Below are 57,671 nucleotides of genomic sequence, written 5' to 3' on the forward strand. Positions count from 1 at the left end.
AATCAGAAAACATCGGGTTAGAAAAAAGAATGGCGTAGCGGCTGCGGGCTTCTACTGCAATAACATCCGTGTACTCCTTTCTATTCCGGTAGCCCTTAACCGCATGCACTTGCCAGGCAATGACATTATCGCCAGAAGCGATGGGCTGAGTGCCTATGCGCTTGCCGTCCGGACTGGGTAAGCGATCCAGATCAGCCTTCATGTACTTGCAAAAGGCATTGGTAGCAGAAATTAATACTTCAAGCATTTACGTTATCTCTTGGCTGTTCTCTTTCGGGATGGCTTATTGGCCGAATAGGACAGATTTGAACTATCTGTGTATGGTGCGACTAATTTGGAGGGCCATGCCAGACCTATCGACACTACGGCCAGTGATTGTTATGTGGCTATTAGCACACTACTTAGCCATCTTGAACAGCTTTTGCAAATTTTCCAGTTCATCGACCTGGGTCGTTCGCAGAAATACTCAAAACCGCTTTTTGTCCACAGCTTATCCATAGTATGCCAGGCGCTGAAATCCTGTGTATAACCCAGCTGGAAACTCCGGTTCGGCAAAAGGTGGCAACATCCTTTGCTATCCTGTCTCTGTGTTTGAGGCAGGTGCCGGTAGGCTGCTGTGCGATGGCAGCCACAAGTGCCTGCTCATTGGTTTGCTTGACCACTATCATCTACCAATTGACACTGGAACCTTAGGGGTTACGCTCCAGCCATGATAATCAGTTTTCTGCACAAGGGGTTGGAGCGGTTCTGTCTTACCGGTAAAACCTCGGGAATACAGGTGCAACATGCCAGAAAATTACAGCGCATTCTCACCAATCTGGACGAAGCAGAGCATATTTCTGAAATGGATTTTCCCGGCTACCTTCTGCACCTGCTGAAAGGAGAACTTCAGGGTATCTGGTCGGTCACCTTCAGTGGCAACTGGCGAGTTACCTTCCGACTGACTCAGGCCGGTGTCGAAATAGTCAACTATGAGGATTACCACTGATGGCAATATATAACCCCGCCCACCCCGGAGAAATTCTGGGTGAAGATCTGCTGAAACCGCTTGGACTCTCCGTTACTCAGGCGGCAGAACACCTGCGCGTCAGCCGTAAAACCCTGTCCAAAATTATCAACGGCAGGGGGCGATTACCGCAGAAATGGCGTTGCGTTTGGAAAAGGTGTTTGGCAAACCTTCTGCCGACCACTGGCTGCGGATACAAAACGCCCATGACCTTTGGCTCTTCTATGTTCATAGCTGTTTGGCAAAATAACTTGCTGCCGGCCGAAAGCTGAACAAACTCAAGTCACAGCTAGCTGCTGAAGTCGTAGGTCATGGATTCAAGAGGCGGTTGCAGATAATGACCCTGCATATAATCTACACCCAGCTGCCAGATGCTGGTCAGTGTCTGGGCATTTTCTACCCCGGGCATGATGATGATTTTATTGAGGCTCTTGAGACTCTTCGTGGCTTTCCTGAGATGAGCGTCGTCATTACGATCAAGTTTTTCCGTGAACAGATAATCCAGCTTCACAAACACCAGATCCAGATGTTCCATGATTCTCATGGAGCGTGACTCGCCCGAGAACTGGGTCATGGCAAACTGACAGCCAACAGGCTGCAAACGTTCTGCGAAAGTCTTAACCTGATTGAGATGCTGGTGAACCAGTCTTTCGGCCATTTGCAGGATAATCATATGGCCTGGAACATCTGCAGCTTCCAGTAGGCGAGACAGGCGCTCGGTAAACTCTTCATCATCCAGACTGGCCTGACTGATGTGAATCATCAGACGAGTATCTTCACCGTTTCTGAGCTTTCTGGACAGCAGCTTCACGGACTGACGGATAACCCAGCGGTCAATAAATGGCATCAGGTCACTGTCTTCGGCGGCATTGATAAACTCGCCGGCAGGGACTTCTCTGCCCTTCTGGTCAAGAAGACGCAGGAGAACTTCATAATAGCCCGGGCCATCTCCGGCTACGCTGATCACAGGCTGGAACAACAAACGAAAACTGTCGTTTTCAAGAGCCTGGCGAATTATGGCAACGGTATCACCATTGCAGGCTTTCTGATTATCGATAGCGCTTTGGGAAAAGAATTCGAGCTTATTACCGCCGCTGCTGGCTGCCAGATGACAGGCCAGACGGGCGCGTTCCAGCAGGTTTTGTCCATCACATTCCTGACCACTCTCGGCCAGGCCAATACTGGCTGTGGTGAAGAGAGTTTGCTGCTCTGTAGAAATCAGTTCCTTTTCCAGAGCTTTTCTTAAAGGTTTCAGATCGGTAATATTTTTTTCATGGACATTGATCAGGTATACCTCGTCACCATAGTGTGTGGCCGTACTCTCGGGTAAATGTTCATAGAGAAGCCGACTCATTGTTTCCTGAACCGCTATGCTGCCGTCAATGCCTGTATTTTCCCGAATCGAGTCGTAGTTATCGAGCCTCAGATAAGCCAGAGTTTCCGGCTCCTGTTCAGAGTTGAGCACCAAGGTAAAGTGTCTTCGCGGAATCAGAATAGAATCGTCTTCCTGATGAACGACCGTCGTTGTCGCTGATGTGGGAGCACTGGCTTTGACTATGACCTGAATGCATGGCTCGTCATCAAACACGGCATCAGATAACAGAACTGTTGCCGGAAAAGTCTGATCTTCTGAGTTTATTAGCTGGCACTCAACAGCGGGTTGTTCATCGCCCGGTTTGAAATGCTTGATCAGATTTTTAAACAGAGGCTGGTCTTGGGAAGCGATCATATCAATCAAAGGCATACCCGCCAGATCATCCGGGTCTTCATAACCAAACAGTTTGATGTATGAAGGGTTGGTATCGATGTGCATGCCTTCGTGAACATAGGCAATGGCCTGTGAAGTATTGTCCATCAGTAGTTGACAACGCTGCTTAAGGTCGTTCAGCTCTTTTTGCAGCTTTTGCAATTGTTGTCGGCGTTCCTGACTCGATTTTTCTCTGAGAATAGCGTGTAGTATGTGTTCTTCGTGAGAGTGATGGATAGCATCACCCGCTCCTTTCTCAAGCCAGTGTTTTATCATGTCGGGATTATTATCATGAACAGACACAATGACTGGAATATCGAGTTTTAATCTCCGAATGCTGGACAAAACCTGCCCGGCATTGAGCATGGGCGTTTCTTCAACCGTGAGCAATAAATCCCAAAGGCCAGTGTTCAGAGCCTCTTCAAGCTCATCCAGAGTTTCCAGATGTTGTACCCGGGCCGGAAGGCCGGAGTTGCGGAAAAGTTTAACCCAACGCTCTGCCTCGTTTCTGGAAGTCTCATGCGTCAACAGGCGTACCGGCTGTTTATTATTATTCATGGTGGCCTCGTTGCAACCCTTGCAAAACCCTTATTCTAGTGACACTCCCCGCCTTGTCGAGGCTGTCGCAAAAGCCTCGATTGAGCTAGGGTTTACGGCGATTCTACTAAAGAAGTGTTATTAGCTTCTGTTAAAATGCATTCTAATCATTCTCCGTAATGTTCAAAAGACTTAGTGTACATCGGAAGTGTTTCATTTAAATCCCCGGCAGTCTTACTGCTGTCGTTTGGAGATATCATGGCAAAGAAAGGTAAACTCTATATCATTGCAGCCCCCTCGGGAGCCGGTAAGACCAGTCTGGTCAAGGCTATGGTTCAGTCGACTCCCCATGTGAAGGTATCGGTTTCCCACACAACTCGTCCGATTCGACCCGGCGAAACAGACGGAATGAACTATCACTTCACCAGCAAGGACGCTTTTCTGGAGCTGATGAACCAGGGCCGGTTCCTGGAACACGCAGAAGTCTTCGGGAATTACTATGGCACCTCTGAAGCCTGGGTGCGAGAACAGCTGGATACCGGCGAAGACGTTATTCTTGAAATTGACTGGCAGGGTGCCGAGCAGGTGCGCAAGCTGATGCCAGAAGCCGTCAGCATCTTTATCCTGCCTCCTTCCAAGGAAGCGCTTCGTGAGCGTTTGATCGGTCGTGGCACCGATGACCTAGACGTGATTGAACGTCGTATGAATCAGGCTGTGAATGAGATGTCTCACTATGCAGAGTTTGATTACCTGGTTATCAACGATGAGTTTGATCTGGCATTGCGTGATCTGCAAACGATCATCAGGAGTCGTCGCCTGTCTATTGGCTGGATGCAGCACTACAAGTCCGGCCTTATTGAGGGTTTGCTGAACTGAACATCGGATTCGAAAGTGGTTCTGTCGGCAAGGATCTCTTTGTTCTTGCCGTTGACTCGGTCTGGCCAAAAACAGTCTGGTCAGCGCCGACAGCAGGGAGCAAAAACGCTGAGTTGTTACAACGAGTGGTTTCTCAGGCAGTCGTTCTGGGGAAGGGACAAAACGACAGCCATCGGGCTGCCGTTTTATTCTGCAGTTGCCTCTGATCAGATTGCTTCCGTGGCGTTGGTCAGCCACTCCAGATCTCCTCCTTCCAAAAGTGGAGACAGTTCACGTCTCACCCTGGCGTGATAGTTGTTCAGCCACTCAATCTCCGCACTATTGAGCTTATCGAGTAACAGTGGACGGGTATCAATCGGTGCCAGAGTCAGATCTGTCAGTTTGTAGAAATCGCCGAATTCGGTTTTGATATCTTCTTCAACCAGCATGATATTTTCGATCCGGATACCGTGCTTGCCATTACGATACATACCTGGCTCATTAGTAATCAGCATACCGGGTTTCAGAGCTACATCCAGGAAGTATTGGCTGACACTGTGTGGGCCTTCATGAACATTCAGGAAATAACCTACACCATGACCGGTACCATGATTGTAATTCTGACCTTCAGCCCATGCCGGTTGCCTGGCCAGCATGTCCAGCTGGATGCCACGGGTACCACGCAGGAAACGAGCCCGTGCCAGGTTAATATGACACTTGAGCACCAGAGTGTAGTCTTTCTTCTCCTCTTCGGTCATTTCACCGCAGGCAAAAGTGCGGGTAATGTCTGTGGTGCCATCCGGGTATTGGCCTCCCGAATCAACCAGCAGAAGCCCCTTTGGCTGAACTGTAAGGCAGGTGTCTTCTTCAGCCCGATAATGAATGACCGCACCATTAGGCCCATATCCGGCAATGGTCGAAAAGCTTGGTCCTTTAAATTCAGGGGCCATTGCCCGGAACGCCTGAAGGTTTTCATCCAGGGTAACTTCGGTCAGGGTTCCCGTAGAAATCTGGTCTTCGAGCCAGCGCATAAATCGCACCATGGCGACACCATCTCGGCGATGGCAGTCATTCATGCGTTTGATTTCAACCGGATTCTTAATTGCTTTGAGGTTTCTGGCCGGGCTGGTGGTCTCAATAACATCGACGCTGTCTGCAATAGCCTCAAACAGCGACTGAGAGGTAGTCGCGGGATCAATCAACAGTGCAGTATTGTCGAGTGACGACAGACTGTCTGCAATCGCTGAATAAGCTCTCAACTCAACAGATGAAGCTTTCAGTGCTCTCAGAGCGCTTTTATCTATACGACTCTCGTTAATAAAGAGCTGTGCCGAGTTTTTGGTAATATGCGCATAAGCAAGAAAAACCGGGTTGCATTCAACGTCAGAACCACGCAGGTTGAACAGCCAGGCTATGTCGTCAAGGGCTGTGAGCAGAACATGATCGGCTCCGGCTGCTGTCATTTCTTTCCGTACTTCAGCCAGCTTTTCTTCACGACTTTTTCCTGCTATCTCATCGCTGTGGAGGAAAACGGACTCAGCAGGCATGGCCGGGCGGTCTCTCCAGATATCATTCAGCAGGTCAAGATCGGTTTTAAGGGAGAGGCTTTTGCTATCAAATGACACTTTGAGATTTCTGACGAATCTGAGGCTGACAACCTTGCCATCAAAGCCAACGACCTGACCTTCTTCAAGGTTATCTGCTATCCATCTGTTGATTGGCGGTACATCAGGCTGCCCCTGCTTCATTAGTTCAATGCCGCTGCCCGCCAGTTGTTCTTCAGCCTGAAGAAAATAGCGCCCGTCGGTCCATAAGGCAGCCTGCTCCTGAAGTACCACGACGGTACCTGCTGAGCCGTCAAACCCGGACAGCCAGCCACGACCATTCCAGCGATCGGCCACGTATTCGCTCTGGTGTGGATCGGAGCTTGGAATAATCCACGCGTGAATGTTCTGGCTTTTCATTGCTGATTGCAATGCTGCCAGCTTTTCTGGAGTCGTCAGCTGATTAATCGTGATTGTCATAAGTTTCGTTCTGATTTGTCTTTGGCAAAATAATAATGTCAGGTGACGGCGATACTATAACTGCCTTTTAGGGAAGTCCGAAAGGTAGAAAACCTCTACTCCTAGCCTTTGTCACAGTCTCGTGGCTGTCCAGTAAAAAGAGCGGATGTACCATTATACGGATGTGCCTCAGAAAGGCCTATTGATCTGACGCAATCAAATCAGTTGCCGATAAAATAATCAATGACCGATGAACAGACCTTCCGGAGTATGGTTACTGAACCGTCACGGGCTTGTTTGGACTCTGGTCGTAAAGTAAACTGTAAGGTCGGAAAACAGGCTGTTTCGGCCATGGAACAAAAGTGCTCTTTCCTGGGAGTCTGACTGAAAACAGGCAGAACACTATCCCCGGTCGGGCGAATAGGAAAGGGCATTTCCACAGTGATCAAATTTGAGAGGTGAGCAGTGGCTCGAGTAACCGTAGAAGACTGTCTGGACAATGTTGATAATCGCTTTGAGCTGGTTATGGTCGCTTCCAAGCGTGCCCGTCAGCTGGCGATAGGTGGTAAGGACCCCAAATTGGAATGGGAAAACGACAAGCCCACCGTTATGGCGCTGCGCGAAATTGCAGAAGGTCTGGTAACCCCTTTGTCTGTTGAAGAAAAAGTGGTAGACGAAGACGAAGCGGCCATGTTCCTGGCTGGCGTCGAGGGTTAATACCTCCAGATTTCTCCCGGAGATGTTCTGGATGGCTGGATGGCTGCACAGGAGGAGCGGGCTTTGCTGACTATTGAAGAGTTTGCCGGCCGCTTGAAGTCCTACCTGAATCCCGAACAGGTGAATCTTGTTCGTAGGGCTTACTATTACGCTGAACAGGCGCACGACGGTCAGACCCGGCGTAGTGGTGAGCCTTATATTACCCACCCCCTCGAGGTGGCTGCCATTCTTGCAGACATGCACATGGATCATCATAGTCTGATGGCTGCCATGCTGCATGATGTTATCGAGGATACCGGAATTGAAAAATCTGCCATTCACGAACAGTTCGGTGAAGTGGTAGCTGATCTGGTTGACGGAGTCAGCAAACTAACGCACATGCAGTTTGAAAACAAGACTCTGGCCCAGGCCGAAAACTTCCAGAAAATGGCTCTGGCCATGGCACGGGACATCCGGGTCATTCTGGTCAAGCTGTCAGACCGACTTCACAATATGCGTACTCTGGGTGTTCTCAGACCTGACAAGCGTCGTCGGATTGCCAGAGAAACACTCGACATTTACGTGCCGATTGCCAATCGGCTGGGTATGCACAATCTGCGGATTGAACTTGAAGATCTCGGCTTTCAGGCCATGTATCCCATGAGATCCCGAATGATACGTCAGGCAGTAAAAGAAGCCCGGGGTAATCGCAAGGATCTGGTGGGTCAGGTTCAGAGAGCCATTGCTGCCCGTCTTGAAGAAGTAGGCCTGATGGGTCGGGTGGTAGGACGGGAAAAGCACCTTTACAGTATCTATCGAAAGATGCGTAACCAGAGCAAGTCCTTTGCCGAAATCATGGACATGTTCGCATTTCGTATCATAGTTGAAAGTGCCGATTCCTGTTACCGTGCGTTAGGCATGGTTCATAATCTTTACAAGCCTATTCCCGGGCGTTTCAAAGACTACATTGCTATACCCAAGGCCAACGGCTATCAGTCGCTTCATACCAGCCTTTTCGGTATGCACGGCGTTCCTATCGAGATTCAGATCCGTACCCAGGAAATGGAAGATATGGCCAATAATGGCATTGCTGCTCATTGGCTCTATAAATCCGGAGATGAAGCGCTGTCTGGCAGTCATGCCCGTACACGTCAGTGGCTTAAAGGTGTTCTGGAACTGCAAAAGAATGCCGGTGATTCACTGGAGTTTATTGAGAACGTCAAGATCGACCTGTTCCCGGACGAAGTATACGTCTTCACACCCAAGGGGCATATTCTCGAATTACCCAAGGGTGCCACTCCCGTTGATTTTGCCTACACCGTCCATACTGATGTGGGTAACACCTGTGTCGCCTGTCGCATTGATCGCCGTCTGGCTTCCCTGAGTCAACCATTGCAGAGTGGGCAGACGGTAGAAGTGGTCACAGCCCCCGGTGCAAGACCTAATGTTGCCTGGTTGAATTTTGTTGTGACCGGCAAAGCCCGATCCAATATACGTCACTTCCTCAAGAATCAGCGGCGCAATGAATCCATTGCCCTTGGTCGTCGACTGTTGAACAAGGCTCTGGTCAGCTTCGAGAGTCATCTCGATGATATGGACGACCAGGTTCTGAAAGGTCAGATTGAAGCGCTGAAATTCGATACTGTAGATGACCTTCTGGAAGATATAGGCTTAGGCAACCGCATGGCCTACGTCGTTGCACGTATGCTGATTGAGCCTGGCAGTGTGGAAGCAGAAAAAAACCAGATCGATACTTCTGACTCAGAGAAGCCACTGTCGATCCGGGGCACGGAAGGCATGGTGATCAGCTTTGCCAAGTGCTGCTACCCGATTCCGGGCGACCCGGTTGTCGGACACGTCAGCTCAGGCCGTGGCATCGTGATTCATACCGAAAGCTGTAAAAACATTGCTGATATTCGTCATAGCCCTGAAAAAGTACTGGAAGTGGATTGGGACAAAGATGTTTCCGGCGAATTCACAGTCGAGTTGTTGGTAGAGCTGGAGCACCATCGAGGCATGATTGCTTCTTTGGCAACCAGTGTCACCGCAGTGGAGGGCAACATCGAAAAAATCAGCATGGAAGAGCGTGATGCCAGCTTCTGCATGGTTCAGCTGGTGATCAAGGTAAGGGATCGTCTCCATCTTGCCCGAATCATTAAACGCCTTCGTGTGATCAAGGGCGTTCACTCCATTAACCGTCGCAGAGAAGCCTAGCAGCCTGTCGGACTTAAGACTGTCCTACACGGCAACTGCTCCTGCGTTGCTCTAGCTCCTGCATCCATGCAGTCGTGCGGTTGCAATAAATTGGTCTAAAAATCCCTGTTTCTTCGTCAAATAGCTCGCTATTCTCCTCAGAAACAGAGATTTTTATCCTCAATTTCTTGCAATCCTCGCTACGGACGCTTAAGTCCGACAGGCTGCTAGGAGCCTGACCGAGAATAGACTGCCCTACTGCGGCGGCAGCAAATTGGTCTGAAAATCCGCTTTTGTTCGTCAAATAGCTCGCTATTCTCCTTACAAAACCGAATTTTCATCCTCAATTTTCTGCCGTCCTCGCGACGGGCGCTATTCTCGGTCAGGCTCCTAGGAGCCTCGGTTATTGGCGAAAACTTCAGAGGGACTTGAAAAATACGTGTTGTCCCTTACTATTTGGCTCTTTTCTGTTTAGAAGCGAGCGCATAATGAGTAACAGACAGACCATAAACACTGAGAATGCGCCTCAGGCCATTGGGACCTATTCTCAGGCGGTTAAGGCGGGAACGACCGTTTATGTTTCCGGCCAGATTCCTCTGATTCCGGAGACCATGGAGCTGGAGCAGGGCGACTTCAAGGCGCAGACCCGACGCTGCTTTGAAAATCTGAAAGCCATTGCCGAAGCTGCTGGCGGAGAGCTTCAGGATGCGGCAAAAGTGGGCATTTTCCTGACCGACCTCAGTAATTTTAATGCGGTCAATGAAGTTATGGCCGAGTATTTCACTCAGCCCTACCCTGCCCGCGCTGCTATTGGCGTCAAAGAGTTACCCAAAGGTGTGCCGGTCGAGATTGATGCCATTCTGGAGTTGAGGTGATTTTTTAATAATTGTCCGGGGGATTATACCCGGGGAATCTCTTCATGAGTATTGAGGTATTTTTTCTGTGCAGGCTGCTTTTGCGCGCAGTTAAAAATATCTCAGCCACAGGCGCAAAGATGCTTGTCAGATAAACCCGCTTTCCTGGCTGCGTGGTTGCTATATTTTTTTCTTGTTCCAAGTCTGTCCTTTGAGCGTAGCGCTCTATCCGATAAGCAATTTTTTCATATTCCTTAAACAAGGATTACTCAGAAGACATTGAGTCTAAAAGCTCTGAATAGCCAGCTTTATAGTTTGGGAATCTGAAAGTGTAACCTGCATCAATAATTCTTTGATTGCTGCAACGTTTGCTGCCTCTTTGGGGCTGGGGAGCAGGGTGGGTGTCATCCAACATTATATCGAGCTGATCTGCCAGCCAGTGCAGTACTTCATATAATGGAGCGGGCTCATGGTCAACACCGAGGTACAGGGAGTCAACGGGGAGCTTCTGTTCATCACGTTGAATCAGATGAGCCAGAATGCCGGCGCAGTCATCACGGTGTATACGGTTGCCGTATATGACAGGCTCTGCTTTGCAACCTTCACCGGCTCTTACCCGGTTGATCATGCGATTTCTTCCGGGGCCATAAATACCGCCAAAGCGAACCGCTGTTGCGGGAAAAGGACTGTTGATCAAAATAGCTTCTGCTTCCAGCATGATCTTACCGGCATAACGACCAGGATTCGTGGGTGAGGTTTCATCCACCCACTGACCATCATTCTGATGGTAACTGCTGGTACTGGAGGTAAAGAGCACCCGCTCTGGCCGATGGCCGTCTGCCTGAAGGCGGGAAAGAACGTTGGAAAGACCTCTTAAATAGGCTTTATGATAATTGTCTTGACCGGGCCCGTCGGCAGCGGCCGCATAGACGACATAGTCAATGTTACTGGGCCATTCGCCCAGCTGCTCCGGATTCGACAGGTCGCCCTCTACAGGATGAACGCCGCTGGGTAAACGGTCGATGTTTCGGCGTAATCCCCAGACGGAGTAATTGCCTGTGTCCAGAAGTTGTTGTGCCAACTCGCAACCGACATCACCACAACCGGCGATCAATACATTTTTATTCATAGCAGCCCCGTCATTTTTTAAAATAAAGGACACCCGTGAGTGTCCTTTATCTTCAGGGAAATGCAAGTAACCTTACTCAAATTGGAGGTTTCTCTCTGCAGTTCTGGTGATACACCCTCTGCTTTTGACAAAAGCCAAAGGAATAGTTTGAAAAAAAAACTGTTTAAATTTACAGTATTCTGGTCTTTTCCTGGCAGGCGCCTATCATTATGACTCTCACAGAATTGCGCTATATTGTGACTCTTGCTCAGGAGCAGCACTTTGGGCGTGCTGCCGCCAAGTGTCATGTCAGCCAGCCTACGCTCAGTGTAGGAGTGAAAAAGCTGGAAGATGAGCTCGGGCTGGCACTGTTCGAACGATCGCGAAATTCGGTACGGGTGACCCCGATGGGGGAAAAGGTTATCAGTCAGGCCCAGAAAGTTCTGGAAGAAGTGTCGGGCATCAAACAGATTGCCAAAGCCGGGCGCGATCAGTTGAGCACTCCCCTGAGAGTGGGGGCTATATACACCATCGGGCCTTATCTGTTTCCGCACCTTGTGCCCCAGTTAGCACAGGTGGCGCCTAAAATGCCTCTGTATATAGAAGAAAACTTTACTGCGGTGTTGCGAAAAAAACTGAGAATGGGCGAGTTGGACGCCATTATCATCGCATTGCCTTTTACCGAGCCTGATGTATTGACCCTGCCTTTGTATGACGATCCTTTCAGGGTTTTATTGCCAGCGGGGCATCCCTGGCTGTCGAAGCAGGATATAGATCCCGCAGAGCTGGTGAATGAAGAGTTGCTGCTTCTGGGTGAAGGCCACTGTTTCAGGGATCAGGTTATGGAGGCCTGTCCGCTTCTGGCTCAGAAAAACGATGCCGGTGGTGATGATGGAGGCGGCATTGAGGCTTCTTCTCTGGAAACCATCCGCCATATGGTGGCTTCCGGCATGGGCATCAGTGTGCTGCCTGAATCGGCCCTGGTCGGCAGTCACTACGCACCCGATGTATTGTCGTCAAAGCCTTTTCGCTCGCCGTCACCCAGTCGGACCGTTGCTTTGGCCTGGCGTGCCAGTTTCCCGAGACCCAAGGCAATAGATGCATTGTCCAGTGCTCTCAGGCTATGCTCTGTAACGGAAGCGAAATGAATAAAAAGTAACAGCAGTTTATTGAGGTGATATGGTGAAGCCCCTGCATGAGATTCCTGTGACAGCGCTGAAAGGTGTTGGGGCTGCGCTTGCCGACAAGTTGGCAAAAATCCATATTCATAACCTGCAGGACCTGCTTTTTCACCTGCCCCTGAGATACGAGGATCGTACCCGCATTACACCTATTGCCGCCATTCATCCGGAAGGGGATTATGTCATTCAGGGCTCTGTTGTTGCGTCTGATGTTTTGATGGGGAAGCGCCAGAGTCTGCTTTGCCGCATCAGTGATGGCACCGGCTCTGTCGGATTACGGTTCTATCATTTCTCCAGCGCACAGAAGAACAGCCTCAAACCAGGTACTGAGATTCGTTGTTTTGGTCAGCCCCGAAGAGGAGCCAGCGGTCTTGAGATTTATCATCCTGAATACCGGGTCATCAAAGCGGATAATGATCTGGATGTTGAAGAAACCCTGACGCCAGTCTATCCGGCGACTGAAGGACTTAACCAGCAGAGAATTCGAAGCCTTTGTGTTCAGGCGCTGGGAAAACTCGATCATCCTGATGCACTTCAGGAGTGGCTGCCTGAGAATGTCAGGTGGCAATATCAGTTAGGTTCCCTGGTGGATGCGGTGGAGTTCCTGCACTCGCCCCCCCCCGATGTTTCCGTTGAACTGCTTTCTGAAGGTCGCCATCCGGCGCAAATACGACTGGCCTTTGAAGAACTTCTGGCTCACAACCTGAGTATGCAGAAGCTGCGTAGCCTGATCCGAACAGTAAAAAGCTATGCGATGTCACCGAGGCAAACGCTAACCCGCGACTTTCGTGAGCAGCTGCCGTTTTCCCTGACGGGGGCTCAGGAAAAAGTACTGGCGGAAATCAGTGAGGATATGATACAGCCTGATCCGATGTTGAGACTGGTTCAGGGCGACGTCGGTTCGGGTAAAACGGTGGTGGCGGCCCTGGCGGCACTTCAGGCGGTCGAGAATGATTATCAGGCTGCTGTTATGGCTCCTACGGAAATTCTGGCTGAGCAGCACGAAAAAAACTTTAAGGGGTGGCTGAAACCCTTGGGGATTTCTGTCGCCTATTTGTCAGGAAAAACCAAAGGGAAAAAGCGTCAGCAGGTTCTGGAAGAAATTGCCCGGGGTGATGCGGCTGTGGTTGTGGGCACCCATGCTCTTTTTCAGGAAGACGTACAGTTCAAGAAGTTGGGGCTGGCTATTATCGATGAGCAACATCGTTTTGGTGTGCATCAAAGAATGGCACTGCGAAAAAAAGGTGAGTTGAACGGTGGGCAACCTCATCAGCTGATTATGACCGCAACGCCTATTCCCCGGACGCTGGCTATGAGTGCCTACGCTGATCTGGATTGTTCCGTTATTGATGAATTACCACCGGGTAGAACGCCGGTTAACACTGTCGTGATTGGCGATGACCGTCGTGATCAGGTGGTAGAGCGTCTGCGCTCAGCCTGTTTGGAGGGCCGCCAGGCGTATTGGGTCTGTACCTTGATTGAAGAGTCAGAAGCCTTGCAGTGCCAGGCAGCTGAGGTGACGGCTGAACAGTTACGTGAGGCGTTACCTGAGCTTTCTATAGGTTTGGTCCATGGTCGAATGAAAGCGGCAGAAAAGCTTGCAGTGATGGATGCGTTCAAGTCCGGACACATGCATCTGCTGGTGGCCACTACGGTCATCGAAGTAGGAGTGGACGTACCTAATGCCAGCCTGATGATTATTGAAAATCCGGAGCGTCTGGGTCTGGCTCAATTGCATCAGCTAAGGGGTCGTGTCGGTCGGGGCAGCATAGCGAGCCACTGTCTTCTGATGTATCACGCCCCGCTTTCGCAGCAAAGCAGAGAGCGCTTGCAAGTCATGCGCGACTCCAGCGATGGTTTTGTCATTGCTGAAAAAGACCTTGAATTACGTGGACCGGGTGAAGTACTCGGTACCCGGCAGACCGGGCTTGCCCAGTTCAAGGTAGCCGATCTTGAACGGGATGCCATTTTACTGGATCAGGTCAGGGACGCAGCCCAGAGTGTCTTGAAAGAGGCACCACAAAACGCAGAGCCATTGATCCTGCGCTGGCTGGGTCATGCTGAAAAGTACGCTAATGTCTGAAGCCTGACCCGCGCTGATGACGTTTTCAGCTAATATTCCGGAATTTGCCGTAAAAGGTCCGGTTCATATGTTAACAGTTAACTTGCCCAATATTTTCCTGAATCAGCCTGCTGAAGATAAAATAGAGGTAATTGAGCGAATCGGCCAGAAAATGGCCGGGATTGTCTATGTCGCAGTATGATGAGCAGGGGCTGGTGGTGCCGGATTTTCCTGGCAACCATTTTGGCAAGCGGAAGCCAAATGAAATCGGTGTTTTTTTGTGGAAAACATCATGGCGCCACATTTCCTGTCTTTGAATTTCTTGCGTGGCTAATTTGGCATTCAGGCAGAGATTGACTAGTCTCATTTAGCGGCGATGTACCTCAAAAGCATGTGCTTAACTGTGAGGGTTGTGGTCATGAATCTGTTAAGAGTCATCTGTCTCAGCTTGGCTTTCGCCTTGTCTCCTCCTGTCATCATGATGGCCCCACTGGTCTTGGTTGCACCGGTCAGGGCTTCTCCGGTTGCGCTTCCTCTGGCTTCGACGGCTATGCCAGAATCCAGATTCAAGTTTTCTTGTGGGCGCACTTTTGGTACTTGTGGCGTCCATTACTGTGAAGATAGTTATGAGGATCCTTATGCTCAACCATTTTATGGCATGTCCAGCACTGACAGTCTCTATCAGAACTACAATTTGGCCAGCTTATTGCGAAGTAAAGAAGCTTCTGAACTCAAAGGGTTTTGCATAGATAAGTCGCTGCTGGCGAACCCCGACGCAAGCTATGACATTAATCAGCTGCATGGGGAAGGCTTTTGGGGGGTGGTCAAAATGGTGCTGGTGCCAACGGGAGAAGTTTTGTATCTGCCGCTCGAAGCAGACGGGTTACTCATGGACAAAGAGAATAACAGTAAGGATGAGCAGGAGGTGAAGTATCTGGTAGAGATGTCTTTGATTGATCGATCTCGCAGAGGCGAGTTTTTCGACACACGTTATGGGTCACCAGTCACAAGCTGGATGTGGTTCAATTTGGTTATGACAAGCTACATTCGTGACTCCTCCAGACTTCAAGAAGCCAGTGCAGATCAAGCGTATCAAGCCTATCCATATGTCTATGGAGAAAGAGCAAACCTTATGGGCAGATCAGATCTCGAACTCATCTTGACCCCTGACGAGTATTATGGGAAAGACATTGTTGTTTACGATGCCTTACTATCGGGTTCATTTACTTTGCCAGATGGGGATGTAGTGCAGGGTCTTAAATTAGAATCAAGAGGAATACGCTTTCCCAAGTACGGGTTTGATAATTTCAGGAAGAACAAGCGCGACACAAAAGGTGTCAGTTTTGTTCCATCTTCTGATTCTCAGTTAGAAGGCAGTTTCGGTCGCTTTCGGTTTGTGGAGCTTGTGATAATGTTCAAGCGGAAACCCTAGCAGCTTGACCGAAAATAGCGCCCGTCCGGGCGACCCCGTCTAGGCGACCCCGTCTAGGCGACCCCGTCTAGGCGATCCCGTAGCGAGGACAGCAGAAAATTGAGGATGAAAATAGAGCAACGCAGGAGCAGTTGCCGCGTAGATTGGTGCCCAATTTCTGATGATCGTCATTTCGCCCCTGCCTGCCACGCCATTCAGGATAGTTCAAATGGATGGTGACTCTGAGCGGGTTAAGAGGGTGAAGGGTATGATTCTGATTCCATTATTAGCAAGGTATAACACTGACGATTACACGGCTGGTTTATTAAAAGCGCGTGCAGCTATTCAGTCCAGACTCTGCATACTGGCAGTCAGAGATTGTTAATACTACCAGCCGTTATCGCTCTGCTCCGCAGTATAAAAGTATTTGAAGAACTGCATAAATCAGCCGGGAATGACTGAAACAATTTTTCGTTAACCCCGGGGATAAAAAATTTTCACGTTGAACAGTATGAAGGCCAGGGGCCGGTGGTGCTGGGTTTTTCCTGCAACCATGCTGGCAAGCAGGAGCCAAGTGATATTCGGTGCTTTTTGTAAAAAAAATTATGGTTTCACGTTCCTGTCTTTGACTTTCTCGTGTGGCTAATTTGCATTCAGGCTGAGATCGACTACTCTCACCCAGTGGCGATTGACCTCAAGAGTATGTAATTAACTGTGAGGATTCTGGTCATGAATCTGTTAAGAGTCTCCTGCCTGAGCTTGGCTCTGGCCTTTTCTGCTCCTGCCGCCCTGGCCTCTCCTATAGAGGCTCCTCTTGATCACAATATTCCTGCTGATGCCAATATTCCTCCTGAGGCCAAGGCTCCTCCTGAGGCCAAGGCTCCTCCTGAGGCCGAGGCTACTGCGGCTTCGAAGGATAGGACAGAGTCGAGCTACCAGTTTCCTTGTGGGGATGCGAAAGGTATTTGCGGCGAGCAGTATTGTTTTAGTGATACGCCGTTTTCTTCTGCATTCAAAGATGTCAAACCGTTTAAAAAGATGTCTAGCACTGACAGCCACGAGCATGACTACAATTTGGCCAGCATGCTGCTAGATGATACAGCTGGTGAACTTGCACACTTTTGCGTCGATGAGTCGCTGTTGAACAACCCCTATGCGGGCTTCGACATTGATCAGCTGCAAGGAGAAAGCTTTTGGGGTATTCTCAAACTGGAGCAACTGGCAACAGGACAGCTTTTCTACGTGCCGCTCGAAACATACGAGTTGCTCGTAACCGATAAGGGTGATGAGAAGGCAGCTGAGAAGGCAGCTGACGAGGTAATCTGGTACAAGTACAAGCTGGAGATATCAAATGCTGGCCCCTATCTCCAAGATCGTCATGTCCAAGAGCAGTATGGGCTTGCTGTCATGAACTGGATGTTGTTCAGTCGGCTGGTTAACCGATACATTGAAGATTCCTTATTCTTTCGAACAGAATTGGGTCATGCCCTCCCCACACTGGACCCCTATTTTCTGACGAATGGTCCCGACCTCGAACTTAATTTGACCTCCGACAATCGTTATGGGGTGGGTGTTGTCTACAATGCCGAGATTGTTGGCTTACTTGCTTTGCCTAACGGGGATGTGGTGGAGGATCTGAGATTAGAATCAAAAGCGATCCGCTTTCCCAGGTACGGGTTTGATAACTTCAGGATGAACAAACGTAATCCTAAAGGCGTCAGTTTCGTTCCCTCTCGTGGTTCTCAGTTAAAGGGGCGCTTAGGTTCCTTTAAGGTGGTAGATCTTACGTTGATGCCGAAAAGGTGAAACAGTTTGTATGAATCGGGCTTGTGACGATTTCTGATGATCGTTACCTTGCCCTGCTACCTAACGGCTGATGGCAATTGGTTGATGATTGAAAATTCAGGACAGCCTCAGTGCCGGGAGATATCATGATCAAATGGTTTTTTCCGACGCTGGTTGTCTTTTTGGCATTACAGGACTTCTGCACCGGACAAAAAGATTGTCATTGTGAAAATTGTTGCTGAAAATACCGGCATTGCTTTGGGTCTATTATGATTCGCTGTCTGATCTACTTCATCTCAATCTTTCCTCTGTTTTTGATTTTTTCTGGGTTGCAATAGTGATGCCATTTTACTGGATCGGGTCAGGGAAGCGCCGGAGTGTATTGAAAGGAGCACCACAAATGCAGAGTCATTGATCCTGCGCTGCTGGATAATGCTGAAAGATACGCTAATGTCTGAAGCCTGGTCGTCAATGGTGACGGAGTTCAGCTAATATTCCAGACTCTGCCGTAACGATCTGGCTCATATGTTAACACTGAACTTATCCAATATTTTCCTGAATCAGTCTGCTGAAAATAAGCTGGAAGTAATAGAGCTAATCGGCCAGAAAATGGTTGAGGCTGGATATACCGCTGAAGCTTACACGCTTGGTTTGAAAATGCGTGAAGCCATTTCCTCCACGTTCCTTGGAAATGGTATTGCTATCCCCCACGGTACGCCGAACACTCGTGATGCTGTCATCAAAACCGGCGTGGTCATTCTCCAGTTTCCTCGCGGCGTTGACTGGGGTGATGGTGAAAAAGTCTATATGGCTGTCGGCATAGCAGCCTGCTCCAATGAACATCTGCAGATTTTGAGAGGGCTGACACGGATGCTCGGTAACGACGAGCTATGCAGCACTCTGGCAAAAACAGAAAACCCACAGGACGTTATTGACGCTATTAATTCTCCGTCCAGAGAGCCTGAGCTGATTTCTGAACAACGTGTTCCTGAACGTGTTGATTCTAACTCTCCATTTGCATTGAAAGCTATGGCGTCAGGGAGTGTCTGCCCTGCACCGGAAAAGGGAATGCTTAGCCGGGTGTTCACTATTTTTAATTCGAATGGAATGCATGCCCGTCCTGGTAAGGTCTTTGTATCCACTATCAAGCCTTTTGAGTCCCGGATAGAAGTCAGAAACCCTGATAAAAGTGGCGCATTTATTAACGGCAAAAGCCTGATGAAACTATTGAGTCTCGGGATCACCAGAGGCACCACCATAGAAGTCAAAGCCTCTGGTCCGGATGCTCAGGAAGCCATGGATGCACTGGAGCAGGCGATCAGTGAAGGACTGGCAGAATAATCGTTACCCTGAGCGCCTCGTGTTTTTCAAAAAAACAAAAATTAACTTGTAAAAGGTCAGGGTGGGTGTAAAATGAGAATCGTTCTCATTAGCAATAAGAAAGGAGTTGCCTATCGAAACTAGACTTATTGACCTGATTAACTGGTAAACAGCTACCAGTGACTCGCATATCCTCATCGTTTTGGCGGCTCGTCCCAAGCCGCCTTTTTTTATTCCTGTTCCGTGACGCTATCTGATACTCAGGCTCTGCTGGTTTTATTTTTTTCATCCAATTTGGAAAAAATGAGGTATAACCTTCTTTAACCGGATAAGGGTAGACTTAATGGATGTTCTGAAATACGAAATGCCACTGTTAAACGGAGATATTCAGTCCCTGGCTGACTATAAAGGCAAGGTAGTGTTGATTGTTAATACTGCGAGTCAGTGTGGCTTTACTCCTCAGTTCAAAGGATTGGAAGAACTGTACAAGAAGTATCAAGAGCAGGGGTTGGTGGTGTTGGGTTTTCCCTGTAACCAGTTTGGCAAACAGGAGCCCGGTGACAATAGTGAAATCGGTGCTTTTTGTGAAAAAAATTATGGCGTCACATTTCCTGTTTTTGAAAAAGTAGAAGTGAATGGCGACGGTGCTGCAAATCTCTACAAGGATCTGAAGCAAGCAGCGCCCGGTTTGATGGGGACTAAAAATATTAAGTGGAACTTCACCAAGTTTCTTCTGAATCGTCAGGGTGAAGTGGTTGGGCGATATGCCCCTACAACCAAACCTCAGGAACTGGAATCATCCATTAAAGATCTGCTGTCACAGGGTTAAGACAGTATTTGGAAGGTTCTGCAGTCCTTCCGGCAAACTAAGAATTTGACTGGGTTTGCCGACTTTACCGCTAATGACCGATGACTGTAAACCAGGAGACTTATAATGTCTGAGCTCGATTTAAATCCTCAAAGATCAGACAACTTCGAATATGCTGGATTTCTCGACCGATTCTGGGCAACGTTGATCGATACACTGGTTCTGATCATCATTACTTTACCGCTTGCCATGTTGATTGACGGTAACCAGATGACAATTAAAGATTCAAAGCAGCTTCTGGATCCGGTCGATATCATGATCAACTGGTTATTTCCGGCGATGGCGGTTGTCTTGTTCTGGCATTTCAAGAGCGCTACACCGGGCAAAATGCTTATTGCCATGAAAGTCGTTGATGAAAAGACCGGCCTTGCTCCAAGCCTGTTTCAGTCTATCATTCGCTACTTGGCTTACTTCATCTCAATTTTACCGCTGTTTTTGGGTTTTTTCTGGATCGTAGTGGATAAAAAAAAGCAAGGTTGGCATGACAAAATTGCCGGCACTGTTGTCGTAAAACTCAGGAAATAAACCATTGCATTCAGGAATTCAGTGGCTGATGCTTCTGAGCGAGTTAAGAGGATGAACGACAGGATTCTGATTCTTTCATTGACAATAGATCGAACGGGTCAGGAACCATTATTTTCCAGATCGTTTGGTCGTTGTCTTCTACCGGTCTCTTCTTTAAAATTCACACCGTGTTTCTCCCTGAAAATTAACTCTTTGTCTCTGTTTATCAAACAGGGCAGTGTTCCTTTCATTGGGCGTAGAGCTATTTAAAACGGTTTTCTACCCGACAAACCCAGATCGGCTCGTATAACTAAAACTAATCTTTCGCCACCCACCTGTCTGTTTGAATCGGAGGCAATGTTGTTCGAACTTAAAGCTAATAAGGTAGCTACCATGAAAAATGACCTGCTGTCAGGTCTGACGGTAGCACTGGCATTGGTGCCCGAAGCGGTAGCCTTTGCATTTGTTGCGGGTGTTGAACCACTGGTGGGTCTCTACGCTGCGTTTATGGTTGGTCTTATCACAGCTGCAATTGGTGGTCGTCCGGGCATGATTTCTGGTGCTACCGGTGCGCTGGCTGTGGTTATGGTCAGTCTGGTGGCTGACCACGGTGTTCAATATCTCTTTGCAACCGTTGTGCTGATGGGGATTATTCAGGTTCTGGCAGGAGCGCTGAAGCTAGGTAAATTTATTCGCATGGTGCCCCACCCGGTGATGCTGGGCTTTGTTAACGGCCTGGCCATTGTTATTTTCCTGGCTCAGCTGGGTCAATTTGGTGTTGAGGGCGGAACAGGCTGGTTGTCTGGAACCTTTATGGAAGGCAGTGTTATTGATATAGCCTGGATGCAGGGAAGTGAGCTCGGCATGATGCTGGGACTGGTAGCTTTGACCATGGCTATTATCTACTTTCTGCCTAAACTGACGACAGCCATTCCTTCCTCTCTGGTAGCCATTCTTGTGGTTTCCCTGCTGGTCATTGGCTTTGATCTCGATACCCGAACCGTAGGTGATGTAGCAGGCATTGCCGGTGGATTACCTGAATTCAGTATTCCCATGGTGCCATTGAACACGGAGACTTTTCTGATCATTCTGCCCTACTCTCTGATCCTGGCGGCCATTGGTTTGATTGAATCTCTCTTAACTCTGCGTATGGTGGACGAGATTACTGAAACTCATGGCAGCTCGAACCGTGAATGCATGGGTCAGGGCGCAGCCAATATTGTCACTGGCTTTTTTGGTGGTATGGGCGGTTGTGCCATGATTGGCCAGAGTATGATCAATGTTAACTCCGGAGGACGTGGGCGCCTGTCGGGTATTTCTGCAGCCTTATTCCTGCTGGCATTCATACTGGTGGCGTCCTCTCTGATTGAGCGAATCCCTGTTGCAGCCCTTATCGGTGTCATGTTCATCGTAGTGATTGGCACGTTTGAATGGAGTAGCTTTCGCATCATACGCAAGGTGCCCGGGGGCGATGCCTTTGTTCTGGTGCTGGTATCGGTCGTCACGGTTCTGACCGATTTGGCTGTCGCAGTCATTATCGGTGTCATTGTTTCTGCCCTGATCTTCGCCTGGGAACACGCCAAACACATTCGGATTGAGAAGAAAGAAGACCAGGAAGGCTCCAGTGTTTACAAAGTGCATGGACCTTTGTTCTTTGGCTCCACCACTCACTTTCTGGAACAGTTTTCACCAAAAGTCGACAACAATGATGTAGTGATCGATTTTGCCGATTCCCGAGTGTGCGATCACTCCGGGCTGGAAGCCATTGATACACTGGCAGAACGTTATACCAAGGCAGGCAGAACCCTGCACCTGCTGCACCTGAGTCAGGATTGTCAGAAACTACTGAATAAAGCAGGTAATATGGTAGAGGTGAATGTCATTGAAGATCCAAAATATTTTGTGGCTACCAATGCCTGATTGTTAAGCTGATCTTTGATTCATCCTGAGAAACCCGGCCAGTTGCCGGGTTTCTTATCTCTGGCAGGAGGGTAAAGTAACTCGGCAAAAATAACCTTCTTAAGCATTAAGGGATAATACGTGAGTGCTTTGTCGCATGTTGAACCCCTCATGAGATTCTGTATAGTTCGCCTCCTCGAACGGAGCAGGTCGCCACAGCAGCAGAACTGAATCGCCTGATAAAAAGTCAGGTTGACAACATCGGCTGACTCGGTAAAATGCGCCGCCGCTGAACAGGAAAAGCAACGCTGATTAATCATAAGTGTTTGCCAGTTTAGCGGGTTGGAAAGCCGCTTTGGCTCCTTGGCAAAGACAAGGCTTGACAACAAAAACGGTCGCGGTAAGATAGCGGCCTCGCTGAACAGCACTGACCGCTGGTTCAGCCGATTAAAACCTTCTTGTTTTAATCCAGTTCTTTAACAAATTATCAGACAATTCGTGTGGGCGCTTGTGCGAATGGCATCGGTCAACAGAGCTTGGCTCTGAAATGATTTAAATGCTGATCAAGCAAGCGAACATACTCGTTAATTCTAACATGTACGTTTAATTGTAAGATTGAGCAGTCAGCATGTTCTTCGGGACAGTTGGCAAAACGATTTAAACTGAAGAGTTTGATCATGGCTCAGATTGAACGCTGGCGGCAGGCCTAACACATGCAAGTCGAGCGGTAACAGGACTAGCTTGCTAGTTGCTGACGAGCGGCGGACGGGTGCGTAACACGTAGGAATCTGCCCGGTAGTGGGGGATAGCCCGGAGAAATCCGGATTAATACCGCATACGCCTTAAGAGGGAAAGCAGGGGACTCTTCGGAACCTTGCGCTATCGGATGAGCCTGCGTCGGATTAGCTGGTTGGTGGGGTAAAGGCCTACCAAGGCAACGATCCGTAGCTGGTCTGAGAGGATGATCAGCCACACTGGGACTGAGACACGGCCCAGACTCCTACGGGAGGCAGCAGTGGGGAATATTGCACAATGGGCGCAAGCCTGATGCAGCCATGCCGCGTGTGTGAAGAAGGCCCTAGGGTTGTAAAGCACTTTCAGCGAGGAGGAAAGGGTGTAGGTTAATACCCTGCATCTGTGACGTTACTCGCAGAAGAAGCACCGGCTAACTCCGTGCCAGCAGCCGCGGTAATACGGAGGGTGCGAGCGTTAATCGGAATTACTGGGCGTAAAGCGTGCGTAGGCGGCTTGTTAAGTTGGATGTGAAAGCCCCGGGCTTAACCTGGGAACGGCACCCAAAACTGGCAAGCTAGAGTGCGGAAGAGGAGTGTGGAATTTCCTGTGTAGCGGTGAAATGCGTAGATATAGGAAGGAACACCAGTGGCGAAGGCGACACTCTGGTCTGACACTGACGCTGAGGTACGAAAGCGTGGGGAGCAAACAGGATTAGATACCCTGGTAGTCCACGCCGTAAACGATGTCTACTAGTCGTCGGGGATCTTGCATTTCTGGTGACGCAGCTAACGCGATAAGTAGACCGCCTGGGGAGTACGGCCGCAAGGTTAAAACTCAAATGAATTGACGGGGGCCCGCACAAGCGGTGGAGCATGTGGTTTAATTCGAAGCAACGCGAAGAACCTTACCTGGCCTTGACATCCTGCGAACTTACTAGAGATAGTTTGGTGCCTTCGGGAACGCAGTGACAGGTGCTGCATGGCTGTCGTCAGCTCGTGTCGTGAGATGTTGGGTTAAGTCCCGCAACGAGCGCAACCCTTATCCTCAGTTACCAGCACTTCGGGTGGGCACTCTGGGGAGACTGCCGGTGACAAACCGGAGGAAGGTGGGGACGACGTCAAGTCATCATGGCCCTTACGGCCAGGGCTACACACGTGCTACAATGGTGCATACAGACGGTTGCCAAGCCGCGAGGTGGAGCTAATCTGAGAAAGTGCATCGTAGTCCGGATTGGAGTCTGCAACTCGACTCCATGAAGTCGGAATCGCTAGTAATCGTGAATCAGAATGTCACGGTGAATACGTTCCCGGGCCTTGTACACACCGCCCGTCACACCATGGGAGTGGGTTGCTCCAGAAGTGGTTAGCCTAACCTTCGGGAGGGCGATCACCACGGAGTGATTCATGACTGGGGTGAAGTCGTAACAAGGTAGCCCTAGGGGAACCTGGGGCTGGATCACCTCCTTAAACGAAGACCGACCTTCCATAAGCGTTCACACGAATTGTTTGATAACACCAACGGCGAAAGTCGTCTGGTGTTGTTTTGTTCTTTAAAAAGAGTGTTTAATGAATCGGTTGTTTTAGCGGTGCGCTGAACCAGCAGGATTGGGTCTGTAGCTCAGTTGGTTAGAGCGCACCCCTGATAAGGGTGAGGTCGGCAGTTCGAGTCTGCCCAGACCCACCAATCGTGATTCGGAATATGGGGCTATAGCTCAGCTGGGAGAGCGCCTGCTTTGCACGCAGGAGGTCAGCGGTTCGATCCCGCTTAGCTCCACCATTAATCCGGACGACTCATTCATTAAGCATATTTTGCTTCATTGTCCTTTTCTTTAACAGAAAGCGGATAATGCGATCTTTAACAATGTGGAATCCAAACTTAAATAAGCTGAGTTGATTTAAAAGGCTTTTGTCTTTTAATGATATTCTTGCTGAGACACTCTCAAGTGTATGGCGTTCGGTTGTCAGTGGTCCGTTAACAGTGGCCAGTGATGAACTGAAGATCGTTAAAGGTAGTTATATGACTGCCCAATGGATCGGACCCCTTTTTCGGGGGTTGGCAAAGTATTTTTGTTTTAATCAAGGCGCAAGCTGAACGACGGAAAGAGCATACCCATGGTATGTGACTGACAGAGTGAAGATTGCGACGCCGAGTAAAGCAAAAAGACGCAGCCAAACAGATCGTTTTGGGTTATATGGTCAAGTGACTAAGCGTACACGGTGGATGCCTTGGCAGTCAGAGGCGATGAAGGACGTGGTAATCTGCGAAAAGTCTTGGGGAGCCGATAAACAGGCCCTGATCCAGGAATGTCCGAATGGGGAAACCCACTCACACAAGTGAGTATCCTTGACCTGAATACATAGGGTTTAGGAGGCGAACCCGGGGAACTGAAACATCTAAGTACCCGGAGGAAAAGAAATCAACCGAGATTCCCCCAGTAGCGGCGAGCGAACGGGGACCAGCCCTTAAGCAATTTTTGGTTTAGCGGAACACTCTGGAAAGTGTGGCCATAGTGGGTGATAGCCCCGTACGCGAAAAGCCAGTTATTGTGAAATCGAGTAGGACGGCACACGTGAAATGTTGTCTGAACATGGGGGGACCATCCTCCAAGGCTAAATACTCCTGACTGACCGATAGTGAACCAGTACCGTGAGGGAAAGGCGAAAAGAACCCCGTTGAGGGGAGTGAAATAGAACCTGAAACCGTGTACGTACAAGCAGTCAAAGCTCATTTTCGAATGGGTGATGGCGTACCTTTTGTATAATGGGTCAGCGACTTATTTTCTGTGGCAAGGTTAACCGCATAGGGAAGCCGTAGCGAAAGCGAGTCTTAAGAGGGCGTCCAGTCGCAGTGAATAGACCCGAAACCGGGCGATCTATCCATGAGCAGGTTGAAGATCAGGTAACACTGATTGGAGGACCGAACCCACTGTCGTTGAAAAGCCAGGGGATGACTTGTGGATAGGAGTGAAAGGCTAATCAAGCCCGGAGATAGCTGGTTCTCCTCGAAAGCTATTTAGGTAGCGCCTCGTGTCTCACCATCGGGGGTAGAGCACTGTTTGGGCTAGGGGGCCATCCCGGCTTACCAACCCCATGCAAACTCCGAATACCGATGAGTGCAATCACGGGAGACACACGGCGGGTGCTAACGTCCGTCGTGGAAAGGGAAACAACCCAGACCGTCAGCTAAGGTCCCAAAGTAATAGTTAAGTGGGAAACGATGTGAGAAGGCCCAGACAGCCAGGAGGTTGGCTTAGAAGCAGCCACCCTTTAAAGAAAGCGTAATAGCTCACTGGTCGAGTCGGCTCGCGCGGAAGATGTAACGGGGCTCAAACTATTCACCGAAGCTACGGGGTTCAGTGGACAGTTGACAGTGGACAGTAAACGGTTGATGAGTGAAAACCGTCCACCGTCTACTGTCAACTGTCTACTGAACCGGTAGAGGAGCGTTCTGTAAGCCGTTGAAGGTCAATCGGGAGGTTGGCTGGAGGTATCAGAAGTGCGAATGCTGACATGAGTAACGATAAAGGGAGTGAGAGGCTCCCTCGCCGGAAGACCAAGGGTTCCTGCGCAACGCTAATCGGCGCAGGGTGAGTCGGCCCCTAAGGTGAGGTCGAAAGACGTAATCGATGGGAAACAGGTTAATATTCCTGTACCCCTTTTGACTGCGATGGAGTGACGGAGAAGGCTAGGCCGGCAGGGCGATGGTTGTCCCTGTTTAAGGTCGTAGGCTGTGGACTCAGGCAAATCCGGGTTCACCAAGCCGAGAACTGATGACGAACCCACCAAGGTGGGGAAGTGGTTGATGCCAGGCTTCCAGGAAAAACTTCTAAGCGTCAGGTCAAAAGGGACCGTACCCGAAACCGACACAGGTGGTCAGGTAGAGAATACCAAGGCGCTTGAGAGAACTTGGGTGAAGGAACTAGGCAAAATGGCACCGTAACTTCGGGAGAAGGTGCGCCGCTGCCGGTGACGGGACTTGCTCCCTGAGCTGGCGGCGGTCGAAGATACCAGGTGGCTGCGACTGTTTATTAAAAACACAGCACTGTGCTAACACGTAAGTGGACGTATACGGTGTGACGCCTGCCCGGTGCCGGAAGGTTAATTGATGCTGTTATCGCAAGAGAAGCGGTTGATCGAAGCCCCGGTAAACGGCGGCCGTAACTATAACGGTCCTAAGGTAGCGAAATTCCTTGTCGGGTAAGTTCCGACCTGCACGAATGGCGTAACGATGGCCACGCTGTCTCCACCCAAGACTCAGTGAAATTGAAATCGCTGTTAAGATGCAGTGTATCCGCGGCTAGACGGAAAGACCCCGTGAACCTTTACTACAGCTTCACAGTGGATCTTGATGTTGCTTGTGTAGGATAGGTGGGAGGCTTGGAAGTGTGAACGCCAGTTTGCATGGAGCCAACCTTGAAATACCACCCTGGCAATATTGAGGTTCTAACCCAGGTCCTTTATCAGGATCGGGGACATTGTGTGGTGGGTAGTTTGACTGGGGCGGTCTCCTCCCAAAGAGTAACGGAGGAGCACGAAGGTTGGCTAAGCACGGTCGGACATCGTGCGGTTAGTGTAATGGTACAAGCCAGCTTGACTGCGAGAGGTACATCTCGAGCAGGTACGAAAGTAGGTCATAGTGATCCGGTGGTTCTGAATGGAAGGGCCATCGCTCAACGGATAAAAGGTACTCCGGGGATAACAGGCTGATACCGCCCAAGAGTTCACATCGACGGCGGTGTTTGGCACCTCGATGTCGGCTCATCACATCCTGGGGCTGAAGCCGGTCCCAAGGGTATGGCTGTTCGCCATTTAAAGTGGTACGCGAGCTGGGTTTAGAACGTCGTGAGACAGTTCGGTCCCTATCTGCCGTGGACGTTGGAAGTTTGAGGAGAGCTGCTCCTAGTACGAGAGGACCGGAGTGGACGAACCACTGGTGTTCGGGTTGTGTCGCCAGACGCATTGCCCGGTAGCTAAGTTCGGACGGGATAACCGCTGAAAGCATCTAAGCGGGAAGCCCCCTTCAAGATGAGACTTCCCTGGCCGCAAGGCCCATAAGAGACGTTGAAGACGACGACGTTGATAGGCGGGATGTGTAAGCGTTGTGAGGCGTTGAGCTAACCCGTACTAATGACTCGAGAGGCTTGACCATATAACGCCAAAGCGATTTGTGCAGCGCAGCTGCCAGCAAAAGCTGGAAGCCTGAAGCTGGAAGCTTGAAGCCGTACACAGTGAACGAGAGTGTTGAGCAAGAAGAAACGACACAGCTTAAAAAGAGATTTGGATTCCAGAGCCTTCCGCTTGCGACAAACAGCTTCAAGCCTCCAGCTTCAAGCTTCCAGCTCAAAAGCAAGGTTCGACCAGTTTTGCCTGGTGACCATAGAGTGTTGGAACCACCCGATCCCATCCCGAACTCGGAAGTGAAACGACACATCGCCGATGGTAGTGTGGGGCTTCCCCATGTGAGAGTAGGTCATCGCCAGGCATTGAATAAAGCAAAACCCCAGTTGAGAGATCGACTGGGGTTTTTGTTTTGTGGGCAAAGAAGTGCGGCTGAACAGAAGTGAAACGACACATACCTGGGCGGCCCCACCTGGGCGGCCCCCACCGATGGTAGTGTGGGGCTTCCCCGTGTGAGAGTAGGTCATCGCCAGGCATTGAATAAAGCAAAAAAGTGGCAAGAGCAGTGGTAGTGACAGCTCTCGGGCGAATTGTCATGCAACGCATTCAAACTTTCCTGCCCATCAAAGACAGCGGTTGAGCGACGCATGTCTGTCGAAGAGGCCCTTATCACTCAGTCAGTCTCTCTCTCTTTTGTACCTTATGAGCTTCGTCCGGGAGGCCAAGCTGCCAGTAACTGCTGATATAACGTGAAGAGCGGGGGGCCAGGGATTCTCGATTCACCCAGTTTCTGATCTCCAGCACAGCGTTCAGTTCACTGGCAGCCCATAGATAGGGGCTTCCTGGCAAGTGGGGCAGGTTGGCCAGAGCGTCTCTTAAAAGCTCCTTTTGTTGGCCTGGATGAGGGTTTATAACCCAGATAATTTCCATGCCTTCAGGGATCGACGAAGCTTCAAGGGCCATGGCTTGCTGGTCATCCTGGTGAGGAATTTCCAGAACTGCATAGCCTTTTGCATGGGCAGGTAGAATCTCTATGTTTGCACGAATGGCTGGAAGTGCGGTCAGGTCTCCGGTCATAACAAACCAGTCCGCTTCGAGGTCAACCAGTTTGGTAGGGCCTGGTCCAGATACTAAAACTGGATCGCCGATATTGGCACCCTCCAGCCAGCGTGCAGCAGGCCCCTGATCACTGTTATAGCAATGAACTGCGAAATCAATCGTCAAATGTTGTGCACGCTGATCAGAGGAAACCACGGTGTAACTTCTCTGGAGCGGTTTCTCGGGCATTGCAGGGTTATCAAATACCAGCTTTACGTAGGCGCTGGCTTGACCTGATGGAAAATCAGAAAGAGATTCTCCGGTCAGGATAACCCGCTTCATATGAGGGCTCAGGGATTCAATACTCTTTACAGATAGCACTCTTGCAGGAGATCTTGCCATATAACTGTTCAACTGATCTTAGGTCCTTAGTTGAGAATCATTATCATCTTAGCATGGGGCAATTTCAAGTAGTGCTCAGCGACTTCTTGCATTGCTTGTTTTTAGCTTGAAATGAACGGGTATGGGGCGAAGTGCGTACTTAACCCCTGTGTTTAGAAGAAAAAGCATAAAGATCCGCAAATATAAGGATTGATAATTTGTCATTTCCTGAAAAAATAGCCGGATTTTTCTAGAGGTTAAACAATTGATCACCCAAAACTTGTTCCTGAAGGCTCTTAACAATAATAAAGCGGTTCGTCCTCAAGATATGGAACTGCTGACAGCATGGTTTTCTCTGCCCGGACGTGCTGCCAGTGCTGAGCAGGTGATTGCATTGACGGGGGCCAAACGTGCGTCCATGATCGTTAACAACCTGGGCAAGCGTATTGCCGGGTTTCTGGAAGTGGATGCAGGCTCTGGTGCTTCCGTTGTTGCCGTAGATGGGAAAAACGGAGCGGGCGAAGCTGTATGGGTTATGCGAGAAGAGCTGTCTCAAGCTCTGGTGGCGCAGGGGTCCGTCACTTCTGAAGACGTTCAGGCAGAAGTTGCTGTTGAACCTGTAAAAACTGAAGAGCCTGTTAAGGTTGAAGTCAAAGTGGCTCCGGTGGTATCAGAGCCAGAAGTGGTGGTTGAAGTGGCTGATAGCCCGCTGGCTGAGGCTTTGGTTGAATTCGATGTACAATCTATCCGTAAAGCCTACCCAAGTACTCCTGCAAGCCAGCGTTTGCTCAAGTCTGCTATGGTGAATGCTCTGGTGGCCAATCGTCCAGTCAATACCCGCGCATACCAGCGTATGATTCCTGCTGAGCTGCGAAAGAGTGTCAGTAGCCAGGAAGCCAAAATGTTTCTTAACAAAGTGTTGGCCATTCTGAAAACTCATTGAAGCTGTGTGTCAGGCCCGGATTAAAGAAACAAAGGAAGGGGAAAACCGTTGCAGTTAGTCGGTTTTGCTCTCTGGCTTCTTTACAGGGCCTGTTTATCTCCCGGAATACTAAAGGCTTCTCCTATCCGTCTATTTGAGATCTAATAAATATGCCCCTGACCAGAGCTCTGCAGTCTGACTACGATGCCATTATCATAGGTGCCGGTGCATCGGGTCTTATGTGCGCGCTCACAGCTGGCTATCGTGGTCGTAACGTTCTTGTGTTGGATCACGCCAACAAAATTGGCAAGAAAATTATTATTTCAGGGGGGGGACGTTGTAACTTCACCAACCTCTATACCGAACCTGCCCATTACCTTTCGAATAACTCGCACTTCTGTAAGTCAGCGCTGGCACGCTATACCCAGTGGGATTTTCAGGCGCTTGTAGATAAGTATCAGGTGGCTTGGCATGAAAAAACGCTGGGGCAGCTTTTCTGCGACAATCGTTCAAAGGATATCGTCGACCTTCTGGTCAGCGAGTGTCAGGATGCAGGTGTCACCATTCGAGCCAAGGCCCGTGTTGAATCCATAAAGCCTAATAAATCTTCGGGTTATGCGCTGGCAACCAACATTGGCGGATTCTTCAGTCAGTCACTGGTAGTGGCAACCGGTGGTCTGTCATTCCCGACGATGGGAGCCACGGGGTTTGGTTACCAGATAGCGGAACAGTTTGGCCACAGACTGATTGAGCAAAAGCCTGCACTGGTGCCTTTTACCATGAATCAGGACTGGCTTAAGCACTTTGAAGAGCTTTCCGGTGTTAGCTCAGAAGTGATCGCCAGCTGCAATGGACAGTCTTTTCGGGAAAATATTCTGTTCACCCATCGTGGTGTCAGCGGGCCGGTCATTTTACAGATTTCATCCTATTGGAATCCGGGGGATACGGTTTCCATTAATTGGATTCCCGGTGCAGATATTCATGGTTGGCTTCAGTCCTGTACCGGGCAAAGACCCAGGGCACAGACGGCAACAATCTTGTCTGAACATATGACTAAAAGGTTGTCTCAAGCCTTATGTGGTCAAGGTCAACTGAGACTATTAACCGACAATGGTCAAAAACTGATGGCACAGTACACGCCGGCTGAGCTTGAAGACCTGGTCCAGGCACTGGAAAACTGGGAATTGAAACCCTCTGGTACAGAAGGCTATAAAAAAGCAGAAGTCACCCTGGGTGGTGTGGACACTGCGAAAGTCTCTTCGAAAACATTTGAGAGCCGCATCCAGCCGGGGCTTTTCTTTATCGGTGAGGTTCTGGATGTTACCGGCCATTTGGGCGGCTTTAACTTCCAATGGGCCTGGGCTTCAGGTCATTGTGCCGGGCAGTATGTTTAATTCCCATGGTTTGATTTTCTCCATCCACCAAGAGCATAATGCTTCGTCCGTGAAGCACTATTGACGTTAATGCCTCATAAGACATTCTCCTTGGCCGGAAATTGCAGCTGACCTCGTACACGAAATGGCTACAGAATCCGAGAAAAGCTGCATTTTTATGGTAGAAGTCATGAAGTTTATCAATCGTTGTGTTGTAACCCTGAAGCCCAGACAGCCTTTTATTGAATGGGCGAAAGGGCTGGGAACAGAATTGCCGGAAGAATGGAGCCTGGAAGGTGGCTCCTACCTGCTGGATGAACAGGAAACAGAGGAAGGTCTGGAAGCAGCAGTAACCAACTACGCTCGGGACATGATGGAAAATGAGCTTTCCGCCTGGGAAGAAGATCCGGGTCGCTGGCCCGTTCAGAGAGATGTCAGCGCCCTGAAGAGCTGGTTTGATGTTCATGTTTCAGTAGCAGGTTTTGACCTGGGTACCGAAGGTCTTATGAGAGCTGACTTGTCTGATCTTGGGGGGATGTGACGGCGCTTTGCCGGTCAATCCATAAAGTAACCCTTCTGAAATTGATGTATTCCCCCGTTATGAAGAACTCCAGAAAACTTTTCCTCGGGATCATTGTCATTCTGATTCTGGCCGTGGTTGCTATTAAATATTTCGATATCAATGACAAACTTTACAATGAATACCTGTCCCATACAGTACCCAGCGAACAGTGGGCAAATGCCATTGCGTTGAGTGATTATAAGTTGGTGGCCGGGCCTGTGAAACTCGCTGATGCAGGTGATCAGGTATCCGGAGTGACATGGAGTCCTGTTACCGATTCCCTTTATGTTGTATCCGGAGGAGGTTCTTCGATCCACGTCCTGGAGTACGACCGGAATGGAAACCTCAAGAGAAAACTGAAATCCAATCTTAATGCTGATGTAGAAGGTATTGCCTGGGCTGATGGCGATCGTTTTATTGTTGTCAACGAACGTCAGCAAGAATTGTTGCTGGTAGACATTAAACCGGATTCGAATGAGATCGACTTCTCCAGTGCGTCCACTTTTACCTTTGGCATAGGAGAAGGAGGCAACAAAGGTTTTGAGGGCATTGCCTGGGATCCAGAGACAAAATCGATCTACGTCCTCAAAGAGAGAGACCCCATCCGGATTTTTCGTATTGATGGTTTCACCGAGCAGGGTAAAGAGAGAAAGCTGGTGATTAGTGAGCAGGAAGAAATGGAAGAAAGCCTGAGGTTTTTCAATCGGGACCTGTCAGGGATGCACTTCGATACGGCTTCAAGGCATTTTGTTTTGCTCAGTGATCAGTCCGATTCTTTGACAGAGCTGGACGAAAATGGAGAGGCCGTCAGTGTTATGGTGCTTGAGAAGGGCTGGCATGGATTGAAGAATACAATTGAGCAGCCAGAAGGGGTTACTATGGACAGACAGGGAACGGTGTTTATTGTCGGGGAGCCTGACGACCTCTACATATTCAGGAAGAGTACTGTGTCTGAATGAAACTAGCCTCCTTTGCTATTGAGCTTTGATGTTGGGATGTCGTGCATGTCAGAAGAGAGCCCGGAAACACTGGAAATCATTTACCAGGATCAGTGGCTGGTAGCGGTTAATAAACCGTCGGGTTTGTTGGTGCATCGTTCCATGATTGACCGGAATGAAACCCGGTTTGCTTTGCAGATCGTCAGAAATCAGGTAGGTCAGCATGTTTATCCACTGCATCGTCTGGATAAACCGACGTCCGGTGTTTTAGTGTTTGCCCTGTCGCCTGAGGTTGCCCGGCTGGCTGGAAAACAATTTGAGGAAGGGCTGGTGGAGAAAACCTATCTGGCAGTCGTCAGGGGTTATGCGCCAGAGTCTGGCGTGATTGATCATCCTCTGAAAGAAGAGCTGGATAAAATGACAGACCGCAAGGCCCGGCAGGACAAACTGGCCCAGGAGGCGGTCACCGTTTATGAAAGACTGGCGACCGTTGAGCTGCCTCTTGCCATAGAAAGATACCCAACGAGTCGCTACTCCCTGGTAAGAGCCTGGCCTAAAACGGGAAGGAAACATCAGATTCGTCGGCATATGAAGCATATAGCCCACCCGATCATTGGCGATGCCAAACATGGGAAGGGGGTTCATAATCGATACTTTGCCAAACACTTTTCAGCAGGTAGATTGCTACTGGCCTGTACTGAGCTTGAATTAACTCATCCCTTTACCCGTGAACGACTTCTTTTGACTGCTTCGCTGGATAGTGTCTTCTCTGATCTGATGACTCGCTTTGGCTGGAACAGATCATTTCATCGGAAAGGTGAGTGAAATTCCCGATTCCCCATGACGAATGTTAATTAAGTATCTAGTCTGCCTGAACGGTTTGTTTCAGGAGGCTTTATGCTCAGAGCGGGTTTGAGTATATTTTTGTTTGTATTGTTGTTGCTTGGAGCGTTCTACAGTCACGGATACGATGACTACAATAAAGATAAAATAGTAACGGATAAATCGGGTCGTCAAAGGTGCAAGCAGTGTGACCTTAGTCTTGGAGCCTGTGATTGTCGATGTGATCAATGTGGCAAGCGGTTCAGGGAAAAAAGGCAGATTGCCCAGGCCACAATAAGAAAAAAAGGGCAGTCTTATGCCAAGAGTGCCAGAGGCAAAGACCCTAAATCCAGAGAGGTGTATTTATCCACTGAGAATACTTGCCAGTGTGAAGAAAAACCTTTGTCCCGTGAGCCTCCTTCAGCTCCTGTTCTGAGGCTTGGCCCCAGGAAAAGGATGGTTGCTTTTGATGGGCCTTCAACCAGCCAGATGGTTTCATTAGAGCCATCCGTGAGTGGTTTTTCCGGCGAAATGCTTCCGCTTGTTGCTTTTACTATTCCAGACCCTGCTCCTGTAACTGATGAGAAAAATCAGCTTGATTGTGAATGGATGAACCAGCGTTGTAATTTTAGTGTTATCCAGTTACAGACTTTGCCTGTCGATGAAACTTTCTGTCAGCAGAAAGCCTTCTCAGCTTCGTCTTTCAATGTCTGTTATCTGGAGACCGCCATGGATAAGATCGTCCTCGAGACTTCAAGCGGGGTACTTAAATTTCAGCAACTATTGACTCAGGTGCAGGCTGCTATTCAACAGGATGTAATTGCAGGACTGATCTCTGTTGGTTGGATGAGTGAATACACTCGACCCCTTGGTACCATCGAGACTTTGAAAGATCGGGGATATCTTCTGACGCTTCCTGTTTCTCAGGGAGGCTATTCCTTCGCTCTTATTATTATTGAACATAGTTTGGCTTTTGTATTTCTTCTGAATCAGGATGGTGAAGTGATGGGCTATGCCAGTAATAAACACAGTCTCTTTGTTTTTGCGATCAACTGCTATCTGGATAAGTCGAGAAGAGGCCAGCTTTATCAAGTGCACTTGCCCGATGATGATGTGTTCAACCTCATGGTGGAGAATGCCACTAAGGCTTTTAATTGCCTGGATAAAGAAGCTGTAGAAGCCTTGCAGGCATTTGATGATGACGATGAGGTTGAAGTGTTCCTGGTTTCTGATAATGCAACGGGGCATGACATTGCTATTCGGCAATGTTTCATGAATCAAATGTCTGGAGGTCTGCAAAAAATTCCGTTACCTCAGAAGTTAGACGAATCCCAGCTTCCGGATTTATACCCCTTGTTGAGTTTAATGGAAATGGATCAAGCGATGATGGCCCTTAATATTGACCTCGAGGTTGATGAGCTTAAGGAATTCAACTCAATTCAAATGATAATGGACAATGCCATTGGAGAGGGCTCCTTTGCCATGGTGATTCAGGAGCCCGATGAGTCAACATTTGCTGTTTTTATCTCGGTTAATGGTGCCATTATGACACTGAGAATGTTGTGTTTCTCTGACAGTCTTGGAGAGCGAGCCTCGTTGAAAGCTTCCACTGGCTTGGTTTGTGAATGGAATGAAGCATTACAGGTTCTTATGCATACTCTAAGAACAGGCTACAACCTCAAGCTTTACCGGATTAGGCCATCTGATTAATTTCACTTTTGATATGACCGGTAGATACCTCAATGGGGCATGACAACGAAATATCCAGAGATTTGCAAAATAGTTCATTGTCTCAGCGGCTCTGAGAACCCCAGCCTCAGGAGTTCAACTCCACCCAACCGTTAATGAACACTGCATTGGGAGGGGCTGGTGCGAGTAGGGTAAAGCATTATGCAACTCGAAGGGCAGGTCCTGGTTTATCGGATAAGGTCAACTGATGAAAGTAGCCATGAATTTATCTGTCGATATGACGGTTTATATGCAAAATAATCGAATATTAACCATTTTTTAACGATTAACATGTGTATTAGTAAGTTTATGAATTTATTGGATATTAAATGACTTGCAGGCATAATTTACAGGTTTATTAACCGATAATTAACCGTTAGTCAGGAATCCAAATGCATACGCTGGAACGCTTGTCAGACTATCGATTTACTGCCTCCCAGTTGGGGCACTTCAGACAGATGGGAGAGTTCCGGGGGCGGCAGCCTCATACTCTGCGTCAACAAGCTGAGATTCTGGATACTCTCAGGCAGGTAGCTACTCTGGAATCTGTGGAGTATGGCAACAGTCTTGAGAACATTGTCGTCAGCAAGGAAGCATTAAGAAAACTGGTGCAATATGAGATTAAGCCAGCCACCCCTGCTGAAAGGCAAACAGCGGGGTATCGCGATGTACTGGACAGGGTCAGGGAGCCTGCAGAGCACACCAATGTTTCCCCGGGCTTGATCCGGCAGCTTCATGCCACTCTATACAGCCATTTCCCTCATGAGGGAGGACGCTGGAAAGCGACCAACAAAGATATTGTAGAGCGTGATTCAGAGGGGAATCGGATCGGGGTTCTTTATCGAACTGTTCCGGCTACAGAAACGCCGAAAGCGATGGAGTTCACCGTGGCGCTCTATCATCAGTGTCTGGAAAAGACGATAGAGCCTTTGTTGGTGGTGAGTTGTGCGGTATTGGATTTTCTCTGCATACACCCATTCAGTGACGGTAATACCCGGATTTCCCGCCTTATTGCTACCCTCATGCTTTCCATTAATGGCTATGATATTTGTCGCTATATCAGTCTGGAAAGAATCTTTGCTCAGAATGAGCAGGCATATATGAATGCCCTTCAACTTAGTGTTAAAGGTTGGCATGAAGGGACCCATAACCCCATGCCCTGGATTAACTTCTTTCTGGACAGTGTGATCAAAGCGTATGAAGAGCTTGAGTTAAGGGTGGATGCCTTGCAAAACCAGGGTAGCCGTGCTCCCAAGTCGCAGTTGATTGCTATGGCTATTGACAATGCAGAGGGTCCCTTTTCGGTGGCTGATATTTGTATCCAGTTGCCTACGGTCAGTCGTGAGCTGGTAAAGAAGGTGGTTCAGCAGAAACGAAGAGATGGCGAGTTGAAGCCCATTGGCAAAGGGCGAGGGGCTCATTGGGAAAGAGTCTAGGAAGGGCTCCCGGTCGAGCCCTTTTTGGCAAATTCACAGCATTCTGCCCAGCACATCGTTTTCAGGCTTGTCCATGAACCGGTGTTTGAGTGCCCCCACCATGTGAAGGGCTATGATCGCCAGAAATGCATAGGGAATATAGGAATGAATGGTATGAAGGGTTCCTGCCAGCTCTTTGTTGTCTTCCATAAATTCGGGCAGTTGGATGCCAAAGAAGAAAACATCACGCCCTCCTGCATCCGACATGGTAAGACCGCTCAGAGGCACAAGGATCATCAGGGCATAGAGCGAATAATGGGTGATCCTGGCCAATACCTTTTCACGGTTGGGCAATCCCTTGGGTAGCTCGGGCACTTTGCTGAACCATCGTATCAGAATACGAATGACAACCAGCAGCAGTACAAGGATGCCGAAAGACTTGTGCCAGGGGTAAATGTCGTATTTATAGCTGACGTCCTTGGACAGGCCTGCCATATACCAGCCACTGGCAATGATACTCAGGATGGTAATGGCCATCAGCCAATGAAGCAGTCTCATCAGTACCGGATATTTTGCAGGTGTCATAGGTTTATCCTCTGGAGTGGAAAGCGCGTACGGCTTAATGTTCTTTATTTTATTCAAGTCAGCTATGAGTGAAGAACAAACTTCACCCACAAGGATGCATTTATTTTTACTTTAAACGGTGATCCTGTCACCTGATTGCGGCAAATTATGTTTTTTCGCACAGACTGCCCCCGCAAAGATCCTCGCGTGACTGCGCTCGCCTTAAGCTGGTGGTTGTCACCAGCAGGCGTCTTTACCGCCAGTCAGATGCAGGTTCTTCCACAGGGGACTTTCACCCTTCAGGTTCACGCCCATGTCGGGCATAAAAAAATAAATAAACGCAGGGAACTAAATGGATAGACAATGATCCAAGGTCACAATTCATTTGAAAAACAGTAGATAGGAGTAAGAGATATGAACGGAATCACACCACCCGGCAGCCCAAATAATCAGTCACCTTATCAACAGGAGACCGATCAATGCCCTATTTGTCTTGAACTTTTTGACGGAAGGGAAGTCACGGTTCTTGATCCATGCAACCATATGTTTCACGAAAACTGCCTGGAGACTTGGCTACGGCAAAATACAACCTGTCCTTATTGCAGGACCATCGTCAGGGAAAGGGCAGTAGAACCATTTCCTGATGTGATAGTGGAACGTATATCGAGAAGAGGTGGTAGTGCTGGTGGTAGTGCGACTTTCTATCCAGATGGGCGGCTGATACCGTGGCACCGTTAAAACGCTGATTCCGTTCTCTTTGAGGGCGCCTTAACTTCATCACCTGCTGCCAGAACAAGTGCTCTGGCCTGAGAGATGAAAAAAAACGACAGCAGCAACAGCGGTGCGGTAAAGAGTGTCTGTCTGATAATTCTATCCTTCCGATTTGGTTTTCACAGAGGAAGGATAGATCAAGAAAATGAAAGGGTATCTATATCATCCATCAGCTGCACTGGTGATCTGCCTGATGGCATCGCTGTAAAGTCCATGCAGGCTTTCAGGATCAGAGACACATAATCCCAGGTCCCTCAGAAGGCCGTCTTTCAGCCCATAGATCCAGCTGTGGACCGTCAGGTCCTGCCCTCGCAGCCAGGCATCCCTGACGATGGGGGTCTGGCAGACATTCAGAGCCTGTTCTACAACATTCAGCTCATACATGCGCTCGAAGACTTCTTCCTGACTGCCCAGAGTGTCCAGGAATGTCTGGTGTTTGTGCTCTACATCCTGAATATGACGCAGCCAGTTATCAATCAGGCCGAGTTTGCCATTCTTTACCGCTGCCTCTACGCCGCCGCAGCCGTAGTGTCCGGTCACTATAATGTGCTCCACTTTCAGGTACTCAACGGCAAATTGAATAACAGAGAGACAGTTGAGATCGGTGTGAATGACCTGGTTGGCTACATTCCGATGAACAAACAGCTCACCAGGCAGCAGGCCAGTGATCTGATTGGCAGGTACCCGGCTGTCAGAGCAGCCTATCCACAGGTATTTGGGGGCCTGTTGTTGAGAAAGTTGTTCAAAAAAATCAGGTTCCTTTTCCCGAACAGCATCTGACCATTCACGGTTTTGGTCGAACAGCTCCTTGAGTCTGCGCATGGGAAGCTTCCTCATCAGAAATAACGCACAAGTATACAGCTGAAAAAATAGAAGCCAACAACGGAAGGGTTGAAAGGGCGTTCCGAACAGCTGTATCTCCGTTGCAATTCCTCGCAACGGCTCTGCTGTTTTAAAAGGTTATTGCTTCGATTACTTCAAAAACGCCAACAATCATAGTTTCAGAAACTGATCTTTCTGGTCCCGGAATCATTTGATAATCACCATTGGGTAGCTGCGATAAGTTAGGGGTGGGTGTGGTTTGCATTCCTTTTCTAACAAGGCATGTTTGATAACAGGGTACTAAATATTGCCCTGCTACCTCTCCTGGTACGAAGAGAAGCGCCCCTGATGTTTGACTTCTGGCGCTGAAATGTAACATCAAATTCCTTATGCCGGGTTCCTCCACTCTATTTTTTTTATGATGTACATAATATTTCCCGTCGGATGTTCTAATTAAATACATTCTGCAGCCAGGGCATCCGGAGCTTTTATGCTTAACCTCGGCAAAATATTCAATGTTACCAAGTATGCTCTCTATGGTGATTTGCCTGGTTTCTCCGTCCCGTTCTACAACAAAATCCCTTGGTGAAGTTTTTGTTATTGTCCCGTAGGAAATGGGTATTTGAAAAAGGATGATAAAGTAAGAGAGCAAAAATATTCGTCTATTCATCCCAAGCCTTTTTAAAAAACAGAAAGAAGATGACTTATAGGAGATTTATACAGCCTTCGCAAACTACTTTATCGAACCGCGCAGTGTGCCAATGCCTGCTACCTTGAAGGCAAACGGCCGAATAAGCACCTTGAGTGAATGGTAGCCATGCTAGCGTTGTGGATGGTCGGGAAGAAAGTCATCAACCAGGATGTCATCAAATGTCCTCGGGCAACTGTCGGAGAAGCTGGTGTTATCTGATTGATGATTTTCCCACAGGTACTTATTCATTGTCTGGCAAGATCAGTGTGCCGTCTTCACAGCCCAAGGTGGGCTTGTTCTTGCAAACAAAGAAAGATATCCGTTCAGGGTATCTTCCGGTCGTCATTAGTTAACGGTACTGATTCACCTGATCTCTGAGTTCAATGGCAGCAGCTCTGGCTGCTTCGGCAAAGTTTTCATCACTGCCAGCGTAAATGATGCCACGGGAAGAGTTTACAATGATGCCTTCACCCTGACTGTTGAGACCATTTTTAACGGTGGCTTCTACGTCTCCACCCTGGGCGCCCAGACCCGGAACCAGAAATGTCATATCACCGGTAATAGCGCGAATACGCTTGAGTTCTTCAGGGTTGGTAGCACCGACAACCAGCAGCAGGTTGTTATGGCTGTTCCACTCTTCTTTGGCCATACGGGCAATCACTTCATAGAGGAAGTCGTCACCGACCTTCAGGTTCTGGATCGCCGCAGCTCCGGGGTTGGAGGTTCGACAAAGGATGATGGTGCCCTTGTCTTCATATCGGCTGAAAGGCGCAATGGTGTCGATGCCCATGTAGGGGTTGACGGTGATCGCATCTGCGCCGTAGCGATCAAAGGCTTCTGCCGCATACTGATCAGCCGTGCTGCCAATATCACCCCGTTTTGAGTCCAGAATGACCGGGATATCCGGGTAATTATCCTTGATGTATTCGATGGTCTGGGCCAGTTCGTCTTCTGCACCACGGGCATGATAATGGGCGGCCTGGGGTTTGTAAGCACACACTAAGTCAGCAGTGGCATCAATAATAAAGCGGTTAAATTCCAGAATAGGTTGCTCGAGCGCCTGAATGTGGGCGGGAAACTTCTCGGGTAGAGGGTCCAGACCTACGCAGAGTAAAGAGTTGTTCTTACCCATAGCCGCCTGAACCTGATCCAGAAAACGCATAGCAAAGCCTTATGTTGCAGTGAACGGTGTCTGGGCGGGCAGTCTAACAGATTAAGTCCGGGTTTGTTGCGACAAATAAGAAACTTGCCGGGTGGGAGCCCGGCAGTCTCCATTGACATTGCCCTGTTCAGTGGCTCAATGCAGGGGGGCATGCATCTGCGGCCCGCCCGGCACAGTTGGTCATGAGCATCAGGTTGCTATTCACGAGTCCGTTTTTGTCAGGCGAACGGCCCACTTGGTTTTGGCGGCCTGCTGCATATCGACCACCTCATCGCTTTCATCAACAATTTCGCGGCCAAGCAGGGTTTCAATCATATCCTCCAGGGTGACAATACCGCGAATATCGCCGTACTCGGTGACCACCATGGCGATATGGGTGCGTTTTTCCAGGAAAGTAGCCATCAGTTTTGGTAACGGCTCTTTTTCCAGTACCGCGATGATTGGACGTTTCAGGCTGGCCAGCGTCGTATTCCCTCCTGTGCGCAGCTGTGACAAAAGAATGTCATTGCGCATGACGAAACCATTGATTTCATCAGGGTCTTCACCATATACCGGAATGCGCGAGAAGCAGGAGTCGGTAAACTTGCTCATATACTCATCACTGGTAGTGGATTCTGGCAGCGAGAACAGCACTGAACGCGGCGTCATGATTTCGGCAATCTGCAGATCACGGAACTTGGGCATGTTTTTCATCAGCTCAGACTCAGCACCCTGCAGGGCACCGTGCTGCAGACCGAGATCCGCCATGGCGTGGATTTCATCCCGCAGGTAGGGGTTGCTTTTGTCTTTCGGAGCCAGCTTCCTGGTCAGCAGTTCGGTAATCCAGATAATGGGAAGCAGCAGCCTTACCATGAGGCGCACACCAACTGCCATCGTCGGCACCAGGCTTTGCCACCAGCTGGCACCAATGGTCTTGGGAATGATCTCTGACAGCACCAGAATCAGCAGCGTCAGCACTGCAGAAAAGATTCCAAGCGAGGCGTCGCCAAAGACTTTTGCCGCCTGGGCACCGGCAACGGCAGCACCAACGGTGTGGGCGATGGTATTCAGGGTCAGAATAGCCGCCAGGGAGCGGTCAATATGGTCGTGCAACTCGCGGACCATATGAGCCCACTTACTTTTTTTCTGCTCAAGACTGAGCACGTAGGCCGGTGAGATGCTGAGCAGTACGGCTTCAAATACCGAACAGATAAAGGACACCGCAATAGCGATGACAACATACGCAACAAGCGTAACCACAGATGGCTCCAAAGGTTATCAGGGGAGGCCTATTCTAGCCTGAGAATTCGATTGTTAGTGACAGATTTTTCCAGGGCTTATTTCGGTTTCTTGTTCTCTCCGTTGAAGGGTTCGCCAAAATAACGGATTCTGGACCATAATTATCAAAAACGGAGCGTTTCCGAGAGCATCTGCAATCCCTGTCAGGCCGATAAAACCTGTAGTAAATCGCTCGCCTTTTCTACGTGTTAACACCGTTATCGGGCTACAAACTATGGTACGTTTTGTTGCGCCACTCTCAGGTATGTTTATCTTCGCCTTGGCCAGCGGATATCTGACGACGCTGATTCCTCTGAGAATCAATGCGACAGATGGCAATGACTTTCTGGCCGGTCTGATGGGTACCGCCTATTACCTGGGATTACTGGCAGGATCGTTTCGCTCAGAAAGTATTGTTTGCCGGGTAGGCCATATTCGCTCGTTCGCCTGCTTTATGGCTTTGCTCTGTGCCACTGTATTAAGTCTTGCACTGTCGGAGAATACCATCAGCTGGCTGGTACTCCGTTTCCTTAACGGCATGGCGGTGGCCGGTATATTTGTTGTGGTTGAATCATGGCTGCTCTGTGAAAGTGAAAGCTCAAATCGGGGCAAAGTGCTGTCTTTCTACATGGTGTCACTCTATGGCGCCAACGCTATCGGGCAGCTGTTTGTAGGCTTCCTTGATAGCAGTAGCCTGACACCTTTTATCTTGATCGGTATTCTGCTGTCATTGTCGATCTTCCCACCGGCAATGACCCGAATCCCGACACCAGAGATAGAAGTGGCTTCCTCACTCGGATTCAGAAAGCTTTTTGAACTGACACCTTCCGGGGTGCTCGGCTGTTTTGCCGGTGGTCTGGTATTGGGTGGTTTGTATTCAATGCTGCCAATTTACCTGGCCGACGCCAGCAACAGTGATAATCACACAGTGGCGATCTTTCTGGCTATCACCATGACTGGCGGAATGGCACTGCAGTTTCCGGTGGGTTACCTCTCCGATATTATCGATCGGCGTAAAATGTTAATTCTGGTTACCCTGGCAGGTTGTGTCGTTTGCCTTTTCCTGATCCTCAGTTCCCGCGAGAGCTGGCTGTATTACCCATTATTATTTTTGTTTGGCGGAGCTGCCTTCACTCTCTATCCAATGGCCATCAGCCACGGTTGTGATCATATGCACCCGGATGATATCGTTGCAGGAACCCAGGGACTTCTTCTCGCTTACAGCTTTGGCGCCTGTATCGGCCCGATCCTGGCATCGCTGTTTATGGGCCATATTTCAGAAGGCCTGATGCTGTATTTCATCACGGTGATGGGAGCTACCAGTATCTTCTTCTATATTCGAATGGCGTACCGTCCTGCGATCTATACCAGAGAAGAGCAGAACTTTATTCCAGTACCCGGCACAACACCCATTGTCACGCAGATTGACCCTCGTTCCGATGCTGAGGAGTTATTGGAAACCGAAGATACAGCTAAACCAGCAAGCTAACTCATTATCGGCGCGTTGCGGGGGTTAAAAACAGTTCGCAGAAATCTATTATAATATAAAATAATCTTATATAATCTCAAGCATGGATAAGAGATTAGTGAAGATAGGTGAGGCAGCTCGTTTACTTGGTACAGACCCAGTAACACTACGTAAATGGGAAAGTACAGGTGAGCTGCTTCCTGCCAGAAAGACCAAAGGCGGAACTCGTTACTACGACGTGTCTGAATTGATGGGCTTAAGTAACGAAGCTGCGCCTACGCTTTGCTATTGCAGAGTCTCCAGTCACGACCAAAAGCCAGACTTAGACAGGCAGCAAGAGTTACTGGAAGCCTACTGTTCTGCAAAAGGTTGGCGAACTCAGGTTATACATGATCTTGGCTCTGGCATGAACTACCGGAAAAAAGGACTCAATCAGCTGCTTGAGTTGATAATGAAACGCCAGATTAAACGACTGGTGATTTCACATAAAGACAGGCTGCTAAGGTTCGGTTCTGAATTGGTTTTCTCCCTATGTGAATTGCAGGGAATAGAAATAGTCATTGTACATAAAGGCGATCAGCCTTCGTTTGAGGAAGAGCTAGCCAATGATGTATTGGAAATAATCACTGTATTCAGCGCAAGACTGTACGGCAGCCGAAGCAGGAAACATAAAAAGATGCTTGAGACTTTGCAAGATGTTGTTAGCTCACAAGATTGAACTCAGACCGACAAAACAACAAGCCGATTATCTTGATAGGGCTTGTGGTTCTCGTCGTCATGCGTTCAATCAACTGTTAGCCCATTTCAATCAAGAAGGCGTTAAATGGTCAAAGAAGGCTGCCAATGAAAAATACCAAGAACTCAGGCTTGAGTTTCCCTGGTATGCCGAAGTCAGCCAACGTGTCACCAGGAACACAATCGACGATCTTCATGACGCCTTTACTCACTTCTTTCGTCGGGTGAAGAAAGGAGAAAAAGCAGGTTATCCAAGATTCAAGAAGCGAGGACTACACGACAGTTTTTCTCTCAGAGAAAAACCCAAGTTCGATGTTGATGGCAGAACACTTCGCATTGAGAAACTGAAAACCCGCATCAAGATGCGCCAAGAGCTGAGGTTCACAGGAACACCCTGTCAGGTGACGATCAGTAAGCGAGCCGGAAAGTATTTCGCTTCTATTTTGGTAGACACTCAGGATTTCGACCCAAAAGCACAAAGCAATGAGTCTGTAGGCGTTGATTTTGGCATCAAAGATTTAGCTATTTGTTCGAATGGCAAAACCTTTGCTGCTAATCAGAAACTGAAAGGCTCTCTGAAACGACTTAACAGGAAACAGAGGGCGTTAAGCCGCAAAACAAAGGGAAGCAACCGCTATGTGAAAGCCAAGCGAGCGGTTGCCAAACTGCATTACCGGATAAGTAACCAGCGATCAGCCGTACTACATGAGGTAAGTGATTATCTGACGTCAAGATTCAAAATAATCACCCTCGAAAATCTGAATGTCAAAGGCATGGTAAAAAACCGCAAACTGGCAAGAGCAATCAGTGACGCAGGTTTCGGTAAGCTGAGAGAACTGGTTGAATACAAGGCAGAGCTGAGAGGATGCCAGGTTGTGATTGCAGATCGGTTCTTTCCCAGCTCGAAGAAGTGTGCGGTTCATACTTGCGACTACGTAAATGATAATCTTACTCTGTCTGATCGTGAGTGGCGGTGTCCAAAATGTAAAACTCTGCATGATAGGGATTACAGTGCGAGTTTTAACCTTGATAATTATGGTCGAGACACGTTACAGCTCGACGGGGTCGCCCAGACCCTAAACCCTACGCAAGAGTGGAGTTAGACACGATTCGTCGTGCATCCATGTGGACGGCGTAGATAAGTCTACATAATTACAGATTATGTCAGATTTTTAGTAGCGGTGTGTAGCTCCCTTCCTTGCTCTACGAGCCTGTGACATATTTGCATCCGTTTGAGGCCTGTTTTTTCAAGCTGAACAGATCTTCAAAGTTTCCAGTTTTTGACAAATGATCGAAATAGATATTCGGGTACAGACTTTCAAAAGGAACCAGAAGGTTTTTCTTCAGGGTTTCATTAGTCCCGTAACTTCTGAACGCCTGGTAAACCTTTTTACAGGACATCAGTTGCCTGAAGGTTCGTTTGGCTACTGTTGCCAGTAAAGGGACGGCATACAAGGCCATTAACACAGGATGAGAAAGTGCCTGCATGATCACCAGAGCAGAGCCAGTTACGGCGCCAGCAGTCTGAAGCACCCTTAAGGTTCGGCGGACGTGTCTGGGGGCATCGATCGGGTTCTTTATGGTCCGGTTTTTATTGAGTCTTTGACAACCCGCTGCAACGACTTTGCTGACCAGTTTTCCCGTCAGATAGCCTGCGACAGCACCGGGTGTGGTTACCATGGTGGTCAGCAATCGAACTCCCTCAGCAATGCCTATGAACGGGCTTGCAGAGGCGTATAAGGCTGTTTGGATAACGGCACTGATTCTTCCTGATCCCTGCATAATCTGTACTCCTTGTGTTGTTCTTTGATGTTGTAGGCCCAGTATGCAGGGATTTGTTGCCAAAATGACTGACAGAGCGGTTAGTCAGGCTTGCATATTTTCATAACCAGTGCAGCTGGAATGTAACCTGGTCTGGTCAAACTGACCATTTCATAGCTCAAAGGGAGTTCATAAAATGGCTAGTAAAACAGAGATAGCGTCGATGCAGAAGTTAGTAATACCAGACCTGCAGCAGGTAGAAATCTGGCTCGACCGGGCCGGTCATGAATTCTGGGCATGCGATCAATGTGACGGGTTGCACATTTCATCGCTTCAGTCACTGGATGGCATACTTGATAGCCGTTTGTTTATCGAGCCATTTGGTATTCTTTTTTCAACTGAGCTGGATTTGAAAGCCGATTCTGCATTTTTGGTTCAGGCCGATATGACGCGTCTCAATCTTGGCTTACCGACGCTCAAACTGTTTCTGGAGATGCTGGACTCAGGCCATCTTTTGCTGGTGGCTTCTGATGTCCTGATGACGTCCAAAGGCGTCTGTTACAGTCAGTTTTCCGAATTTCTGTCAATGACTCTGGAGGCCAAGAGCTGGTTATACCGGGAGTGTCAGAGCATGCATTATATACTGTCTGAGCAAGAGCATTGTCTTCCCCCCGTAGAAGGAAAGTTTTCGTTCCACTAATCTTTTACCTGTTTTATATCAGAAAATAAAACGGCCACTGCTCTGGCGAAACGTTTCAATTGGCCTAATGTCATACAGTCAACATTCTGATGCGGGAATTTCAGAACGTGTCCAATGCCACTCTTTTCTGTATCTGCTCTCTGGTGTGGGGCTCTACCTGGTATGCTGTCAGCTGGCAGCTCGGGACCGTAGACTCCATGTGGTCAGTGGCTTACCGGTTTCTCTCGGGTGCTCTGTTGTTATGGCTGATTTGCCGGTTCAGGGGTGGCTTTTCAGGCTTTACCCGCCAACAGCATCTCAGGTTCTTTTTCCAGGGAACCTTCCTTTGCGGTATTTCCTACTGGCTGGTCTACGAAAGCGAAAAGTTCATCAGCAGCGGGCTTTCAGCATTGATTTGTACGGGGATTCTTTATTCAAATGTAGTGATTGCCCGGTTCTGGTTAGGGCACACCGTTAAACGCTCTGTTCTTGTGGGCGCGGCATTGGGCAGTGTCGGTGTGCTCATGGTGTTTTTTCCCCACATCACAAAGATTGACGCGAACCCTCAGGATTTGAAGGGGCTGGCATTGGCACTGGGTGCAGTAGTGATGTTTTCCTTGGGCAGTGTCTCCTGCGAGGTCAATGAGAAAGACGGCTTGTCAGTTGTGCCTGTGACAGTGTTTGCCATGTTTTATGGTGGGTTGGAAATGGGTGGGTTGGCTTTGCTCCGTGGTGTGCCACCCACGTTTGACTTTAGTCCGGGTTATCTGGTTTCTCTGGTTTATCTGGTGGTTTTTGGTTCGGTTGTGGCCATGACCTCCTATATTGCCCTGATTCAGCGCATGGGATCTGACCGAACCGCCTATGTCGATATTATCTATCCCATCATTGCCTTGTTGATCTCAACCGTTCTTGAGGGACATCAATGGACGCCGGTTTCTGTGTTGGGCGTAGGGATTATTTTGCTGGGAAATGTCCTGGCCATGGGCAAACGCTTTGACCGGCGCAGAACCGAGACTTCCTGCTAACATAAGAATACCTTTCTCCAACATCTATGGGGTTTCCCATGAGTGAGCACAAGCCTTTCATCTATCGAGCCATAGAGTTATCCTCTCAGGCCCTGGACAAAGGGGAAGCGCCTTTTGGTGCAGTGCTGGTGCATAACGGCAAAATCGTTCTGGAGTCTGAATGTACTACCAAAGCAGAAAGTGATCAGACCCGGCATGCAGAATTGAATCTGGTCAGCCATGCCTGCAGACAGATACCGAGAGAACAGCTATGTGAATGCACCCTCTACAGCAGCACAGAGCCCTGCCCAATGTGTGCCGGAGCAATATATTGGGCCGGAATCCCAAAAGTGGTATACGGGTGCAGCATGGAAGCGCTGGACCAGATTGCCGGTCACTCCACTCAAATGAGTTGCAGAAACGTTTTTGATCGTTGCTATGGCAACATAGAAGTCATTGGTCCTATAGAAGAAGAGCTTGCCTGCGAACCACATATGAAATGCTGGCCCCATCCTTCTTAAAAAGCTATTCATTGTTGAATGCCGCGTCGGCATTCAAGTACAGAGTTGCCTGACATTTCTGACTCAGGGAACGTGATAACCCATAGGCTTCATGGTGTCATACTGCAGCCAGACTTTGTTCAGCCAATTCTCTTCGCCCAGCCAGTCCAGAACCCAGCGGATACCATTGCCCATGGCTTCCTGATTCCAGGCCAGATAGCAGCTGTCGTTCATGGGAATATCCAGAACATCCTTGCGAACCAGTAATTCCTGTTCAATGTAGGGCTGAACAAAGTGGCTGGGCATGATGGTGATGCCCAACCCTTTCAGCAGGCACTCAATAGCCATACGGAAACTGGGAACCAGAAGGATTTGCTGATCTTCAAGCAGCAGGTTGTAGCCCTGTCGAAAGACTCTGGAAGTATCCTGAATGCAGATCGAACTGTAAGCTTTCAGCATGTCCTGACTAATCGGACCGGAAATATTGGCTAGTGGGTGCTCTGGAGACATCACCAGATCCCATGCCAGCGACCCCATAGACTTCCATTCAAAGCGGTCGTGAGTAGCAATATTGTCTGGAATGGTTTTGGGGGCTCCAATGACCAGCTGGCAGCGGTTGTGGAAGAGGGCATCCCATGAGCCGTTATGAACTTCAGTATTGATCACCAGGCTGGTCTCGGGACGAACGGCCTGAAGATCGCGAATCAGATCGTAAACCATGCCCTGGTTCACAACGTTATCCAGGGCAATCTTGATTTCATGTTCCCAGCCTGAAGCCATCTGGCGGGTTGTTTTTTCCAACTCCTCCAGCTCAGTCAGCAGTTTGCCTGTCCGCTGGATAAAGTGCTCACCCGCCGGAGTCAGCTCGACCCGCTTGCTGTCCCTGAGAAACAGTTGCACATCCAGCCGTTCTTCCAGCTTGCGGACGGTGTAGCTGATGGCTGAAGGCACTTTATGCAGGTGCTTGGCCGCTGCAGTAAAGTTTCTGAAGTGGGCCACGGCCCTGACAATTTCGAGGGATTCCGTTGGGATCATGAGGAGAATACTACTATTTGCTGACGTTCAGATGTTAATAGAGTATCTCTTAGGTTGTTTGAAAGGGAGCCCGAATAAGAATTTTTTATCGTTAGGCTCTCGCCTCCACTGATATGAAATGACTCTCAGGACAGGATCCACTCACATCAGCGTTCAAAAAAGTCGAATGCTCGTCCAAAAATACTTGCTGTATCTAGCGGCAGGTATTCTCTAAGATACAGTTTCACTTTGAGCAACCTCAGGTTATGAGGAGTCATGTACTGCACTGTTGCCTGTTCCCGCAGTATAGAAACTCTTGCACGAAGTGTCGAGTATGCGGTCCACGCTGCAAACTCAGGTGGATGATCAGCAAAAAACCTCTGCGTCTTTGGTGTGGGGGTTTTTTTGTTTTTGACAGCTTCTTCCACATGGTTCTGTGGTGTTCTTAAGGGAATTGAAGATAAACTACGACTGACGACAGGCTTCACTCAGGCACTTTTCTATTCTTTTTTGTCACCTCCAAAACTCTTTAGCCAGAGGACTGAACCTTGACCGATTTCACTGCCATCAGCCGCCAGGCTCTGCAATTGATGGACCTCACTTCCCTGAACGATAACGATACGCCGGAGGTGATTATTGATCTCTGCCACAGAGCTAAAACGCCTGCAGGCAATACTGCGGCAGTCTGTATTTACCCAAGATTTGTTCCCATCGCCAAAAAGACGCTGAAAGAGTTGGGTCTGAACGATGTAACGGTTGCCACCGTCAGCAACTTTCCAGAGGGCAGTGATGATATTGAACTGGCAGTCACTGAAACTCGGTCAGCTGTCGTTTATGGTGCGGATGAAGTGGACGTTGTTTTCCCCTATCGCGCTTTTATGGCCGGTGATGAAGCCGTTGGAGCTGAGCTGGTTCGCCGCTGCAAAGAAGTCTGTGCAGACAAAGTGATGCTCAAGGTGATTATTGAGAGCGGCAAACTGAAGGATCCAGTCCTGATTCGTAGAGCCAGTGAGATCTGCATTGCAGCCGGTGCCGATTTCATCAAAACCTCTACTGGCAAAGTAGCTGTCAATGCTACAGCTGAATCCGCCCGTATCATGCTGGAAGCCATTCGTGACAGTGGCAAACAGAACGTAGGGTTTAAACCTGCGGGTGGCATTCGAACAGCACAGGACGCTGCAGAACACCTGGCTATTGCCGTTGACATTATGGGGAAGGAATGGATCGACCGAAACCACTACCGCCTCGGAGCTAGCAGTTTGCTGGGAAGTTTGCTGGTGACCCTCGGTCTGAAAGAACGGGAACAAGTTTAACAATAAGCACTCCAAGACTACCCTATATCAGCATCGCTACTGCCAGAATCCATTACTCTCAGAGTCACTACTGCCAGAGCCACTTCTGCCAGAGCCGCTTCTGCCGGAGCCGCTTCTGCCGGAGCCACTTCTGCCGGAGCCACTTCTGCCGGAGCCGCTTCTGCCGGAGCCGCTTCTGCCGGAGTCACTTCTGCCAGAGTCACTGCTGTCAGAGTCACTGCTGTCAGAGTCACTGCTGTCAGAGTCACTGCTGTCAGAGTCACTACTGTCAGAGTCACTACTGTCAGAGTTAATATGAGTCTTTATAGCTAAATCATATTTAGACTTGAGCAAATCGATGAAATCTTGCAAGTATAATATGCGTTCTTCCAGAAGTTTTCTCTGCCTTTTATTATTGCTGAGTTCTTTTCCTTCTTGTTCATTTGCTGCCTTGTCATGTTTGACTCCATCAGCCTGCTGATTGGCATTGATGATAATGCTTGCTGAAAGAAATTCCAGCATCTTCTGTGATTGTTTCAGCAGGTTCTTAAATCCTCTGCAGAGGGTTATCAAAATGCCGCGATAATCATTTTGATTAACTAAATTTTTTTGTAATTGGTGTTCTATGTAATTTTCTATGGCCAGAAGCAATTCTTGAAATAATTCAGGATTTTCATTTTCTGGGTTGTCTTTTGCATCGATTAATATTTTTTGAAAAATTTCAAATAATTTATCTTCTGTATCTTCTGTATCTTCTGTATCTTCTGTATCTTCTGTATCTTCTGTATCTTCTGTATCTTCTGTATCTTCTGTATCTTCTGTATCTTCTGTATCTTCTGTATCTTCTGTATCTTCTTTATCTTCTTTATCTTCTTTATCTTCTTTATCTTCTTTATCTTCTTTATCTTCTTTATCTTCTTTATCTTCTTTATCTTCTTTATTTTCAGAGTCAGTAATGGTTCGACCCCAATCTAGTTTGCCAAAGTAAATCGACATGCTGTCAATACCTGCATTTGAGAATTGTTTAACGATAAACTCAAGAACTGAGAATTTTTTAACGAAAGACTCAAGAATCAGGCTTATGGAGTGAATAAAACTGATGGACTGATCATTCGAGACAACTAATCCGGTTTTTTTTTCACCATATTCTTTTATCAGGCTTAATATTCGTTCAGCTGATTTTATATTATGTCGATAAAACGGTATTTTGTTACGATTAACGCCATTGTTGAGTAGAGTAGTAGCGGCTATTAGCAATAAATTGACTGGCTCATCGGATTGTTCAGCTTCTGAGAGTTGATCCAATTGCCGCAAAAAATTAAGGCGCATTTCTCCCAACAATTTCAGACCAGAGAAGACCGAATTAGCTTCTTTAACATTTGCTTTTAAACAACCGTGATTTTCTATGGGGTCTTTTGCGCCTAAAATGTTATCTTTTATGACTTCTATACCAGATAAGCCGATGGCGTGAAGCAGGAATGAGCCAAAAAAGAAATGACCCCCCGGAGGGGGGGAGTTAATGGCTGTATAGTAACTCAATATCAACACCGCAAGGCTCTGTTGATTTTTTGGATTGGTCATATCAACAGATGATCCGGTACTCTGGACTTTAATTAGAATTGCCACCATTTCAAGTTGTATAAAGTCAACCACAATATTGTGAGTTTTTATCAATTTCTGAAGCATACTTAAAATTGTGAGGCTTTCATTGGGTGGAGATACCGGGACGAAGCTTAACATAGTGCTTAAGATGTCTTCATCAATGCCCGTATTCAATTCATGGATAATGGCGGTAATTTGTGCATGGGTCATTGGTGGGAGCGGAATTTCCATTAAAGGCTGCGGCTGCTGTGCCCCAGCTCCCTCCGATTCTTCTGAATGCTCAGCCATTTTTTTGACTAGCTCATTTTCATGGTTCATTGCAAAGATGAGTTGGGTCGTATTCGGGTTGTGAACGAAAGGAGAGGTTTTTCCTAAATAAGCCTTATGGTTAATTAAATCGTTCAGGTAATTAGACGCTTTTTTCGTTTTTTCTTCAATAAATCTCTCATCCACGGGTGTGAATAAAGTATGTGCTGCCATCAGTTTTGAATAGGGGCAAAACATAATAATAAAGCTAAGACAAGCTGCAACCGACCGATCGGCCCTGTCACGATGGAAAAATATTGATTGTTTTGCTGTTTCAGGAAATTCAGAAATGAAGTTGCTTATTAACATCTGCTTTCTCTAATTTAAAAATAAACTTCGTCAAGACTTTCAAGAGCACCTCTCTCAGCATCACTACTTTCAGGATCATCCATGACCGCATCACAACTGTCAGAGTCGCTACTACCGGGGGCACTGATGCCAGAGTCAGTTCTGCCAGAGTCACTTCTGTCAGGGTCACTGATGTGAGAGTCACCACTGTCAGAGTCACTGGTGACAGAGTTATGAGGGGTCTTCATAGCAAAATCGTACTTAGACCTGAGCATATCGACGAAATCTCGCAAGTATGATATCCGCTCTTCCAGGTGTTTCTTCTGCCTCTCTTCTTTGCTGAGTTGGCTTTCTTCTTGTCCTTTAGCTGCCTTGCCATGTTTGCATTCATTAGCATGCCGATTAGCATTGATGAAAATATTGCGCTCAAGGAATGTCAGCATTCTGTTTGATTGTACCAGCAGGTCGTCAAATCCTGTGCAGAGGGTTACCATTATGACTTGGTAATCATTTTGATCAGTAAACGTTTTTTGTAATTTTTGTTCTATGTATTTTTCTATGGCTAGAAGCAACTCTTGAAATAATTCAGGATTTTCATTTCCTGGGTTGTCTTCAGCGTCGCTTAGGATCTTTTTAAATACTTCAAATAATCGTTGTTCTTTGCCTTCAGCGTTGGTAATGCTTTGATCCCAGTTTGATTGGCAGAAATAATCCGTCATGTTGTTAATATATTCACTTGCAGATTGTATAACGTAAGGATCAAGCATCAGGTTTATGGCGTTAATGAAATTGATAAACTGACTATTAGAGGCAACTAATTCGGGTTTTTTTTCACCATATTCTGCGATCAGTTTTAACATCCGGTTAGCTGATATCATATTACGCTGATAAAGCGGCATTCCGTTATCAGTCATGCCATAGTTGAGCAGAGTAGAAGCAGCTAATAGCGGTCTATTGACTGGTTTCTCGGATTTTTCAATTTCTGAAAGATTCTCATGTTGTTGCAAAAAACCAAGGCGCATTTCTTCCAGTATACTTTGGCCGGTGAAGACAGTGGCAGATTCTTTAACATTTGCTTTTAAAACTTCGTAATCTTTTATGGGTTCTTTTACACCTAAAAGATCACCTTTTATGGCATCGAGTCTCTCGATACCAGACAAGGTGATAGCGTGAAGCAGGAATGAGTTAAAAAAAATGTTAGCCACTTTAGGGGAAACTGCATTTGAATTGATGGCGGTATAATAAGTCACCAGCAATATTGCGAGCATGAATTTGTCTTTTGGCTGGGTCATATCGACAGGTGATTGGTACCCCCGGATAGAGTATAGAGCTTTTATTATCTCATTCTGGCTATCATCCGGCACAACAGCGAGAGCTTCTCTCACATGCTGAATCATGCCTGCAATGGTCAGGCTCTCATTGGGAGGTGTTACCGGTAGACAGCTCAATATAGTGTTCAATATTTGCCTGCGTTCTACAGTACTTGTATGCAAATTTTGGATTATGGCGGTAATTTGTGCATGGGTCATGGGAGGGAGCGGAATTTCCATTAAAGGCTGCGGCTGCAGTGCTCCAGCTCCCTCCGATTCTTCTGAATGCGCAGCCATTTTTTCGACTAGCTCATTTTCATGGTTCATTGCAAAGATGAGTTGGGTGGTATTCGGGTTGAGAAAAAAAGGAGTGGTTTTTCCTGAATAAGCGTTATGGTTAATCAAATCGTTCAGGTAATTAGACGCCTTTGTCGTTTTTTCTCTAACAAAGCTCTCATCCACTGGTGTCAATAAAGTATGTAATGCCATCAGTTTTGAATGAGGGTAAACCATAATGATAAGGCCAAGGCAAGCAGCAACCGACCGATTGGCCCTGCCACGATGGAAAAATATCGATTGTTCTGCTGTTTCGGGTAATCGAGAAATGGAGTGACTCATCAACCTCTGCCTTCTTTGGATAATGAATGCCCTGATAAAGTAGTCTATGGATTGCAGCAGTACTCAATTTAAGTGCCTGTCAATGTCAAACCTTAATCTGTCTGCATCATAATGGAAGCGATTCGTGACAGTGGCAAAGAGAGCGTAAGATTTAAACTCATGGGCGCCATTCGAACAGCACGGGACGCGGCAGGACACCTGAAGATTGCCACTGAGCTTGTGAGACAGGAACGTATCGACCGAAACCACTACCGCCTGGGAGCCAGCAATTTGCTGGGAAGCCTTCTGGTAGCAATCGGTTTTAAAGAACAGGAAGAAAATTAAAAATAAAATCCGTCAATTTTCTCAGGACCACCTTTGTCAGCATCACTATTTTCATCATCACCTAAGTCAGCATCACTACTTTCAGCCTCATTGCTTTCAGAAGCCGCAATATCGGTATCACTACTTTTAGCTTCAACCATTTCAGAATCAGTACTGTAAGAGTCACCATTGCTATTGTCTCTACTGCCATTGTCTTTAATGTCATTGTCTTTACTGTCATTGTCTCTACTTTCAGCGTGACTGTTTTCAGTGTCACTGCTGTCAGAGTCACTACTGCCGTAGTCAATACTGGCATAGTCAATATTGTCATAGTTATTATTTTCGTAGTCACTGCTGTCGTAGTCATTGGGAGTAATGATAATAGATTCATATTTAGACCAGAGCAGCTCAACGAAATCCCGCAAGAATAATATCCGTTCTTTCAGGTGTTTTCTTTGCCACTCTTGTTTGCTGAGTTCTTCTTGTCTCTTTACTGCTTTGTCATACTTAGCTTCATTAGTCTGCTGATTGGCATTGATGACAATAGTTGTCTCGAGAAATGCCAGCATCTTGTCTGATTGTTCCAGCAGATCCTCAAATCCTGTGCAGAGGTTTGCCAATATGACTTGGTAATCATTTTGATCCACGAACGTTTTTTGTAATTGTTGCGCTATGTATTTTTCTATGGCTAGAAGCAATTCTTGAAATAAATCAGGACTTTGATTTTCCGGATTGTCTTTTGCGTCGGCTAATACCTTTTCGAATATTTGAAATAATTCCTGTTCCTTGCCTCTGGAATCAGTGATGGTTTGCCCCCAGTTTGATTGGCTAAAATAACTCGAAATATTGCCAACATGTTCATGTGCGGATTGTATAAGGAAAGGATCAAGAATCAGGTTTATGGCATCAATGAGACTCACGAATTGGCTGTTCGAGGCAACTAATTCAGGTCTTTTTTTGTAATATTCTTTTACCAGACTGTACATGCGTCTGGCTGATTTTACATTACGCGAATAAATGGGGATTTCGATCTTATTAACGTCATAGTTGAGCAGAGTGGACGCAGCTATTAGCACTGAATCGACTGCTGTCCAGGATATTTCAGCTTCTGATAAATCTTTCATATGTTGCAAAAACTGAAGGTGCATTTCATCCAGCACCTTTAAGCCAACCAGGAACTTAGCAGATTCTTTAGCATTTTCTTCTAAAACTTTGTGGCTCTCTATTGGTTTTTCTGTACCTAAAAGGTCACCTATTCTGGCATGGAGACTTCTTATACCAGACAAGCCAGCGGCGTGAAGCAGGAATGAGTAAAAGAAGAAATAAGCCGCCTGAGGAGATGCCCCATTTGAATGGATGGCAGTATAGTAACTCACCAACAAGACCGCGAGACTCTTTTGATCTTCCGGTTTGGTCATATCGACAGGAGATTCTGTACCCAGGATGTGAGTCAGAACTGCTATCATCACGTTCTGGTCGTCGTTAGTTACTACATTGAGGGTTTTAATCACTTGCCGAATCATGCTTACAATGGTCAGGCTCTCATTGGGGAGGGTTGTCGGGACGTAGCTCAAGATAGTGTTTAGAGTGCCTTCTTCAAGGCCTTTATTTAAACCTTCGATAATGGCAGTAATTTGAGCATGGGTCATGGGCGGGAGAGGAATTTGTATCAGAGGCTGCGGCTGCGATGCTCCAGCTCCCTCTAATTCTTCTGAATGCTCATCCATTTCTTCTCCTCGCTCATTTTCATGGTTCATGGCAAAGATAAGATGGGTCGAATTCGGATTTAGAACAGATGGAGGGAGTTTTCCTATATAAGCATTATGGTTAATCAGGTCATCCAGGAAGCCAAACGATTTTGTTGTTTTATCTTCGATAAATCTGTCGTCCACTGTCGTTAATAATATACTTCCTGCCAGTAGTTTTGAACAGGAGCAAGTCATAATGATGAGACTCAGGAGCGCTCTAACCGAGTGATTAGTCTTGTCAGGGTGGAAAAATATCGATTGCTTTGCTGATCCAGGTAATCGAGAAATTGAGCTGCTCATCAACATCTGATTTCACCAGTTTATTAATGACCTGAAAAAGTAGTCTAAGGATCGCTGCTGCGCCAAATTTTAAGTATCTTCCCTGGGAGGCACACCGAGAATAGCGCCTGTCTAGGCGACCCCGTAGCGAGGACGGCAGCAAATTAGTCTGAAAATTCCTGCTTCTTCGTCAAGCCTCGCTATTCTCCTCAGAAGCAGAAATTTTTATCCTCAATTTCTCGAAATCCTCGCTATGGGGTCGCCTAGACGGATGCTTAAGTCTGAATGGTCCGCAGGGAGTTGGTAAGGTATCTCACGTGAAAAGAGCAGTTGCCCCGTGAAGGATCCGTTCGGGGTCGGTGTCAGCAGTTTTTTGGGAAGCCTATAGGTGATCATTGGTCTGAAAGAACAAGGGTGAAGATTAAAAATAAACT

At 48.1% G+C, this 57,671-nt stretch carries 48 protein-coding genes, 2 tRNA genes and 3 rRNA genes (1 of these 53 cut by a window edge); 36 read left to right on the top strand and 17 right to left on the bottom strand.

The annotated features are described in order from the left end of the window. On the bottom strand, nt 1–247 hold the beginning of the coding sequence (locus tag P6910_RS00480) for a hypothetical protein (protein ID WP_317144331.1). It extends 533 nt beyond the left edge of the window; 247 of the gene's 780 nt are visible here — the first part of the coding sequence; the start codon lies at nt 245–247; its stop codon lies beyond the left edge, outside the window. A 462-nt stretch (nt 248–709) separates the two neighbouring features. On the opposite strand from P6910_RS00480, the gene P6910_RS00485 reads away from it, so the two are divergent. Further along, nucleotides 710–988 (top strand): type II toxin-antitoxin system RelE/ParE family toxin, encoded by a 279-nt coding sequence (locus P6910_RS00485; RefSeq protein WP_317144332.1) that lies wholly within the window; start codon nt 710–712, stop codon nt 986–988. Beyond that, nucleotides 988–1,278, top strand: coding sequence for a HigA family addiction module antitoxin (locus P6910_RS00490; RefSeq protein ID WP_317144333.1), 291 nt, complete (start codon nt 988–990; stop codon nt 1,276–1,278). The genes P6910_RS00485 and P6910_RS00490 overlap by 1 nt, the downstream gene beginning before the upstream one ends. A gap of 17 nt (nt 1,279–1,295) precedes the next feature. Here P6910_RS00490 and P6910_RS00495 read toward each other — a convergent pair whose 3' ends face one another. Continuing rightward, nucleotides 1,296–3,311 (bottom strand): EAL domain-containing protein, encoded by a 2,016-nt coding sequence (locus tag P6910_RS00495; protein ID WP_317144334.1) that lies wholly within the window; start codon nt 3,309–3,311, stop codon nt 1,296–1,298. A 237-nt stretch (nt 3,312–3,548) separates the two neighbouring features. Here P6910_RS00495 and gmk point away from each other — a divergent pair, with 237 nt between their 5' ends. Next, nucleotides 3,549–4,166, top strand: coding sequence for a guanylate kinase (gene gmk / locus P6910_RS00500; protein ID WP_317144335.1), 618 nt, complete (start codon nt 3,549–3,551; stop codon nt 4,164–4,166). 206 nt (nt 4,167–4,372) lie between these two features. Here gmk and P6910_RS00505 read toward each other — a convergent pair whose 3' ends face one another. After that, complete coding sequence (locus tag P6910_RS00505) at nt 4,373–6,169, bottom strand: aminopeptidase P family protein (protein WP_317144336.1); 1,797 nt, start codon at nt 6,167–6,169, stop codon at nt 4,373–4,375. A 444-nt stretch (nt 6,170–6,613) separates the two neighbouring features. Here P6910_RS00505 and rpoZ point away from each other — a divergent pair, with 444 nt between their 5' ends. The 3 genes from rpoZ to P6910_RS00520 all read left to right on the top strand — a co-directional run bounded on the left by rpoZ (nt 6,614) and on the right by P6910_RS00520 (nt 9,912). Further along, nucleotides 6,614–6,865, top strand: coding sequence for a DNA-directed RNA polymerase subunit omega (rpoZ, locus tag P6910_RS00510; protein ID WP_252177852.1), 252 nt, complete (start codon nt 6,614–6,616; stop codon nt 6,863–6,865). 39 nt (nt 6,866–6,904) lie between these two features. After that, entirely contained in the window at nt 6,905–9,058 is a 2,154-nt protein-coding gene (gene spoT / locus P6910_RS00515) for a bifunctional GTP diphosphokinase/guanosine-3',5'-bis pyrophosphate 3'-pyrophosphohydrolase (RefSeq protein WP_410493866.1), read from the top strand. A 467-nt stretch (nt 9,059–9,525) separates the two neighbouring features. Next, nucleotides 9,526–9,912 (top strand): RidA family protein, encoded by a 387-nt coding sequence (locus P6910_RS00520; RefSeq protein WP_317144337.1) that lies wholly within the window; start codon nt 9,526–9,528, stop codon nt 9,910–9,912. Nucleotides 9,913–10,156: 244 nt separating this feature from the next. On the opposite strand, the gene P6910_RS00525 is transcribed toward P6910_RS00520, so the two are convergent. Next, a complete protein-coding gene (locus P6910_RS00525; RefSeq protein ID WP_317144338.1) occupies nt 10,157–11,020 on the bottom strand; it encodes an SDR family oxidoreductase in 864 nt (287 codons plus the stop codon). A 209-nt stretch (nt 11,021–11,229) separates the two neighbouring features. Here P6910_RS00525 and P6910_RS00530 point away from each other — a divergent pair, with 209 nt between their 5' ends. Both P6910_RS00530 and recG read left to right on the top strand, forming a co-directional pair. Then, nucleotides 11,230–12,147: a hydrogen peroxide-inducible genes activator gene (locus P6910_RS00530; RefSeq protein WP_317144339.1), complete on the top strand. Its 918-nt coding sequence runs from the start codon at nt 11,230–11,232 to the stop codon at nt 12,145–12,147. A gap of 31 nt (nt 12,148–12,178) precedes the next feature. Beyond that, nucleotides 12,179–14,263 (top strand): ATP-dependent DNA helicase RecG, encoded by a 2,085-nt coding sequence (gene recG / locus P6910_RS00535; protein WP_317144340.1) that lies wholly within the window; start codon nt 12,179–12,181, stop codon nt 14,261–14,263. A 70-nt stretch (nt 14,264–14,333) separates the two neighbouring features. Here the strand turns inward: recG and P6910_RS00540 are convergent, their stop codons facing one another. Continuing rightward, on the bottom strand, nt 14,334–14,609 hold the full coding sequence (locus tag P6910_RS00540) for a hypothetical protein (protein ID WP_317144341.1): 276 nt from the start codon (nt 14,607–14,609) through the stop codon (nt 14,334–14,336). Nucleotides 14,610–14,660: 51 nt separating this feature from the next. Between P6910_RS00540 and P6910_RS00545 the strand changes: the two genes are divergently transcribed. The 12 genes from P6910_RS00545 to rrf all read left to right on the top strand — a co-directional run bounded on the left by P6910_RS00545 (nt 14,661) and on the right by rrf (nt 28,245). Next, on the top strand, nt 14,661–15,674 hold the full coding sequence (locus P6910_RS00545) for a hypothetical protein (RefSeq protein WP_317144342.1): 1,014 nt from the start codon (nt 14,661–14,663) through the stop codon (nt 15,672–15,674). Nucleotides 15,675–15,882: 208 nt separating this feature from the next. Further along, a complete protein-coding gene (locus P6910_RS00550) occupies nt 15,883–16,038 on the top strand; it encodes a hypothetical protein (protein ID WP_317144343.1) in 156 nt (51 codons plus the stop codon). Nucleotides 16,039–16,382: 344 nt separating this feature from the next. Continuing rightward, nucleotides 16,383–17,459: a hypothetical protein gene (locus P6910_RS00555; RefSeq protein WP_317144344.1), complete on the top strand. Its 1,077-nt coding sequence runs from the start codon at nt 16,383–16,385 to the stop codon at nt 17,457–17,459. A gap of 504 nt (nt 17,460–17,963) precedes the next feature. Next, the gene (locus P6910_RS00560) at nt 17,964–18,779 is read left to right on the top strand and encodes an HPr family phosphocarrier protein (protein WP_317144345.1); all 816 of its coding nucleotides are present in this window, start codon (nt 17,964–17,966) and stop codon (nt 18,777–18,779) included. A gap of 322 nt (nt 18,780–19,101) precedes the next feature. Next, nucleotides 19,102–19,587 (top strand): glutathione peroxidase, encoded by a 486-nt coding sequence (locus tag P6910_RS00565; RefSeq protein WP_317144346.1) that lies wholly within the window; start codon nt 19,102–19,104, stop codon nt 19,585–19,587. 105 nt (nt 19,588–19,692) lie between these two features. Further along, nucleotides 19,693–20,151: an RDD family protein gene (locus P6910_RS00570; protein ID WP_317144347.1), complete on the top strand. Its 459-nt coding sequence runs from the start codon at nt 19,693–19,695 to the stop codon at nt 20,149–20,151. 372 nt (nt 20,152–20,523) lie between these two features. Next, nucleotides 20,524–22,050 (top strand): SulP family inorganic anion transporter, encoded by a 1,527-nt coding sequence (locus P6910_RS00575; protein ID WP_317144348.1) that lies wholly within the window; start codon nt 20,524–20,526, stop codon nt 22,048–22,050. 638 nt (nt 22,051–22,688) lie between these two features. Continuing rightward, nucleotides 22,689–24,230, top strand: a 16S ribosomal RNA gene (locus tag P6910_RS00580). A gap of 140 nt (nt 24,231–24,370) precedes the next feature. Beyond that, nucleotides 24,371–24,447 (top strand) — tRNA-Ile (locus tag P6910_RS00585). A gap of 17 nt (nt 24,448–24,464) precedes the next feature. Further along, nucleotides 24,465–24,540 (top strand) — tRNA-Ala (locus P6910_RS00590). A 417-nt stretch (nt 24,541–24,957) separates the two neighbouring features. After that, nucleotides 24,958–27,912 (top strand): 23S ribosomal RNA (locus tag P6910_RS00595). Between the two features lie 217 nt (nt 27,913–28,129). Beyond that, nucleotides 28,130–28,245: ribosomal RNA gene (rrf, locus tag P6910_RS00600) — 5S ribosomal RNA — on the top strand. Together the 16S, 23S and 5S rRNA genes with 2 tRNA genes alongside form the textbook arrangement of a ribosomal RNA operon. Nucleotides 28,246–28,550: 305 nt before the next feature. Here the strand turns inward: rrf and P6910_RS00605 are convergent. Then, nucleotides 28,551–29,321: a siderophore-interacting protein gene (locus P6910_RS00605; RefSeq protein WP_317144349.1), complete on the bottom strand. Its 771-nt coding sequence runs from the start codon at nt 29,319–29,321 to the stop codon at nt 28,551–28,553. Between the two features lie 244 nt (nt 29,322–29,565). Between P6910_RS00605 and P6910_RS00610 the strand changes: the two genes are divergently transcribed. From P6910_RS00610 to P6910_RS00640, 7 genes are all read left to right on the top strand, one after another. Beyond that, nucleotides 29,566–30,243: a hypothetical protein gene (locus tag P6910_RS00610; RefSeq protein WP_317144350.1), complete on the top strand. Its 678-nt coding sequence runs from the start codon at nt 29,566–29,568 to the stop codon at nt 30,241–30,243. Between the two features lie 149 nt (nt 30,244–30,392). Continuing rightward, entirely contained in the window at nt 30,393–31,616 is a 1,224-nt protein-coding gene (locus P6910_RS00615) for an NAD(P)/FAD-dependent oxidoreductase (RefSeq protein ID WP_317144351.1), read from the top strand. A 169-nt stretch (nt 31,617–31,785) separates the two neighbouring features. Then, nucleotides 31,786–32,136 (top strand): hypothetical protein, encoded by a 351-nt coding sequence (locus P6910_RS00620; RefSeq protein ID WP_317144352.1) that lies wholly within the window; start codon nt 31,786–31,788, stop codon nt 32,134–32,136. A 59-nt stretch (nt 32,137–32,195) separates the two neighbouring features. Next, nucleotides 32,196–33,116: an SdiA-regulated domain-containing protein gene (locus P6910_RS00625; RefSeq protein ID WP_317144353.1), complete on the top strand. Its 921-nt coding sequence runs from the start codon at nt 32,196–32,198 to the stop codon at nt 33,114–33,116. A 45-nt stretch (nt 33,117–33,161) separates the two neighbouring features. Continuing rightward, nucleotides 33,162–33,920: a tRNA pseudouridine(65) synthase TruC gene (gene truC / locus P6910_RS00630; RefSeq protein ID WP_317144354.1), complete on the top strand. Its 759-nt coding sequence runs from the start codon at nt 33,162–33,164 to the stop codon at nt 33,918–33,920. Nucleotides 33,921–33,992: 72 nt separating this feature from the next. Beyond that, a complete protein-coding gene (locus P6910_RS00635) occupies nt 33,993–35,627 on the top strand; it encodes a hypothetical protein (RefSeq protein WP_317144355.1) in 1,635 nt (544 codons plus the stop codon). Between the two features lie 410 nt (nt 35,628–36,037). Next, nucleotides 36,038–37,081: a Fic family protein gene (locus tag P6910_RS00640; protein ID WP_317144356.1), complete on the top strand. Its 1,044-nt coding sequence runs from the start codon at nt 36,038–36,040 to the stop codon at nt 37,079–37,081. Between the two features lie 33 nt (nt 37,082–37,114). Here the strand turns inward: P6910_RS00640 and P6910_RS00645 are convergent, their stop codons facing one another. After that, nucleotides 37,115–37,645, bottom strand: a complete 531-nt coding sequence (locus P6910_RS00645) for a cytochrome b (RefSeq protein ID WP_317144357.1) — start codon at nt 37,643–37,645, stop codon at nt 37,115–37,117. A 393-nt stretch (nt 37,646–38,038) separates the two neighbouring features. Between P6910_RS00645 and P6910_RS00650 the strand changes: the two genes are divergently transcribed. Further along, entirely contained in the window at nt 38,039–38,362 is a 324-nt protein-coding gene (locus P6910_RS00650; protein WP_317144358.1) for an RING finger protein, read from the top strand. Nucleotides 38,363–38,557: 195 nt separating this feature from the next. Here the strand turns inward: P6910_RS00650 and can are convergent, their stop codons facing one another. The 4 genes from can to P6910_RS00670 all read right to left on the bottom strand — a co-directional run bounded on the left by can (nt 38,558) and on the right by P6910_RS00670 (nt 42,309). Further along, a complete protein-coding gene (gene can / locus P6910_RS00655; protein WP_317144359.1) occupies nt 38,558–39,217 on the bottom strand; it encodes a carbonate dehydratase in 660 nt (219 codons plus the stop codon). A gap of 130 nt (nt 39,218–39,347) precedes the next feature. After that, nucleotides 39,348–39,887: a hypothetical protein gene (locus tag P6910_RS00660; RefSeq protein WP_317144360.1), complete on the bottom strand. Its 540-nt coding sequence runs from the start codon at nt 39,885–39,887 to the stop codon at nt 39,348–39,350. Between the two features lie 370 nt (nt 39,888–40,257). Beyond that, nucleotides 40,258–41,070 (bottom strand): orotidine-5'-phosphate decarboxylase, encoded by an 813-nt coding sequence (pyrF, locus tag P6910_RS00665; RefSeq protein ID WP_317144361.1) that lies wholly within the window; start codon nt 41,068–41,070, stop codon nt 40,258–40,260. Nucleotides 41,071–41,271: 201 nt separating this feature from the next. Continuing rightward, entirely contained in the window at nt 41,272–42,309 is a 1,038-nt protein-coding gene (locus tag P6910_RS00670; RefSeq protein WP_317144362.1) for a CNNM domain-containing protein, read from the bottom strand. Between the two features lie 253 nt (nt 42,310–42,562). Here P6910_RS00670 and P6910_RS00675 point away from each other — a divergent pair, with 253 nt between their 5' ends. From P6910_RS00675 to P6910_RS00685, 3 genes are all read left to right on the top strand, one after another. Continuing rightward, nucleotides 42,563–43,816 (top strand): MFS transporter, encoded by a 1,254-nt coding sequence (locus tag P6910_RS00675; RefSeq protein ID WP_317144363.1) that lies wholly within the window; start codon nt 42,563–42,565, stop codon nt 43,814–43,816. Nucleotides 43,817–43,898: 82 nt separating this feature from the next. Beyond that, the gene (locus tag P6910_RS00680) at nt 43,899–44,513 is read left to right on the top strand and encodes an IS607 family transposase (protein ID WP_317144364.1); all 615 of its coding nucleotides are present in this window, start codon (nt 43,899–43,901) and stop codon (nt 44,511–44,513) included. After that, on the top strand, nt 44,491–45,633 hold the full coding sequence (locus P6910_RS00685; protein WP_317144365.1) for an RNA-guided endonuclease TnpB family protein: 1,143 nt from the start codon (nt 44,491–44,493) through the stop codon (nt 45,631–45,633). The genes P6910_RS00680 and P6910_RS00685 overlap by 23 nt, the downstream gene beginning before the upstream one ends. 100 nt (nt 45,634–45,733) lie before the next feature. On the opposite strand, the gene P6910_RS00690 is transcribed toward P6910_RS00685, so the two are convergent. Beyond that, nucleotides 45,734–46,312, bottom strand: a complete 579-nt coding sequence (locus tag P6910_RS00690; protein WP_317144366.1) for a hypothetical protein — start codon at nt 46,310–46,312, stop codon at nt 45,734–45,736. 175 nt (nt 46,313–46,487) lie between these two features. Here P6910_RS00690 and P6910_RS00695 point away from each other — a divergent pair, with 175 nt between their 5' ends. The 3 genes from P6910_RS00695 (at nt 46,488) to P6910_RS00705 (ending at nt 48,498) form a co-directional block, all read left to right on the top strand. Then, nucleotides 46,488–46,991 (top strand): YbjN domain-containing protein, encoded by a 504-nt coding sequence (locus P6910_RS00695; protein WP_317144367.1) that lies wholly within the window; start codon nt 46,488–46,490, stop codon nt 46,989–46,991. 107 nt (nt 46,992–47,098) lie between these two features. Then, nucleotides 47,099–47,998 (top strand): DMT family transporter, encoded by a 900-nt coding sequence (locus tag P6910_RS00700; protein WP_317144368.1) that lies wholly within the window; start codon nt 47,099–47,101, stop codon nt 47,996–47,998. A 38-nt stretch (nt 47,999–48,036) separates the two neighbouring features. Further along, nucleotides 48,037–48,498 carry a nucleoside deaminase gene (locus tag P6910_RS00705; RefSeq protein ID WP_317144369.1) on the top strand — a complete coding sequence of 154 codons (462 nt, stop codon included), beginning with the start codon at nt 48,037–48,039 and terminating at the stop codon, nt 48,496–48,498. Nucleotides 48,499–48,561: 63 nt separating this feature from the next. Here P6910_RS00705 and P6910_RS00710 read toward each other — a convergent pair whose 3' ends face one another. Continuing rightward, entirely contained in the window at nt 48,562–49,512 is a 951-nt protein-coding gene (locus P6910_RS00710) for a LysR substrate-binding domain-containing protein (protein WP_317144370.1), read from the bottom strand. A gap of 146 nt (nt 49,513–49,658) precedes the next feature. After that, the gene (locus tag P6910_RS00715) at nt 49,659–49,979 is read right to left on the bottom strand and encodes a hypothetical protein (RefSeq protein ID WP_317144371.1); all 321 of its coding nucleotides are present in this window, start codon (nt 49,977–49,979) and stop codon (nt 49,659–49,661) included. A gap of 60 nt (nt 49,980–50,039) precedes the next feature. Between P6910_RS00715 and deoC the strand changes: the two genes are divergently transcribed. Beyond that, nucleotides 50,040–50,804, top strand: coding sequence for a deoxyribose-phosphate aldolase (gene deoC, locus P6910_RS00720; RefSeq protein WP_410493867.1), 765 nt, complete (start codon nt 50,040–50,042; stop codon nt 50,802–50,804). A gap of 36 nt (nt 50,805–50,840) precedes the next feature. Here deoC and P6910_RS00725 read toward each other — a convergent pair whose 3' ends face one another. Further along, nucleotides 50,841–53,000, bottom strand: coding sequence for a hypothetical protein (locus P6910_RS00725; protein ID WP_317144372.1), 2,160 nt, complete (start codon nt 52,998–53,000; stop codon nt 50,841–50,843). 14 nt (nt 53,001–53,014) lie between these two features. Continuing rightward, nucleotides 53,015–54,907 carry a hypothetical protein gene (locus tag P6910_RS00730; RefSeq protein ID WP_317144373.1) on the bottom strand — a complete coding sequence of 631 codons (1,893 nt, stop codon included), beginning with the start codon at nt 54,905–54,907 and terminating at the stop codon, nt 53,015–53,017. Nucleotides 54,908–55,018: 111 nt separating this feature from the next. Here P6910_RS00730 and P6910_RS00735 point away from each other — a divergent pair, with 111 nt between their 5' ends. Beyond that, on the top strand, nt 55,019–55,231 hold the full coding sequence (locus P6910_RS00735; RefSeq protein WP_317144374.1) for a hypothetical protein: 213 nt from the start codon (nt 55,019–55,021) through the stop codon (nt 55,229–55,231). Here the strand turns inward: P6910_RS00735 and P6910_RS00740 are convergent. Next, the gene (locus tag P6910_RS00740; RefSeq protein WP_317144375.1) at nt 55,228–57,258 is read right to left on the bottom strand and encodes a hypothetical protein; all 2,031 of its coding nucleotides are present in this window, start codon (nt 57,256–57,258) and stop codon (nt 55,228–55,230) included. The two genes, P6910_RS00735 and P6910_RS00740, sit on opposite strands and share 4 nt — an antisense overlap. Nucleotides 57,259–57,671 lie beyond the last annotated feature (413 nt).

Origin of the sequence: Endozoicomonas sp. 8E (genome assembly GCF_032883915.1) — a bacterium.
Taxonomy (GTDB): domain Bacteria; phylum Pseudomonadota; class Gammaproteobacteria; order Pseudomonadales; family Endozoicomonadaceae; genus Endozoicomonas_A.

Excerpts from the sequence above, each read along its gene's own strand:
- P6910_RS00485 (WP_317144332.1), top strand. The coding sequence starts at position 710 with ATGATAATCAGTTTTCTGCACAAGGGGTTGGAGCGGTTCTGTCTTACC.
- P6910_RS00490 (WP_317144333.1), top strand. The coding sequence starts at position 988 with ATGGCAATATATAACCCCGCCCACCCCGGAGAAATTCTGGGTGAAGAT.
- P6910_RS00495 (WP_317144334.1), bottom strand. The coding sequence starts at position 3,311 with ATGAATAATAATAAACAGCCGGTACGCCTGTTGACGCATGAGACTTCC.
- gmk (WP_317144335.1), top strand. The coding sequence starts at position 3,549 with ATGGCAAAGAAAGGTAAACTCTATATCATTGCAGCCCCCTCGGGAGCC.
- P6910_RS00505 (WP_317144336.1), bottom strand. The coding sequence starts at position 6,169 with ATGACAATCACGATTAATCAGCTGACGACTCCAGAAAAGCTGGCAGCA.
- spoT (WP_410493866.1), top strand. The coding sequence starts at position 6,905 with ATGGCTGCACAGGAGGAGCGGGCTTTGCTGACTATTGAAGAGTTTGCC.
- P6910_RS00520 (WP_317144337.1), top strand. The coding sequence starts at position 9,526 with ATGAGTAACAGACAGACCATAAACACTGAGAATGCGCCTCAGGCCATT.
- P6910_RS00525 (WP_317144338.1), bottom strand. The coding sequence starts at position 11,020 with ATGAATAAAAATGTATTGATCGCCGGTTGTGGTGATGTCGGTTGCGAG.
- P6910_RS00530 (WP_317144339.1), top strand. The coding sequence starts at position 11,230 with ATGACTCTCACAGAATTGCGCTATATTGTGACTCTTGCTCAGGAGCAG.
- recG (WP_317144340.1), top strand. The coding sequence starts at position 12,179 with ATGGTGAAGCCCCTGCATGAGATTCCTGTGACAGCGCTGAAAGGTGTT.
- P6910_RS00540 (WP_317144341.1), bottom strand. The coding sequence starts at position 14,609 with ATGAGACTAGTCAATCTCTGCCTGAATGCCAAATTAGCCACGCAAGAA.
- P6910_RS00545 (WP_317144342.1), top strand. The coding sequence starts at position 14,661 with ATGAATCTGTTAAGAGTCATCTGTCTCAGCTTGGCTTTCGCCTTGTCT.
- P6910_RS00550 (WP_317144343.1), top strand. The coding sequence starts at position 15,883 with ATGGATGGTGACTCTGAGCGGGTTAAGAGGGTGAAGGGTATGATTCTG.
- P6910_RS00555 (WP_317144344.1), top strand. The coding sequence starts at position 16,383 with ATGAATCTGTTAAGAGTCTCCTGCCTGAGCTTGGCTCTGGCCTTTTCT.
- P6910_RS00560 (WP_317144345.1), top strand. The coding sequence starts at position 17,964 with ATGTTAACACTGAACTTATCCAATATTTTCCTGAATCAGTCTGCTGAA.
- P6910_RS00565 (WP_317144346.1), top strand. The coding sequence starts at position 19,102 with ATGGATGTTCTGAAATACGAAATGCCACTGTTAAACGGAGATATTCAG.
- P6910_RS00570 (WP_317144347.1), top strand. The coding sequence starts at position 19,693 with ATGTCTGAGCTCGATTTAAATCCTCAAAGATCAGACAACTTCGAATAT.
- P6910_RS00575 (WP_317144348.1), top strand. The coding sequence starts at position 20,524 with ATGAAAAATGACCTGCTGTCAGGTCTGACGGTAGCACTGGCATTGGTG.
- P6910_RS00605 (WP_317144349.1), bottom strand. The coding sequence starts at position 29,321 with ATGGCAAGATCTCCTGCAAGAGTGCTATCTGTAAAGAGTATTGAATCC.
- P6910_RS00615 (WP_317144351.1), top strand. The coding sequence starts at position 30,393 with ATGCCCCTGACCAGAGCTCTGCAGTCTGACTACGATGCCATTATCATA.
- P6910_RS00620 (WP_317144352.1), top strand. The coding sequence starts at position 31,786 with ATGAAGTTTATCAATCGTTGTGTTGTAACCCTGAAGCCCAGACAGCCT.
- P6910_RS00625 (WP_317144353.1), top strand. The coding sequence starts at position 32,196 with ATGAAGAACTCCAGAAAACTTTTCCTCGGGATCATTGTCATTCTGATT.
- truC (WP_317144354.1), top strand. The coding sequence starts at position 33,162 with ATGTCAGAAGAGAGCCCGGAAACACTGGAAATCATTTACCAGGATCAG.
- P6910_RS00635 (WP_317144355.1), top strand. The coding sequence starts at position 33,993 with ATGCTCAGAGCGGGTTTGAGTATATTTTTGTTTGTATTGTTGTTGCTT.
- P6910_RS00640 (WP_317144356.1), top strand. The coding sequence starts at position 36,038 with ATGCATACGCTGGAACGCTTGTCAGACTATCGATTTACTGCCTCCCAG.
- P6910_RS00645 (WP_317144357.1), bottom strand. The coding sequence starts at position 37,645 with ATGACACCTGCAAAATATCCGGTACTGATGAGACTGCTTCATTGGCTG.
- P6910_RS00650 (WP_317144358.1), top strand. The coding sequence starts at position 38,039 with ATGAACGGAATCACACCACCCGGCAGCCCAAATAATCAGTCACCTTAT.
- can (WP_317144359.1), bottom strand. The coding sequence starts at position 39,217 with ATGCGCAGACTCAAGGAGCTGTTCGACCAAAACCGTGAATGGTCAGAT.
- P6910_RS00660 (WP_317144360.1), bottom strand. The coding sequence starts at position 39,887 with ATGAATAGACGAATATTTTTGCTCTCTTACTTTATCATCCTTTTTCAA.
- pyrF (WP_317144361.1), bottom strand. The coding sequence starts at position 41,070 with ATGCGTTTTCTGGATCAGGTTCAGGCGGCTATGGGTAAGAACAACTCT.
- P6910_RS00675 (WP_317144363.1), top strand. The coding sequence starts at position 42,563 with ATGGTACGTTTTGTTGCGCCACTCTCAGGTATGTTTATCTTCGCCTTG.
- P6910_RS00680 (WP_317144364.1), top strand. The coding sequence starts at position 43,899 with ATGGATAAGAGATTAGTGAAGATAGGTGAGGCAGCTCGTTTACTTGGT.
- P6910_RS00685 (WP_317144365.1), top strand. The coding sequence starts at position 44,491 with ATGTTGTTAGCTCACAAGATTGAACTCAGACCGACAAAACAACAAGCC.
- P6910_RS00690 (WP_317144366.1), bottom strand. The coding sequence starts at position 46,312 with ATGCAGGGATCAGGAAGAATCAGTGCCGTTATCCAAACAGCCTTATAC.
- P6910_RS00695 (WP_317144367.1), top strand. The coding sequence starts at position 46,488 with ATGGCTAGTAAAACAGAGATAGCGTCGATGCAGAAGTTAGTAATACCA.
- P6910_RS00705 (WP_317144369.1), top strand. The coding sequence starts at position 48,037 with ATGAGTGAGCACAAGCCTTTCATCTATCGAGCCATAGAGTTATCCTCT.
- P6910_RS00710 (WP_317144370.1), bottom strand. The coding sequence starts at position 49,512 with ATGATCCCAACGGAATCCCTCGAAATTGTCAGGGCCGTGGCCCACTTC.
- P6910_RS00725 (WP_317144372.1), bottom strand. The coding sequence starts at position 53,000 with ATGTTAATAAGCAACTTCATTTCTGAATTTCCTGAAACAGCAAAACAA.
- P6910_RS00730 (WP_317144373.1), bottom strand. The coding sequence starts at position 54,907 with ATGAGTCACTCCATTTCTCGATTACCCGAAACAGCAGAACAATCGATA.
- P6910_RS00735 (WP_317144374.1), top strand. The coding sequence starts at position 55,019 with ATGGAAGCGATTCGTGACAGTGGCAAAGAGAGCGTAAGATTTAAACTC.
- P6910_RS00740 (WP_317144375.1), bottom strand. The coding sequence starts at position 57,258 with ATGAGCAGCTCAATTTCTCGATTACCTGGATCAGCAAAGCAATCGATA.